A 56,177-nucleotide genomic window follows, 5' to 3' on the forward strand; every position below is an offset into this window, starting at 1 on the left:
AGTTGTCGCATCCAGGGCTGACCTTGTCACATCCCGTCGTCGGGTTCCACGTAACCTCGGTCCATTCAATTCCGGAATTCTCAGCCATCACAGTCCTTACGCGTTTCGCGTTACGTGATTCGCGTAACGCGGTGTGTGTAGCCTACGGGTATGGATTCCGATTGGCGGCTGCACCTGCGGGAAGTCTCCGCATTCGCGTTCGGGCAGCGGCATCGCTTGGAGCTGATGCTGGAGATTGCAGACTCCGAAGATGGAATCGTGTGCCTTACCGATTTGACCCGAGCGCTTGGCGTCACGATGAGCAGTCTCCAGCGCCCCTTTGAGAGCCTGCTGCAGACAACATTGGTCAGCCCGATTCCTGACATGGACTCGCGCTACCGCTACTTCCGGTCGAACCCCAGCAGTGCGTGGGACTGGGCTTACGAACTCGCGGACAGGACGCGCGGTGTCGACCTAGCAGGGTCCTGGAGAATCGACCCCTCCGAAGAACCGTCGAAGAGCAACCCGCGTGATTCTTTGCCCAGAGCTTGAATAGCTACAACACGAAGGGCTTCGACGGAGGGAGACACCATCCGAGACGGCGGCCCCAGCAGTTCGAACAGCGGGTTCTGGGCTTATCCCCACATCTCCCACCGTCAGGGCAGATACGTGCTCCGGGTCGATGCCGGTTTCGGCGATAAGGCGTTGAATGGGCAGGTCTGCCGGGCTGCGGATGGCGAGTTATCTTCAGTCATATCGAAGCTATGCGCGGCGTCAGGACGAGCCGTCTTGAGCGCCTGCCTAACACAATGCGCCCATCACCATCAGGCGCGACCCGGCTCGGAGCTTCTTGAGCCCGACCGACTGCCAGAACCTAGTAGCCTCCGCTGCGCACGTCGAAGACTGGCTGAATCAAGCTCCACCCAGTCGAGCGTGTGCCGGAGAAGAACTGTTGTGCACAGCCGCCCGCGGCCCAGCTTCCGCATGAGTTCCTCGACCACGAGCCGCCCAGAGCCTCGGCCTCGGTACTCCGCCTCAACGATTGCCGAATCGATGATGAGGGCCAGCTCGCTCTCGAACGGGTCATGCTCGAACACCTCAAGTCCCAACCCGAGCACACCGCCCGAGACCTCGTCCAGCGATTGGACAACGGCATGAAGGGAGCCTCAAAGCACTCGGCTACAGTCTGGTCTTCGACTATCGGAGTGACCAACTTGTTCTCAGCGAACAGTACGAAGGTGCACTCCAGGTCGAAGGCGCGTGGTACTCGCCGGCCCTGACCACGTCTTTGATAAACGCAACCATAGACTGGCGCCGCGGCAAGGCTGAGGACGAGACCTACTACAAGCGCAGCAGGCAACGCGCGCGGTACCTGATTCGTCCGAAGGAGAAGGCTGACGCCCGCGGCCACCAGTCGATGATGTGCCCGGCCGCAGGTCCCCACCGCCACAGCGGTTTGTCCACTTAGAGAGCTGGTCAATAGGAAGCCCGACGGGCTCCTGCTGAGAGTTCTCATCCGCCGAAACACGTCGGTGCCATGTACGCGACCGCCCGCAACACCATCGAAGGATTCAACGGCTACATCAAGGACGGCAGCCGCGAACCGATGGACCAGTCGTCCAGGCGACGACTACACGGGCACACGGCTCAGTACTTTCTGGTGGCGGTGCAGATTGCTTCGGCGAATGTGCGGAAGATTCTGTCGTTCCTAGCTTCTGAGGCTGGGGAGACGGACCGTGCGGTTGTTTCTCGGGACGTGCCGCGGAAGCGAAAAAGCCAGGCGGTGAAGCTGAATAGCGTGGCACCCGACTTGGTGCGCGGGGAGCCGCCGAAGTAGCTTGGGGTGTTATGGGGACTTTAGTTTCGACGTGGGGGTTTGAAGGAGCAATTGTGGCGTCCGAAGACGGGCGCCTTTTGTGTTTTAGAGGTGGCGGGCTGGGGGCGGGGGCTGTTTGGGCGGGGCAGCAGGTTAGAAGGGGTGAAAAGCGAAGAGCCGGGCAACGATTTTTCGTTGCTCGGCTCTTTTTGTTCGCTCAGGGTGAGTTACGCAAACTGTTTTTAGTAGTTTCGCAATCAGCCCCGCGTGCGCGAGGGGGGACTTGAACCCCCACGCCCTTTCGAGCACTGGCACCTGAAGCCAGCGCGTCTGCCAATTCCGCCACTCGCGCGAACTTAGAGAGATTAGCACGAAGGGGCGGCGCGGGGGAATTCGAGGAGGATGTGGTGGTCTCGATACGCGCTGCTCCTTCGTCGCGAGCGCTACTCGACCGACGCAAAGGGCGCCCGTCGACCACGCCGTGGTTAAGAGGTACGAGAATCACGCGATAACAGGCACAGAACGCGTACTAGGTGGATTTGCACGCAACACAAGTAACATCTACCTGAGCCTCGCCGCCCGAGCTGTGGCGTGCGCGCAAGAAATGGGAGACACGTGGGACTGCTGGACAACTTCGAGAAAGGTCTCGAGCGTGCCGTCAATGGCGCCTTCGCCAAGACCTTCCGCTCGGGGCTGGCGCCGGTCGAGATCACCTCCGCCCTGCGCCGTGAACTCGATACCAAGGCCGCTGTCATCTCGCGCGACCGCATTCTCGTGCCCAACTCCTTCCGGGTCATCCTGGCCCCCGGCGACTACCAGCGCATGCAGGCCATCGGCCCAACGCTGAGTGACGACCTCATCCAATTCATCCAGACCCACGCGAAGCAACAGGGCTACCAGTTCGCCGGCGGCATATCGATGGAGCTCGTGCAGAACGCCCGCCTCACCGATGGTCTGGTGCAGATCGAGTCGGCCAACGCAGCCGGAGAGGTCACGTGGACCCCGGTTCTCGACGTGGCCGGCAAGCGCTACCCCATCACCTCGTCGCGCACCGTCATCGGCCGCGGGTCGGATGCCGACATCACCATCGACGATCCCGGCACCTCTCGCAAACACGTCGAGATCCTGTGGGACGGCAAACACGCCCAGGTCAAAGACCTCGGCTCCACGAACGGATCGCAGCTCAACGGCTCCCCCGTCAAGAAGGCCACGCTCGAGCCCGAATCGGTCATCCAGATCGGCCGCACGCGCATCGTGTTCCGCGTTCTCGCGCAGTCGGCCAGCGTCGACCAGTACTCCGATCTGCGCACCCAACGCCAGAGCCGCGCGCCAGAGCCGTTCCGCGAACAGCGCCCGCTGCCGCCACGACCCGACCGGCCCCGCCACGACCCGGGCGGCTTCTGGAGGGACAACAGTTGAGTGAACTCACCCTCCTGATCCTGCAGTTCGCGTTCCTCGCCCTTCTCTGGATCTTCGTCTTCGTCGTGGTCTACGCCATGCGCAGCGACCTCTTCGGTCGCCGGGTCAAGAAACTTCCGGATGCGCAGGCCGCCGGCGCGGCCGGCCCCGCGAGTGCGGCTCCCGTCGCCGCCGTGAGCACCAACACCCCGCCTCGCCAGCAGGCACCTGTCCCCCAGTCGAAGGTGCCCACCTTCACTCCGCTCGAGGGCTCCTCAGCGGGAACGCATCCCCGCGCCACAACCGGCAACGCGTCCCGCCTGGTCATCACCGCGGGCACGAAGAGCGGCACTGAAATTCCTCTGGGCACGATGCCCCTCACCATCGGCCGCTCGACCGACTCGAGCGTGGTCATCCGCGACGACTATACGTCCACGCACCACGCCCGGCTCATGGTGTGGAACGAGGAGTGGATGCTGCAGGACCTCGACTCCACGAACGGAACATTCCTCGACGGCAAGCGCGTCACCTCTCCGGTGAACGTTCCTCTCAATACGCCCATCAAGATCGGCGCGACCAGCTTCGAGTTGCGGCGCTGACACATGGCCCTCGTCACATCGAGCGCCGCCATCTCCCATGTCGGCAAGATCCGCTCGAACAACCAAGACTCCGGGTTCGCCGGCCAGTCCCTGTTCGCGGTGGCCGACGGCATGGGTGGGCACGCGGGCGGCGATGTCGCATCCGCTCTGGCCATCACGCGACTGCGCGAGATCGACGGAGAATACGGCTCGGCCGTCGACGCGGAATTCGCCCTGCAAGAGGCCATCGTCGCGGCCAATGCGATCCTCGCCGAGACCGTGTTCGAGCATCCCGAGCTCACGGGCATGGGCACCACGCTGTCAGCCCTCGTTCGCGTAGGCCAGAGCGTGGCCCTCGCCCACATCGGAGATTCGCGCGTCTACCGCTTCCGCGACGCAAATCTGACTCAGATCACCGCCGATCACACCTTCGTGCAGCGGCTCGTCGATTCGGGCCGCATCACGGCCGAGGAGGCGAAGACCCACCCCCGACGCTCGGTTCTGATGCGGGTGCTCGGCGACGTCGATTCAACACCGGATGTCGACCTGCAGGTCATGGACACCCGTCCCGGCGACCGATGGCTGATCTGCTCAGACGGGCTCACAGGCGTGGTCGACAACGACCACATCAGCGAGGCGCTGGCCAGTGAGATGACGCCGGCCGAGGTTGTCTCCGACCTCGTCAAACAGGCCCTCGACGGCGGTGCCCCCGACAATGTCACCATCGTGGTCGTCGACATCAGCTCGTCGTTCGACGAGCACGGCGTCGAACCCGTCACCGTCGGCTCCGCATCCAAACCCGTCGCATTCGAGGGAACCCTGGGTCGTCGCGTCTCCCGGCTACCCGGCCTGCGCCTGCACCAGCGCGGCCCGGCAGACCCCAGCCACTTCGAGCCGGAGTCAGAGGATTACCTCGACGAGCTGATCGAAGAGAACCGGCGCCGTTCGAGACGACGAAAGACGGCCTGGCTGGCCGGTGCCCTCGTCATCATCCTCGCCATAGCGGCCGGCGCCATTGCCGGCTACAAATGGACGCAGACCCGCTACTACGTGGGCGACGTCGACGGCCAGGTCGCGATCTTCCACGGCGTGCAGCAGACCATCGGCCCGATCGCCCTGTCCGAGGTCTACCAGACCACCGACATCCAGCTCGACGACCTGCCGTTCTACACGCAGGAGCAGGTGCGCGACACCATCAGCGCCGACTCGGTGAAAGCCGCGCTCGAGATCGTCAAGCGTCTCGGCGCCGCGGTCGAACCCGAGCCGACATCGACACCGACGCCCACTCCGTCCACGACTCCAGCACCCGACGCGCCGGCGGCCCCCGTTGGCTGACGTGAACGGGTCGTCTCCCGTGATCGAGGCGTCGCCACTCGTTCCGGATGCCGGGCGCGGCATCCGTCGCATCCGCGTGCCCCAGAAACTCCGCAACCTCGAGTTGTTCCTGTTGATCGTCGCGTGCGGAATCAACGCGTTCGCCGTGGTGCTCGTGCAGCTCGGCGCAATCGGAGCCGTGGATTCGACGGTGATCACCCTCGGCGCGAGCCTCTCGGTGCTCGTGCTCGGCATGCACGTCGCCCTGCGCTACGTCGCCCCGAATGCCGACCCGTTCATCCTTCCTGTCGCCGCGATCCTCAACGGCATCGGCATCGCCGTCATCTACCATGTCGACCTCATCAACGGAGATACGGGGTGGGATTCGACGGCCATCAGACAGGTGGTGTGGAGCGCCATCGCACTCATCTGCGCCATCGCCGTCGTGGTCGTCATACGCAACCATCGCGTGCTGCAGCGCTACACCTACGTCTTTATGTTCGTAGCCTTCGTGCTACTGCTGCTGCCGATGCTTCCCGGTGTCGGGCAGGAGATCTTCGGGGCCCGCGTCTGGATCCACATCGGCCCGTTCTCCTTCCAGCCCGGAGAGATCGCCAAGATCCTGCTGGCCATCTTCTTCGCCGGCTTCCTCGTTCAGCGCCGCGACACTCTGTCGCTCGTCGGCCGAAAGGTGCTCGGCGTGCGATTCCCTCGTGCACGGGACCTCGGGCCCATCATCGTCATCTGGGCGCTCTCGATGTCGGTCATCGTCTTCCAGCGCGACCTCGGCACTGCGCTTCTCTACTTCGGCCTCTTCGTCGTTATGCTCTATGTCGCCACCGGCCGCACGAGTTGGATTCTGCTCGGAGGCGGGCTCTTCCTCGCCGGCGCAGTCATTGCGAGCCAGACCCTCACCTACGTCAACGATCGCTTCAACGCGTGGCTCGACCCGTTCAGTCAGAAGAACTACGACGACGTAGGCGGCAGCTTCCAACTCGTGCAGGGCATCTTCGGTCTCGCCAACGGCGGACTCATCGGCACCGGTCTCGGTCGAGGCCGACCCGACATCACCCCCCTCTCGCAGAGCGACTTCATCGTCTCGGCGATCGGCGAGGAGCTCGGCCTTGCGGGCCTGTTCGCCATTCTCTGCCTCTACCTGCTGCTCATCGCACGTGGACTGCGCATCAGCTTTGCGGGCCACGACGACTTCGGTCGGCTGCTCGGCGTGGGACTCTCTTTCGTGATCGCGTTGCAGTGCTTCGTCGTGATCGGTGGCGTCACCCGGGTCATCCCCCTCACCGGCCTCACAACGCCCTTCCTGGCCTCCGGCGGCTCGTCGCTGATGGCCAACTGGATCATCGTCGCGCTCCTGCTGCGGCTGTCGGACACAGTTCGCAACCAGCCAAGGCTGGTGATCTAGTCCGATGAGCAAAGAACTCAAACGCGTTGCGATCGTCGTTCTGCTGATGTTCGGTGCCCTCTTCGTGGCGACCACGAGCATCCAGTTCTTTCAGACCGATGCCCTCGCCGCCGACAGCCGCAACACGAGAGCCCTGTACGCGAGCTACGACGCCGAACGCGGGCCGATCCTGGTCGACGGACAGCCGATAGCCATGTCTGTTCCCTCCGACGACGACTACAAGTTCCAGCGCACCTATCCGAACGGGCCGCTCTACAGCCAGGTCACTGGCTACTACACGCTGGGCCAGGGCTCCACAGGAATCGAACAGTCGCTAGGCGACTACCTCTCAGGAACGGCCGATTCGCAGTTCCTGGCCCGTATCAACAGCATCATCACGGGGCAGAAACCCAAGGGCGCCTCAGTCGAGCTCACGATCGATCCCGTGGTTCAGCAGGCCGCATGGGATGCACTGGGCGATCTCAAAGGCTCGGTCGTCGCGATCGAGCCGTCGACCGGTCGCATTCTGGCCATGGTGTCTAAGCCCTCATTCGATCCGAACACTCTTGCCGTGCACGACAGCAAAGCGGTCACAGACGCGTACACGTCGTTGATCAACGCCGACGACGACCCTCTGGTGAACCGCTCAATCGACGGCAACCTGTATCCGCCGGGATCGACGTTCAAGATCGTGACCTCGTCTGCAGCTCTCCAAAGCGGAATCGCCGCTACCGACACACAGCCGAACCTCGGGCGGTTCCCGCTTCCCGGATCCAACAACACGGTGTCGAACGCCGGCGGCGGAACCTGCGGAGGCGGCGACTCCGTCTCGCTCGAGACCGCTTTCGTGCTCTCGTGCAACATTCCCATGGCAGAGTTCGGCGTGCAGATGGGCGACAGCACACTCGTCGACATGGCCAAGGCCTTCGGATTCACCAAAGACCTCGACATCCCCATGGCCGTTCAGCCCAGCACCATCCGTTCACCGATGGCCGACGACAAGCTCGCACTGGCGTCTTTCGGCCAAGACGAAGACAGGGTCACGCCGCTTCAGGTCGCCATGTTCTCGGCTGCCGTCGCCAACAAAGGAACCATCATGAAACCGAACCTGGTCGACTCCATCACAGCGCCCGATCTGACGGTGCTGCAGCAGTTCGAACCGAAGGTCTTCGCCGAGCCGATCACCTCTGCAACATCGTCGACACTTTCGCAGTTCATGGTCTCTGCAGTCCAGAATGGCGCGGCGACTAATGCAAGAATAGATGGGGTCAGCGTGGCCGGTAAGACAGGCACGGCGGAGAACGGCGAAGACGATCCGTACACTCTCTGGTTCACCGGTTTCGCCCCCGCAGACAACCCTCGGGTAGCCATCGCGGTAGTGGTGGAAGACGGCGGAGGCGAAAACCAATCCGGCTCGGGGAACTCCATCGCCGCGCCGATAGCAAAACAAGTACTTGAGGCGGTGCTGAATAAATGAGACCCACAGCAGGGCTCACCTTCGGGGGACGCTACGAACTCTCCAGTCGCATTGCGATCGGAGGCATGGGCGAGGTCTGGAAAGCGACTGATCTTGTCATCGGTCGGACTGTCGCAATCAAGATCCTCAAAGACGAATACCTCGGAGACCCGGGCTTCCTCGAGCGCTTCCGCGCCGAAGCTCGACACGCCGCTCTCGTCAATCACGAGGGCATCGCCAATGTCTTCGACTACGGAGAAGAAGAGGGCAGCGCTTACCTCGTCATGGAACTCGTTCCCGGCGAAGCGCTCTCGACCATCCTCGAGCGAGAGCACGTGCTCTCGACCGACCGTGTGCTCGACATCGTGGCGCAGACCGCCTCAGCTCTGCAGGCCGCGCACGCCGCGGGTCTCGTGCACCGCGACATCAAGCCGGGCAATCTGCTGATCACGCCCGATGGCCGCGTCAAGATCACCGACTTCGGCATCGCACGCATCGCCGATCAGGTTCCACTCACCGCGACCGGACAGGTCATGGGAACGGTGCAGTACCTGTCGCCCGAGCAGGCTTCAGGCCAGTCGGCGTCGCCGACCACCGACGTGTATTCGCTCGGCATCGTGGCCTACGAATGTCTCGCCGGCAAGCGTCCGTTCACCGGCGAATCGCAGGTCGCCATCGCGATGGCGCAGATCAACGAAACGCCTCCCGACCTGCCGATCACCGTGGCAGAACCTGTGCGCAACCTGGTTCTCTCGTGCATCGCCAAGAAGCCCGACGACCGTCCGTCGTCGACAGCCAACCTCGCGCGCGCTGCGACAGCTCTGCGCCGTGGAGACATCGCGGCCGCAGCAGCCGCGGTACCCGCAATCCTTGGCGGTCGCCCTGCTCCGCAGACACAGGCCACCAGCCTGATGCCCACGGCCAATACGGTGGCCTACGGCGCCACCCAGGCCACGACCGTCATCGGCGCAGCCGGTGCCGACGGACTGCCCCCCATCGACGCCCAAGGCACTGCTGACGCCGTCGACAAGAAGAAGAAGAAGCGCAGCCCTTGGACGTGGCCGCTCATCGTTCTTATCGCCATCCTCGTTCTGGTACTGGGCGGAATCATCACCGCCCTGGTCATCGGCCAGAACGGGTCGAATAACGTGCCGGTGACATCGAGCTCGTCAGCTCCTCCCACAAAGGACACGCCAACTCCGACACCCAGCACCCCCACTTCGACGCCGACCCCCAACACGGTCGCAATCCCGGAGAGCGAGCTCATCGGCAAATCGTTCGACGAGGCGGCAGCCGTGCTGGTGGCGCTCAACTTCGACTTGAGCGCATCGAGCGTCACGGGCAACGCGGCGACCTCTGCGGAGCAGGTGGGAACGGTCTACAAGGTCAACCCGGTCGGCAACGTGCAGCGCGGTACCAAGATCGAACTCACGGTCTACGGTCCCCTTCCAACAGTGAACGCGCCCGCTACGGCGCCGAAGCTCGGCAGCGTCGATGCCCCGACGCCCCTCCCCGCCAACCAGGTTCCGGCGGGCACCGGGTCGTTCACCGTCACCTGGAGTGCCTACAGCTGCCCGTCAGGAACGAGCCTCGGCGCCTACTCGATCGTGGCCACCAACGCGACCGTGCTCAGCGAGCCGGGAATCGGCACTCAGGCGACGCTTCAGGCAACGGCCGCCGGCCCGGTCACCGTCGCCTACACGGTCACCTGCTCAGGAATCGTGTCTCCCGCCTCTCCCGCTCTCAGCCTTACGGCCGTCGCCCCCAGCAACTCGGGCAATGGAAACACTCCCCCGGCAAACAACCGCTGACAGTCCCCACATCCCGTACACCTAGACTGAGAACCCCCCGCCCCACCGACCATGGAGTATCACTGTGACCGATGAACATCGCCTGCTCGCCGGGCGGTATCGAATCGGAGAAGTCATCGGCCGTGGGGGTATGGCCAATGTCTACTCAGGAAGAGATGAGCGCCTCGGGCGCCAGGTAGCGATCAAGCTCCTGCGCTCCTCTCTTGCGAGCGATCCGGTCTTCCGCACGCGTTTCAAGCAAGAGGCACAGGCTGCCTCCCGCATGGCGCACCCCACGATCGTGCGGGTGTTCGACGCTGGCGAAGAGAAGGTGCGCGAGCCGGGCGGCTTCGAGGGGGTCGTTCCCTTCATTGTTATGGAGTACGTCGAGGGGCGCCTCCTGAAAGACATCATCAAAGAGGGCCCGGTGGCCCCCGCCGAGGCGATCCGTATCACCGAGGGAATCCTCACAGCCCTTGAATACTCGCACCGGGCAGGTGTCGTTCACCGCGACATCAAGCCAGGCAACATCATGCTCACCACCTCGGGCCAGGTGAAGGTCATGGACTTCGGTATCGCCCGCGCGATCTCCGATTCCTCAGCCACCGTCGCGCAGACCACCGCGATCCTGGGCACTGCTCAGTACTTCTCCCCCGAGCAGGCGCGCGGCGAGTCGGTCGATGCGCGCACTGACCTGTACTCGACCGGTGTCGTTCTTTTTGAGCTGCTCACAGGTCAGGCGCCCTTCCGTGGCGACACACCCGTCGCGGTTGCGTACCAGCATGTCAGCGAGACACCTCCGGTTCCCTCGTCGATCAACCCCAACATCTCGCCCGCGATCGATCGAGTCGTTCTTCACGCGCTCACCAAAGACCGCTTCTCACGATTTCAGTCTTCAGCCGAGTTCCGCACAGACCTGCAGATAGCCGGCGCAGGCAAGATCCCGTCGAAGCGTCCTCCCGTCGAAGACTTCCAGTCATCGCTCTTCGGCGCGCCCCCGAGCCTCACGGCCACGTCAGATGCTGCCCTCACCCAGCTTGCGGGTGACGACGACTACGCGGTTCGCACCCAGTCAAGGCCACCGGTCGTGTGGATCTGGGCGGGTATCGCAAGCGTGGCTGTCATCATCATCGCCATTGTCTTCTGGATCTTCACGCTCCAGCCCACCACGATCGTTCCCGACAACTCGATCACGGTTCCGAATGTCGCCGGTCAGACATTCGACTCGGCCGACAGCACCTTGCAACAAGTAGGCCTGGTGACCGCCAGACAAGACATCTTCGACGCGGAGATTCCCGAAGGTCGCGTCATTCGCACCGACCCCGAACCGGGAACGGTGCTGAACGAGAACTCCGATCTGATGATCGACGTCTACGTCTCTCTGGGCAAGCAGACCGTCTCAATTCCGGATGTCTCGGGCAAGCCCGACTCAGAGGCGACGGGAGCGCTCACCGCACTCGGGCTGACGGTCGGCTCCACCACAAAAGAGAACTCCGCCACCGTTCCTGCCGATACGGTGATTCGCACGACTCCCGCCGCGGGAACCGCGAGCTTCGTCGGTGATTCCATCGATCTCGTGATCTCGTCCGGTCTCGTCACTGTTCCTGACGTGACCGGGCAGGCGCTCGAGGTGGCGAGCACCACCCTTCAGGGTCTTGCGCTTCAGGTCAGCGTCAACGGCGACCCAGGCTGCAAGACCGTTCCCGGCAACCCGGTATCGAGCCAGTCCATCGCCGCCGGAGATGCTGCGCAGAAATCAGCCATAGCCATCCGATACTGCACCGGGCAGTAGAACCCGGCTGCGCGCAACTAGGCCGTGCGCATCAGCGGGCTGAGACTGCGCGCCGCGAGCGGTGCGCCCTCGAGTCCCGCAGCCCCGAGCCAGTTTCCGAGCATGCGGTATCCGCCCTCGGTGAGAACCGACTCGGGGTGGAACTGCACGCCGAACACCGGTGCCTCACTGTGCCGAAGGCCCATGATGACACCGCCACGGGTGCGACTTGTGACGACCAGCTCGTCGGGAACCGTTCCGTCGACGACCGCGAGCGAGTGGTAGCGCGTGGCGGTGAAGGGGTCGGGCACGCCATCGTAGAACGCGCTGCCATCGTGCTCGATGAGGCTCGTCTTACCGTGCATCAACTCGTCGGCGTAGGTCACCGTGGCCCCCAAGGCCTCAGCTATGGCCTGGTGGCCGAGACAGACCCCGAGAAGAGGGGTTCTCGAAGCGAGAGCCGCATGCACCACCGGGATGGAGACTCCGGCGTCGTGCGGGGTTCCCGGCCCGGGAGACACGAGAACGGCGTCGTAGTCGGCAATTCGCGCGGCGGCATCGGACGCCGTGAAGTCGTCGTTGCGCACGACCTCGGTCTCGGCGCCCAACTGCAGCAGGTAGCCGTTGAGTGTGTAGACGAAGCTGTCGTAGTTGTCGATGACCAGAACACGTGTCATCGGTCGACGGTGACTTCCTGTGTGGGGGTGATCAACACGTCGATCCACGGAAAGACCCAGGCGGCCAGGGCGTAGACCACGGCTGCGACGAGGATAAGAAGGAGAATGATGCGCAGCCAAACGGGCCCGGGCAGAACTCTCCACAGAGCGGCGTACATGTCAGTTCCCCGATCCGACGACGGAGGCGATTTCGGCCGGCGGGCCCGCTGAGCGCGGCTGCCATGACTCGAAGGCGCCGTAGGCGATGATGCGCTCCGACGCGATGTAGAGCGGGTTGCAGCTGGTGAGGGTGATGAGACGGTCGACCGGCGTGGCTCCCTCGACCTGCGGAACGGGATCGATGACCCCGACACCGTAGGGAGTCACGTATTCAGTGTCGCGGTAACGGTAGGTGTACCAGCCGTCTTGCGTCTCGACATAGATCGGGTCGCCGATCTGCAGCTCGTTGATCTTGATGAACGCGCTGCCCCAGCCGTCTCGGTGCGCGGCGACGGCGAAGTTTCCGACCTCGCCTGGCATCTGCGTGTCTTCGTAGTGACCCGCGCCGCCCTTGTTGAGCACCGTCTGCGGATCGACACCCTCGGCGATCGTGCGCTTGAAGTCTGCACCGAACCGGGGAACGTAAAGGATCGCGAAGTTGTTGCCGGCCGAGGGCGCACCCATAACTGCGGGTTCTCCGTAGTTCACGGGCGCAGCTGCTGCTCCCGTCGTCGTGGGGGTGGGAGTGGGCGTCGTGCCGGTAACCGCGGGCAGCTTCCAGTCGTCGGCCAGTGACGAGGCATCTGACGCCTGCTCGTTGGTGAGCACGATGCTGTTCCACCACAGCTGCCACCCGAGGAACAGAAGCACGAAAACACCCGCAGTGATCAGCAGCTCGCCGAACACACCCACAACCTTCGTCGCAAGAGTGCGCCTGACAGGCGGCTGTTCTGCCGCCTTCGCGGCGCGCGACTTCTTCTTCGACGGGCGATCGGATGCGGCTTCGCCGGCTGCCGGCACGGAATCATCGGCTGCCGTGATCGTTTCGAACGCCAGAAGGCCGGTCTGCGCCGGTTCGTCGGGCGTCTCGGCTGACTGCTCCGTCGGCGAGGCGGAGTTCTTCAAAGCCTCGGCCTCGGCTTTGCGCGCTTCACGACGCGACAGAGGCGTAGCATCGGAACCCGGCTGAATATCCCCCGGCTGGTATTCGGTCATTGTTGCATTGTAAGCGGTTGATGCGGGCCTTTGCCTTGAGAGCCGAGCTGTTCTCAAGCATTCCGGGCTAGAATCTCCCCTATGGCCCGCGAGAAGACCCGTTCACCCCGTTCCGAAGTCGCAAAGACTGCTACCCGAAGCGGTGATGAGTCGACCAAGCCGAACCCGGTGTGGTTCAAACCGGTCATGTTCGGCTTCATGCTCGTCGGTCTCGCCTGGATCATCACGTTCTACGTGAGCCAGGCCAAGTTCCCGATCGCTGATCTCGGCGGCGGCAACATCCTTATCGGCTTCGGAATCGCCTTCATCGGCTTCCTGATGACCACGCGGTGGCGCTGACCCACTCCCGCTTTCACCAGCCTGTGGATAACTAGAAATTACACGCGTGTAATTATCCCCAACTGTGGATAACCCTGTTAATAACTACGGTGTAGTTCTGTGGAAGCCGGTCTAGACCAGAGCTCTGACCACGGTGAGCGCGACAAGTCCTACGCCCGTGGCGACGAGAAGCAGGATCTGCGTGTTCTTCTGACGCACGTTTCGAGTCTTGGTGAAGATCAAGCCCATCAGCGCACCCGCCGCCAGCCCGCCGAGGTGAGCCTGCCACGCTATGCCGAAGCCCGGGATGAAACCGATCACGAGGTTGATTCCGACGAGAATCAACAACTGAATGTTGTTGCCGCCGAAGTGGCGCTGAATGACGAAGAATGCGCCCATCAGGCCGAAGATCGCACCTGACGCACCGACCACGCCTTGGAAGGGAGAAGCGATCAGGTCGACCGCGACAGAGCCGCCGAGGCCGGCCAACAGATACAGCGTGAGATATCGCGCGCGGCCCAGAGTGTGCTCGAGCATCTGACCGAAGATGAACAGCGCGTACATGTTGAAGAGCAGGTGCAAGATGCTGCCGTGCATGAAGATCGACGTGATCATGCGCCAGGGCTCAAGCGGAGCGCCGAGGGCGGGCTGCGTATACGCCCCCGCATACTGCAGAGCCTGAGTGACCGACTGGCCGATGCCGGGCACGCTCTGCAAAATGAAGAAGAATGCAGTGACGCCGATCAGCGAGTACGTGACGACCGGTTGAGTCGACGTGCTGCGGAATGCGGTGACGAAGCGAGGCTTCGGGCGGGCGGGCCGATTCTGTCGCGCGCAATCGACGCAGTGCACGCCGACTGCCGCCTGCACCTGACATTCAGGACACACAGTCTTGCCGCAGCGCTGACACAGAACGAAACTCTGTCGGCCCGGATGCCGATAACAGAAGTTATCGGCATCCACTGGAGCCTGTGACACCCGCGTTCGCCTCTATTATCTCGTGAAAGAAGCTCAGACGGCTTCGATGGTGACGCTCTCGACAACGACACTGTCGAGGGGGCGATCGCCCGCGTCGGTTGCAACAGCGCCGATCTTCTCGACGATGCGCTTCGACTCGTCATCGGCGACCTCGCCGAAGATCGAGTGCTTGGCCTGCAGCCAGGTTGTCGGGCCCGTGGTGATGAAGAACTGCGATCCGTTGGTGCCGCGACCTCCGCGCTGTCCAGCGTTCGCCATGGCAAGAACGTAGGGCTGCGTGAAGTTGAGCTCGGGGCTGATCTCATCGTCGAAGGCATAGCCGGGGCCGCCGGTTCCCTGGCCGATGGGGTCGCCGCCCTGGATCATGAATCCGGGGATGATGCGGTGGAAGATGGTGCCGTCGTAGAGCTTGTCTTTGGAGACCTTGCCGGTCTGGGGGTGTGTCCACTCGATCTCGCCGGTGGCGAGACCGACGAAGTTGGCGACGGTCTTGGGCGCGTGATTGCCGAAAAGGTTGACCTTGATGGCGCCGTGGTTGGTGGTGAACGTTGCTACGTGGGTGTGTGCAGGCATGAATTGATTCTCCCATACGCCCTCAGACATCCAGACGAGGCACAGGGTATGTGCGGGTGATCGCCAGGGCAAGCCGTGCGCGGCGAGCGGTGTGCGTGGCAAGATTGGGGGGAACCGCGCTCGTTCCGCTGATGGAGGTTTTCAATGAGTCTTACTCGCAAGCGTCGCAAGGCGCTCAAGAAGTTGAAGGGCAGTGCTGAAGAGCTCTGGCTCGACCAGCAAGAGATCCTTGATCGCGCAAACCAGATCGCCCGCATCGCCGCCGGTCACGCGTCCGATCTGACTCGTGAAGAGGTCGTGCCTCGCGTTCGCGGAGCAGTCGACTCGATCGGTCCAGTCATCGGCCGCAACGTCGCCGGTGCGAAGCTCGCGGCTCAAGAGGTGCGCAGCCGTTTTGCGCACGATGTGCTTCCCTCGGTCGGCACGGCCCTCGGCTCGGCCGCCACCGTGCTGCACGTTGCCAACAACCCGAGCGTCAAGCGAGCCATCGCCAAGACCCAGCCCAAGAAGGCGCCGGTCGGCGGCATCGTCGCGATCGTGTTCGGCGTCGTCGCAGCTGCCGGCGTCGGCTACGCACTGTGGCAGACGCTGCGTGCCGACGACGAGCTCTGGATCGCCGACGACGAGGCCGTCTCCGAGACACCCGCCGGCTAGACAGCACAACAGCTAGAACGACAGGAGCGGCATCCCCAGGCGGGGTGCCGCTCTTGTCGTTTGTGCGGGCGAGCGAGCGGCGGAGTCAGTCCGCTCTGCGGGCTTCCGAGGCGGAGCGCATCCGGATACCGATATCGACGAGGTCGACGCGATCGAGCCCTGCGACGTCGCCGAGCTCGAACCATGCCGCCTCGTCTGTGCTGCCACCGATCTCATTGCTCAGATCGCCACCGACGACCGTGGCCGTGTAGACAATCCTCAGCGCGTGCAGGGGCACCCCTGAGCCGCTGAGACGCTGCCCCGCCGGAATCACCTTAGAGTCGACGCCGATCAGCTCACCGAGCTCCGCGCGGTACCCGGTCTCCTCCGAGATCTCGCGCACGGCGGCATCGGCCGGATCTTCGCCGGGATCGATGCCTCCACCCGGGAGAGTCCAGCCCGAGTGCTCGCCCGCGCGCCAATGGGCCAGCAGAATCTTGCCCTCGCTGATGATGACCGCATAGGCGGCGACCCGAATGTCCATGGCTCAGATGTCGTCCATCTGCTGCCTGAGGGCCGCAAGATCGACGTCGATGAGGGTGCGGATGCGACGGGCCCGGTTGCGCGCGTAGTCGGCGTCTCTGACGGGCGGCGTCGGAAGCGTGTCGAGGCGCATCTCGACGGCCCCGCCCAACTCGCCCCAGGCATCCTGTCTGGCCGTCTCGACGATCTCTGAGACGTAATCGACATCGTCTGCGAGAAGCCTCAGCTGGGCCGCTACGCGGGAGTACACGGCGTTACGCAGGTCGAGGCTTGCGAGGTCTTCGGGGTGGTAGTCGTGCTCGTGCTTCACACTGCCCCGCGCCCGTGCCGCACGCTCACGCAGCACGTCCGTGACGCGATCGGCATAGTCCGACTGCTCAGCGGCAAGGCGCACCAATGACTGCTTCACCTCGAGCGCTGTCGCCTCGGGGTCGAACGGCTCGTCGTGTCGCAGTGCGCCCACGATGATGTGGTTTTTCACATCCATCACAACGGCGAACCGTGCAATCAGCAGACCTTCGTCTACCGCACGCTGCGCTGCCTCTTCAGAAACAGAAATGGCCTCGGACGAAGCCGCCGGGCGCTTTCGCTTCCGATCGGATTTTCGCCTCAAGGCCATTTCGATCCACCAGTTTTATGGACTGCTGTTTGTTCACTGCGAGTGAATATCACCGCGGTGGAGCCTAGGAGAATCGAACTCCTAACCCCCTGCTTGCAAAGCAGGTGCTCTGCCAATTGAGCTAAGGCCCCGGTTGAGAAGACTTCTTGTGAAAGCCTCTCGTGGGGGTACGTGGACTTGAACCACGGACCTCTTCGTTATCAGCGAAGCGCTCTAACCGCCTGAGCTATACCCCCGGATGGGCAGATAGTAGGTTATCCCACCTGCACCTGTTTCCCCAAACCGAGCGAACTCGGAAGGGGAGAATCCGCCTAAATATTGATAAAAACTACTTGTTGGTGAAGCCGAGCAGAATTCCGCCCGTGATCTTGGTTGCGAGGTTGTACAGAACCGCGCTGATCGCGCCGAGAGCCGTGATGACGATCACGTTGAGGATCGCCACGATCACAGCGAAGCCCATGACCTGCGACAGCGACGCGAAGTCGAAGAGATCGAAGTTGTCTTGACCCGCGATGTCTTTCAGAAGGCCGTTGATCTGGTCGAAAACACCGGTCTGGTTGAGCAGCGACCACACCAGGAACGACACGACGATCGTAATGATTCCCAGAATCACCGCGAAGAGGAACGACAGCTTGAGAATCGACCAGAAGTCGACGTAGACAAGCTTGAGCCGCACCTGCTTGGTGGCTGCGGGGCGCGACGACTTCTTCGCGAGTTTCTCGGCGACATTACTCATTCGTCGATTCTTCCTTTCCGTCGGGCTCTGATACGCCCTGTGCGGCGGCGGCGCTTTCTGGAACACTATCCGACACCGCATCGGCATCGAGGTTTCGTTCTGTGTTCTTTGCGAGAGCGATGATTCTGTCTTCGTCTGCGAAACGGGCGAAGACGACACCCATGGTGTCACGGCCCTTGGCGGGTACTTCGGCCACGGCAGAGCGTACCACCTTGCCGCTGGCAAGAACCACAAGCACCTCGTCGTCCTCCTCAACGATCAGGGAGCCCGCGAGATCGCCTCGGGCTTCCTGCAGCTTGGCGACCTTGATGCCGAGACCACCCCGGCCCTGCACGCGATACTGCTCGACGTGCGTGCGCTTGGCGAATCCGCCCTCGGTGACGACGAAGACGTAGCCCTCCTCAGAGACCACAGACGCTGCGAGCAGGTAGTCGTCGCTGCGGAACTTCATGCCGATGACGCCCGCCGTGCTGCGACCCATCGGGCGCAGGGAGTCGTTCGACGCGGTGAAGCGAATCGACATGCCCTTTTTTGACACGAGCAGCACGTCGGAATCCTCCTCGACGAGCAGGGCCGAGACGAGCTCGTCGCCCTCGCGCAGGTTGATGGCGATGATGCCGCCCGTGCGGTTGGTGTCGTATTCGTCGAGCGCCGTCTTCTTGAGCAGGCCGCCGCGGGTGGCGAGCACCAGGTACTTGGCCGCCTCGTAGTCGCGGATATCGAGAACCTGTGCGATCTGTTCGTCGGGCGCCATGGCGAGCAGGTTGGCGACGTGCTGACCCTTCGCGTCGCGACCGGCCTCCTGCAGTTCGTACGCCTTGGCGCGGTAGACACGCCCCCTGTTGGTGAAGAACAGCAGCCAGTGATGCGTCGTGGTCACGAAGAAGTGCTCCACCACGTCGTCTGCGCGAAGCTGGGCGCCCTTGACTCCCTTGCCGCCGCGGTGCTGACTGCGGTAGTTGTCGCTGCGCGTGCGCTTGATGTACCCGCCGCGCGTGACCGTCACCACCATCTCCTCTTCGGGGATGAGGTCTTCCATGTTCATGTCACCGTCGAAGCCGAAGACGATCTCAGTGCGGCGATCGTCGCCGTACTTGTCGACGATCTCTCCGAGCTCCTCGACGACGATCTCTCGCTGGCGGGCCGGCGACGACAGGATGAAGTTGTATTCGTCGATCTTCAGCTGAAGCGCATCGGCCTCATCCATGATCTTCTGGCGCTCGAGGGCGGCCAGGCGTCGAAGCTGCATCTCGAGGATGGCGCGCGACTGCAGCTCATCGATGTCGAGCAGCTGCATCAGGCCATCGCGGGCGTCTTCGACCGTGTTGGAGCGGCGAATGAGGGCGATGACCTCGTCGAGCGCGTCGAGCGCCTTGAGGTAGCCCTGCAGGATGTGCATACGCTCCTGCGCCTCACGCAGGCGGAACATCGTGCGGCGCACGATGACGTCGATCTGGTGGGTGACCCACTCGCTGATGAATCCGTCGATCGACAGCGTGCGCGGAATTCCGTCGACGATCGCAAGCATGTTCGCGCCGAAGTTCTCTTGAAGCGAGGTGTGCTTGTAGAGGTTGTTGAGAACCACCTTCGCGACGGCATCGCGCTTGAGCACGATCACGAGTCGCTGACCGGTGCGGCCCGAGGTCTCGTCACGGATGTCGGCGATGCCGCCGACCTTGCCGTCTTTCACGAGGTCGGCGATCTTGATCGCCAGGTTGTCGGGGTTGACCTGGTAGGGCAGCTCGGTGACGACGAGGCAGGTGCGACCCTGCAGCTCTTCGACGTTGACCACAGCGCGCATCGTGATCGATCCGCGGCCGGTGCGATAGGCATCCTGGATGCCCTTGGTTCCGAGGATCTGAGCGCCCGTCGGAAAATCAGGGCCCTTGATGCGCTCGATCAGGGCGTCTTGCAGTTCTTCGCGCGTCGCATCCGGATTCTCGAGCGCCCACACGGCGCCCGCGGCGACCTCACGCAGGTTGTGCGGCGGGATGTTCGTGGCCATGCCGACCGCGATGCCGACGGATCCGTTGACCAGCAGGTTGGGGAAACGAGACGGAAGAACAACGGGCTCGAGCGTGCGCCCGTCGTAATTGTCTTGGAAGTCGACGGTCTCCTCGTGAATGTCGCGCACCATTTCGAGCGCGAGCGGAGCCATCTTGGTCTCGGTGTATCGCGGGGCGGCCGCGCCATCGTTTCCGGCGGAGCCGAAGTTTCCCTGGCCGAGTGCCAACGGATAGCGGAGGCTCCACGGCTGGATGAGACGCACCAGCGCGTCGTAGATCGACGTGTCACCGTGCGGGTGGAACTGCCCCATGACCTCGCCGACCACGCGGGCCGACTTCGAGAATGCCCGGTCGGGACGGTAGCCGCCGTCGTACATCGCGTAGATGACTCGACGGTGCACGGGCTTGAGCCCGTCGCGCACGTCGGGAAGCGCCCGGCCCACGATCACGCTCATGGCGTAGTCGAGGTAGGAGCGCTGCATCTCGAGCTGCAGGTCGACCTGCTCGATGCGGTCGGTCATGGCGCCCGAGGAATCGGGTGCCTGGGGGATGTCGCCCGTGGTGTCGTCAGTCATGGTGTCCTAGCGGTAGAGCCCGTCGCCGAGCAGAGCGCATCAAATATCGAGGAAGCGAACGTCTTTGGCGTTCTTCTGGATGAAGTTGCGTCGTGATTCGACGTCTTCACCCATGAGGGTCGAGAAGATCTCGTCAGCAGCCGCGGCGTCGTCAAGAGTGATCTGTCGCAGCGTGCGGGTGTCGGGATCCATCGTGGTGTCCCACAGTTCGCGGTAGTCCATCTCGCCGAGACCCTTGTAACGCTGAATGCCGTTCTCTTTCGGAATGCGCTTGCCTGCCGCCTGCCCGTTGACCAGCAGCGCGTCACGTTCTGCGTCGGAGTAGACATACTCGTGTGCCGAGTTGGTCCACTTGAGGCGGTAGAGCGGCGGCATGGCCAGATACACGTACCCGAGCTCGATGAGCGGCCGCATGTAGCGGAACACCAGGGTGAGCAGCAGGGTCGTGATGTGCTGGCCGTCGACATCGGCATCGGCCATCAGCACGATCTTGTGATATCGAGCTTTGTCTGGGTTGAAGTCTTCGCCGATGCCCGCGCCGAACGCGGTGATCATGGCCTGCACCTCGTTGTTGCCGAGTGCGCGGTCGAGCCGCGCCTTCTCGACGTTCAGGATCTTTCCTCGAAGGGGCAAGATCGCCTGCGTCTCGGGATTGCGGCCCTGGATGGCGGAACCGCCGGCCGAGTCACCCTCGACGATGAAGATCTCGCTCTTCTCCGGGTCGCGGCTCGAGCAGTCCTTGAGCTTGCCGGGCATGCCGCCGCCCTCGAGCAGCCCCTTGCGACGGGTCTGCTCGCGTGCCTTGCGAGCGGCGAGGCGAGCCTGGGATGCCTGGATCGCCTTGCGAATGATGTCGCGGGCCTGCGTGGGGTTGCGATCGAACCAGTCGGTGAGCTCGACGCCGACGACACGCTGAACGAACGCCTTCGCCTCGGTGTTGCCCAGCTTGGTCTTGGTCTGGCCCTCGAACTGCGGCTCTGCCAGCTTGATCGAGATGACTGCCGTCAGACCCTCGCGCACGTCGTCGCCCGAGAGGTTGTCATCTTTCTCTTTGATGATGCCCTTCTCGCGGGCGTACTTGTTGACGAGAGTGGTGAGCGCGGCGCGGAAGCCCTCTTCGTGCGTGCCGCCCTCGTGCGTGTTGATGGTGTTGGCGTAGGTGTGCACGCTCTCGGTGTAACCCGTGGTCCACTGCATGGCGACCTCGAGCGCGATCTTGCGTACCGTGTCCTCCTGCTCGAACGAGATGATCTCCTCGTTGACGAGGTCGTTCTTCTTCGCCCGGTTCAGGTACTCCACATAGTCTTGGAGCCCCTTCTCGTAGAGGTAGGTGACCGCGACGGGCTCGCCGTCGTCGCCGGCCGTGGCGCGCTCGTCTGTGAGGCTGATGCTGAGCCCCTTGTTGAGGAACGCCATCTGCTGGAAGCGAGCCCGCAGAGTCTCATAGTCGAACTCGATCGACTCGAACGTCTCGGCGCTCGGCCAGAACGTGATGCGTGTTCCGGTCTCGGTCGTCGTTTCGTCTTTGGACAGAGGAGCCTCGGGAACACCATTGCGGTAGCTCTGGCGGTACACATTGCCCTGGCGACGCACCTCGACTTCGAGTTCGCTCGAGAGGGCATTGACCACAGAACTGCCGACGCCGTGAAGGCCACCGGACACCGCGTAGCCGCCACCGCCGAACTTGCCGCCGGCGTGCAGAATCGTGAGCACGACCTCGACCGTGGACTTCTTCTCGACGGGATGCATGTCAACGGGGATGCCACGGCCATTGTCTGTGACCTGGATGCCGCCATCGCGCCGCATGACCACCTCGATGGAGTCTGCATAGCCTGCCAACGACTCATCGACCGAGTTGTCGACGATCTCGTAGACCAGGTGATGCAGTCCGCGGGGTCCAGTCGATCCGATATACATACCCGGACGCTTGCGCACCGCTTCAAGGCCCTCGAGAACCTGAATCTGGTCGGCGCCGTACTCGCTGTCGGGGTTCACTTTGTCTGACTCAGACATATAGAAATGGGCTCCTCAGTGCCGCCTCGATGTCAGTCATGAAGGCGACCCTTAATTCTAGCAAAGCCCACGTGCGTTAAACGGCTATATGGCGATCTGAGCCGTTTATTTTGGCAGGGTGACCGTATTTGTCACGTCAACCGTAGGTATCGCGAGGACCACGCCCTGGAATTGATCTGGAGCCCTTTTTCCAGGACGGTGCGTGGGGTGCCTGAAAGCGAACCGTCTCAATGCCTGCATCCGGGTAGGACTGGGCGATGCGGGTCATGATCATCGTGCGCATGTGTCGCAGTTGGGTGGCCCATGCTGTGGAGTCGCACTGCACGGTGAGAACGGAGTCTGTGACATCGACGGGAAAACTGTGCTCGGCCGTGTCGGCGCCAGCGATCTCCTTCCATGCCAGAAGCAGATCAGACTTCGCGAGTGGGGTGGACCAGCCGAGCTCGCTGGTCATCGCCGTCATCACGTCGGCTATGCCTTTCGGGTCGCGACCTCGCCCGTACGCCTCGCTCTCGACGACTGGTTCGCGCGTGCGGCGCTTTCGAGGCCCGTAACGTCGGCTCGTCGCATCGCCGAACACCTCTTTGAATCGCAGATAAACCGATGACGACAGCGAATGTGCGTTGCCTGAGCTTGCGCTTTCGTTGCCTGAGCTTGTCGAAGGGAGGTCCTCGCTCACGGCGTATCACTTTCGACAGGTTCAGGGAACGGGGCCGGGTCAGGTTCAGGGAACGGGGCCGGGTCAGGTTCAGGGAACGGGACGCTCGGGTCGACGATCGTTCCCGCGCTGATGCGCACCGTGTGCGGGGTCAGCGACTCCGGCACATCGTCGTAGACGGCCGCCGTGATCAGCACTTGTTCGTAGTCAGCGACCGCAATGGCCAACCTCTTGCGCCTGGCCTCATCGAGTTCTGCGAAAACGTCGTCGAGGATCACCACCGGGTCTCCCGTGGGCGATTCGACACGCAGCAGAGCCGCGGCCGAGAGCTTCAGCGACAGCGCGTACGACCAGGATTCTCCATGACTCGCGTATCCCTTCGCCGGTAGGCCGTTGAGTTCGAAGACCAGATCGTCACGGTGTGGGCCGATGAGCGTCAGCCCACGATCAAGTTCCTGCCGGCGCACACGGGTGAGCCCTTCGCGGAACAGACCGGCGATCACTTCACGGGTCAGAGCATCCTTGGTTGTTCCCTCGGGAACCGCGAATCCATCGTCGCCCTGCTCATCGGCATCCGGATTCGCGGCGAGCACGCTCAATCGATTGGCCAGCGCCGGGCGGTGGTCGTGCCCGGCTATCGAGCGGTAAGCATCCACTACGAGCGGATGCAGGCGGCCTACAAGTGCGACCCGCTCGGCTATCAACTCGCTGCCGAGCTCGACGAGTCTCTCGTCCCAGATATCGAGCGTCGAGAGGTTAGCGCCTCGGAGGCCCTGTGCCCGAGCGGACTTCAGCAGTGTGTTGCGCTGTTTGAGTACTCGCTCATAGTCGGACTGCACGCCCGCGAGCCGTGGCGTTCGCGCGACGAGGAGCTGGTCGAGGAATCGACGTCGACCAGAGGGTTCACCGCGGATCAAGGCGAGGTCTTCGGGGGCGAAGAGAACCGATGAGAAGTATCTGGGCAGTTCGCGAGGTTTGATGACCGAGCGGTTGACCTGAGCGCGATTCGCGCTCGACCTGTTGATCTGCACCTCGACGAGCAGCTCGCGCGCCTCGTGTTCGAGTCGCGCGCGCACGATCGCCGCGTTCTGACCGGCACGGATCATCGCGTGGTCAACCGACACGCGGTGAGATCCGAGGCTACTCAGATAACCGAGCGACTCGACCAGGTTCGTCTTTCCCTGACCGTTGCTGCCCACGAAGAGGTTCGGGCCAGGCTCGAGATCGACCTCTGCCGTGGCGTAGTTACGAAAGTCGACGAGGGAGAGATGCCGAACGAGCACGGTTCCCTCATGTCTTCCTGTTTCGTTCCCTGAGCTTGTCGAAGGGGTCCCTTCGACAAGCTCAGGGAACGAGAGAGGATTAGTCTTCGGCCTTCTTGACCGCGTGGCCACCGAACTGGTTGCGCAGGGCAGCGACGGCCTTCATCGACGGAGAGTCCTCCTGGCGAGACACGAAGCGCGCGAAGATCGACGCCGAGATCGTGGGCACGGGAACGGCGTTGGAGATGGCCTCCTCGATCGTCCAGCGGCCTTCACCCGAGTCCTCGACGTAACCCTCGATGTCTTCGAACTCGGGGTCTTGTTCGAGTGCCTGAACAAGGAGCTCGAGCAGCCAGGAACGCACAACGGTTCCGCGCTGCCATGCCTTGAAGGTTCCCGTGACGTCTTTGATGATGTCTTTGCGGGTGTCGAGCAGTTCGTAGCCCTCGGCGTAGGCCTGCATCAGCGCGTATTCGATGCCGTTGTGCACCATTTTTGCGTAGTGACCTGCGCCGACCTCACCGACATGGACGAAACCCTCTTCGCGCGGTCCTTCGGGGCGAAGGGCATCGAAGATGGGCATGAGCATCTCGACGTTGGCCTTGGTGCCGCCGACCATCAGGCCATAGCCGTTCTCGAGACCCCAGATGCCGCCCGAGACACCGGCATCCACGTAGCCGATGCCCTTGGGCTCGAGCTCTGCGGCGTGCTTGAAGTCTTCTGTGAAGCGCGAGTTTCCGCCGTCGATGACGAGGTCACCGTCAGAGAGAACGGTTCCGAGTTCAGTGATGACCGAATCGGTGATCTTTCCAGACGGAACCATGACCCACACAACGCGGGGGCTCGGGAGGGCGGCGGCCAGAGCGGCGAGGTCTGCCACGTCGGAAACGGCGGGGTTGTTGTCATACCCCGTCACCTCGTGACCCGCGTTGCGCAGGCGCGCACGCATGTTGTTGCCCATCTTGCCGAGACCGACGAGTCCAATGTGCATTACAGAATCTCCTTGACGAAATACGTGGGTGAGGGCGCCCGGGATCCCGGCCACCGGCATCCGGTGAATTACCGCAGCAACAGGTTCGGCTGCAGCAGGTATTTGTAGTCGTCTGTGCCGGGCTGGTCTTTGGACGACTGGCTCGTGATGAGCACGGGGCCCGGCTTGTTGGGATTGTCGGTCTTTGTGAAGGAAATCCGAACGTATTCCGAGTGCACAGCACTCAGACCATCAAGCAGGAACTGTGGTTTCAGCGACACGACGGTGTCGGAGCCGGTGAGGAGTGCGTCGATCGATTCGGATGCCTGTGCCTGCTCGGAGCCGATGGCTTCGAGGGTGACACCGTCGATCGTGAAAGTGAAGCGGAGCGCGGCTTCGCGCTCGAGGACGAGGCTGACACGACGGGTCGACTCGATGAGCTCTGCCGTGTTGATGACCGCGTAATTGTCGACTGTCTCGGGGAAGAGACGCTTCACGGGCGGAAAGTTGCCCTTGATGAGCAGCGACGTGACGGTCTTCTTGTCGGCTCGGAAGGCGATGAGTTCGCGATCGTCGGTGTTGGTGATCGAGACCGAGATGGTGCCGGCATTGCCGAAGGTCTTGCCGACCTCCTGCAGTGTCTTCGCTGGAACCAGGGCGCTGGCCGTTGTGGTGCCGGCGTCTCCCGAATCCCAGTCGATGTTGCGCACCGCGACGCGGTAACGGTCGGTCGCGACGAGCGACAGCGTGTTCTCTGAGACCTCGAGTTGTACTCCGGTGATGACCGGGGTGACGTCATCTCGGGATGCGGCCACAGCCACCTGGGCCACAGCGGCGGCGAACTTGTCGGCCGGCAGGATGCCTGATTCCTCGCCGATTTGGGGAAGGCTCGGATACTCCTCGACCGGCATGCTCAGCAGGGTGAACTTGGCCGAACCGCTCGAGACGGTGATGCGGGAGTCTTCGGATGCGAACCGCACAGGAGCATTGGGCAGTTTGCTCGCGATGTCGGAGAGCAGTCGGCCCGACACAAGTACCGTGCCGGGTTCTTCGACGTCTGCAGCGATCTGCGTTTGGGCCGAGACTTCGTAGTCGAATGACGAGAGTGTGAGGCCGTCTTCATCGGCTTTGATGAGGATTCCGGAGAGGATTGGCAGAGTGGTTCGCTGAGGCAACAGCTTGACGGCGAAGGAGACGGCTTCGCTGAAGACGTCTCTGTTGGCTTGGAACTTCACGAAGGCACTCCATACGAGATCGGCCAGTTGAGATGGGTTGCTGATTGGCCTCAATGCTAGCGGGTGGTGGCAACGTCGAGGCGTTCTTGTCATTCAGGGACGGCCACGTCGGAAAGGTTGTCGGGGGCTTAATTAATTGAATTTAACGTTAATGGTCTTAACCGCTGTGGATATGTGGATAACTTCTGTGGATTGCAGTCGTCCGTAGGGAACTACAACGGTGTGAGATGTAGAAATCGTGTGCGGCGCGCATCTACAACTCGACTGGCTGACGAACGCGATATGAACGAATCCACAGTTCTCTCGGATCGACTCACATATTTGGGGTTGTTATCCACAGCTTCTGCACAAGGTGTGGAAACTCCTGTGGGGATGGACCGTCGCGACGGGGATCAGACGTCTTTGTAGCGCTGATTGTGCTTGATGCGGTTGCTGATTTCGGTGACCTGGTTGTAGATCGAACGCTTCTCGGTCATGAGCTTGCCGATCTTGTTGTTCGCGTACATGACCGTGGTGTGGTCGCGTCCGCCGAAGAGCTGACCGATCTTTGGCAAGGAGAGACTCGTCATTTCACGGCAGAGATACATGGCGATCTGTCGCGCCGTTGCTATCGCCTGCGAGCGAGAGGATCCATAGAGATCGTCGACCGACAGCTTGAAGTAGTCGGCGGTGTGGTTGATGATGTCGACCGGCGCGATGATGTTGTCTTCGTCGAGGGTGATGAGGTCTTTGAGCACCGTCTGCACGAGCTGCATGTCGACCGGGGTGCGGTTGAGGCTCGCGAAGGCCGTGACCCTGATCAGTGTTCCTTCGAGCTCGCGCACGTTCGATGAGACCTTGGTCGCCATGTACTCGAGGATGTCGTCGGGCACGCGCAGTTTCTCGCTCTGAGCCTTCTTTCTGAGAATCGCGATGCGCGTCTCGAGGTCGGGCGTCTGCACGTCGGTGATGAGACCCCATTCGAAACGCGTGCGCATGCGGTCTTCGAAGCCGGTCAGGGCCTTGGGCGGCAGATCCGAGGTGATCACAACCTGCTTGTTGTGGTCGTGCAGTGTGTTGAACGTGTGAAAGAAGGCTTCTTGAGTTTCGGCTTTGCCCTGCAGAAACTGGATGTCGTCGATGAGCAGCAGGTCGATGTCGCGATAGCGCGAGTGAAAGGCAGCCCCTCGGTTGTTGGCGATCGAGTTGATGAAGTCGTTCGTGAATTCCTCGCTCGACACGTACCGAACGCGAACTCCGGGATACAGGCTCATGGCGTAGTGGCCGATGGCATGCAGAAGGTGGGTCTTGCCGAGTCCGGAATCTCCATAGATGAAGAGCGGGTTGTACGCCTTGGCAGGGGCCTCGGCCACTGCGACGGCCGCCGCGTGGGCGAAGCGGTTCGACCCGCCGATCACGAAGTTGTCGAAGCTGTACTTCGGGTTGAGGCGCGTGTCGTTGTTGCGTGGAGGCCCGACGGTTTCCTGGGCGGGCATCGGCGCGGCTTGAACTGCGGGCGTCTCGATGTAGACGGGCTCGGATGCCTCGGCCTGGCCCGCCATCTCGTTTCCGCTGATCTCAGGGTTGACCACCACGGAGAAGTTCGTAACGTCGAGCCCGGAGTCGAGTTGGCCGATTGCGGAGAGCAACGACGGACGGACCCTCAGTTCGAGCATGTCCCGAGTGAAGTCGTTGGGTACCTCGAGATAGAACGAACCGGCCATGATGCCCTTCGGCACGACCAGGCCGAGAAAGCCGCGTAGCTGCGGCGTGATCCGTTCATCACGTGACAGTGCCTGCAGGACGGAGCGCCATTGGCCCTCCGTCGAGGTGTCGTCCTCCGCCATGGAACTCCCGTCGAACAAATGAAAAAAATCGATTCTGCCTGTGGAAAACCGGGCGAATCGAGCCGATGTATTGGGCGTGCCCGAGCGTCAGCGAACTGGATAACTAAGCTAGTTGCTGGCATGCGACGGGGCAAGCTCACTGTATTGACTCTACGCGTGTCATGCACAGGCAGTTTCCACAGTCTGTGGATAATAGATTTCTTTGTGCCTGTGAAGTTTGACCATTGGCATTCGAGGTCGTAGGTTTAATCAGTTGACTTGTGGCCAATCGGCCCGCACTTACTTTCCCGGTTCCCTGTCGTGCACACACGATGAGGTCCGGGCCACGGAGAACACACCATGAGCAAGAGAACTTTCCAGCCGAACAACCGCCGCCGCGCCAAGGTGCACGGCTTCCGTCTGCGCATGCGCACCCGCGCCGGCCGCGCCATCCTCGGCGCACGTCGCCGCAAGGGTCGCACCGAGCTCTCCGCGTAGCAGCCGACTTCGTTTCGCTGTGTTGGCTCACGCCAACCGGATCACGACCGCTGATGATTATCGGGGCGTGGTTCGGAGGGGAACGCGTTTTGTGTCCCCCAATGCCGTGACGTACCTTCGCGCGCCCAAAAACGAACCGTCCGCTTCTTCAGCACCCCGATTCGGATTCATCGTCGCCAAGTCGGTTGGCGTCGCCGTAGTCAGAAATCGTGTCCGTCGACGTCTCAAGGCGGCGAGCTACACGATGCTCGATCGAGTGAAGCCGGGAACCGACGTAGTGGTTCGAGCCCTACCGGGAGCCGCATCTCAGCCTTACGGCGTACTCTGCGAAGAGTTGGCCGCATCGCTCCGGAAGGGATCCGCACTCGTATGACGACGGTTCCTGTCTCATCCGTTTCATGGAAATACGCGTTGATCAGCGTATTTCTGCTTCCACGTAACACAGCGGTACTCCTTCTCCGTGCCTATCGTGCGGTCATCTCACCTTTGTATGGCGACGTCTGTCGGTACTACCCGTCGTGTTCGTCATACACCCTCCAGGCAATTCAACAACGTGGGCTGTCTGTGGGGGCCGTTCTCGGCATCCTGCGCATTGCGCGTTGTCACCCCTGGGCAGCCGGTGGCATCGACGATGTGAAGCCGGCCAAAAACCCCCGATACGCGCTGACGCCGTTCGGATTCGTTGTTCCACGTAGCCACGGAAAGGGCTAGACGCTTTGGATCTCCTCGGCACCATACTTTGGCCGATCAAATGGGTTGTCGAACTCATTCTGGTCGCATTCCACTACGTCTGGACGTGGGTGGGACTCAATCCCGACGACGGTCTGACCTGGGTGCTGTCGATCGTCGGTCTCGTGCTGGTGATTCGCGCGGCCCTCATCCCGATCTTCGTTCGGCAGATCAAGAGCCAGCGCAAGATGCTCGAGGTCGCGCCGCAGCTCAAGAAGATCCAAGACAAGTACAAGGGCAAGAAAGACCAGTTCTCTCGTGAGGCCATGTCGCGCGAGACGATGGAGCTGTACAAGCGCACCGGCACGAATCCGCTGAGTTCCTGCCTGCCTCTGCTGCTGCAAATGCCGATCTTCTTCTCGCTGTTCTCTGTGCTCAATGACGCTCAGCACGAGAAGGCCGGTGGTGGAGTCGGTCTCCTCAACGAATCGCTGGCCAAGTCGTTCGGTGAGTCGAGTCTCTTCGGTGCCCCTCTGAAGGCGACTCTCGCCAACAACGAAGGCAGCGTACTGGTCATCGTTTTCGCCGTCACGATGATCGCACTGATGACCGCATCGCAGTTCATCACCCAGCTGCAGATCATGTCGAAGAACCAGTCGCCCGAGGCCAAGAACAGCCCGATGTTCAAGCAGCAGCGCATCCTGCTGTACATCCTGCCTGTCGTCTTCATCTTCTCTGGTGTGGCTTTCCCGCTTGGCGTGATGTTCTACTGGCTGACCTCGAACTTCTGGACGATGGGACAGCAGTTCCTTGTCATTCGCAATATGCCCACACCGGGTAGCGAAGCGGCGAAGGCCCGTGAGGCCCGTCTCGCCAAACGAGGCAAGTTGGTTATCAAGGACGGTCCGCTGAGCGACGAGACCGTTGTAGACGAAGCACCGAAGACGACGCAGCGTCAGCAGCCCGTCGGCAAGAACCGAGCCAAGAAGCAGGGTGGATCCAAGTGAGTGACGTGACAACAGAGACCGCAGGTCTGTCGACGGAAGAGACTGTCGAGATCGTTGACGAGGCTGCAGTTGTCGATGAGATTGGCGTGGGCACCGACCAGGCTGAATCAAGCGAATCGACGCCGGAGGCGAACCTCGATGACGAGGGCGACATCGCCGCCGACTACATCGAGGAGCTGCTCGATATCTGCGACCTCGATGGCGACATCGACATCGACACCCGCGGTGGCCGCGCCTATATCTCGGTCAACGCGTCGGGCGAGAGCAACATCAGGGTTCTCTCGAAGCCCGACACCGTGAATGCTCTGCAGGAACTCACTCGCCTTGCCGTGCAGACGAAGACGGGTGCCTTCAGCCGCTTGATTCTCGACGTGGGCGGCAGCCGGGAGGCGCGTCAGGCTGAGCTCGGCCGACTCGTTGATGCCGCGGTTGCCCGTCTCGATGCTGGCGAAGGGTCCGCCGCACTGCCGGCAATGTCATCGTACGAGCGCAAGCTGGTTCACGACATCGTTGCCGAGCGAGGACTGGTCTCGGCGTCTGAGGGTGATGGCCGCGACCGCCACACCGTCATCAGTCGCGGCTGACCACTCCCCCGCGAGCCTGGTCACCGCAATGAGTATTCCTGAGAACACCGAGGCCGAGCCCGCGGTCGCCAGCGATCTGTTCGGCGAGCGCATCGAACTCGCTCGCGAGTTCACGAACGCGCTGGCGACCCACGGTGAAGAGTATGGGCTTATCGGACCCTTGGAACTTCCGCGCCTGTGGACTCGACACATTCTCAACTGCGCCATTGTTGCTCCCCTGCTTCGCGAGGGAACCGTGGGCGACATCGGAAGTGGCGCCGGCCTCCCTGGTCTTGTCCTAGCCATTGCCCGGCCCGACGTGCATTTCACTCTCATCGAGCCGATGGAGCGTCGAGTGAAGTGGCTGAACGATCAGGTTCTGTCGCTCGGGCTCGACAATGTGACCGTTCTGCGCGACAGAGCTGAAGACGTGCGGCTGCCAGAGGGCTTCGATCAGCTCACTGCCCGTGCTGTGAGTGCGTTCTCAAAACTCATTCCGATGTGCGCTCCCCTCGTTGTGCCCGGCGGCGAGTTCATTCTGATGAAGGGCATCAACGCCGCCAAAGAGATTGAGGCTGCCGAGAAGCAGATCCGACGATTCAAGCTGCGTGACGTTGAGGTCATCGAGCTGGGCGACGGCGTTCTGCCCGAGACCACCCGCGTTATCAGGGCGACCGTCTCGTAGTCAGCGGCGATGTTTCACGTGAAACATTCGAGTTGCAGGGCTTAGCTGTCCCTCCTCGTTGCTCGACGCCGGCACCGATGGGGATGTGTCATCACATCGTCCGTCTGGACCGTGATTGATGCCAGAACCGTCGATGAAACGAGGGATGCCTCGACGGCGTGGCGACGTTTTGGCTCACGTCGGCGACAGGTGGACGGGTGTGCTGGATCCGCTTTCCACCCACTCCCCCACGTGCGGCTAACTGGGTTTGACGGTCGCCGACGGTTGCAGAGGCGAAGAATCTGACTCTGGCTGAATAAGGGAGAAGACGGCGTGGACAGTCAGCCGGAACGAGATAGACGTGTTTCAGCGTCTGGTGCGGCCTGTTGCCCGGCGGACACGCCGGGTGTCTTGGGAATCGGATGTCTAGAGTCTCCCGGCGGGAGAGCTCCAGGCCGTGATCCGTCGTCTTCGTTCTCGAGTCTCCGCGGCCGGTCATTGCTTGGGTGTTGGCGGGGTCGGTTGTGAATGGTCCGGAGTAGTGGTTGTGTAGACGGCCCGGAAAGCCGAGCGTTGGCGCCGATTGGTCGTCGTCGATAATTCGGTGTCGTGGCACATCACGGTTCGCGGTGGCCCGTGTGAAGGAGCCGGGCGGATTGCATGCCAGGCGCGCGCGTGCTGAGGAATGGGCTGCCCGCCGTGTGGGGTGGCAGAGCGAATATGAACATGAACGGTGCTCGGCTACGTACGCTCAGGGCTGTGGGAAGCATGAAGATACTGGAGGGTGAAGGCGTGAAGGCGTGTGTGAGAGCAGACGACGCCCGCACTTCAATGGTCTCGGATCCACCGAGCTCTCGGGCATTGGAGCGTGGGCCCTAAGCGAGACAGCTAAGGTATGAGCGCCTCGGGATCTTGGTAGCGATGACGTCGATGCGCAGCGAAGATGACGAGACCCGGGGCACGTGGATGGCGGGCCTTCTGCTTTGAAACCGGAGTTCATCTGTACAGCGCGAGGCCGAGTGGTGGTGGCTTGGCAGATGATCACGCTGGGCGGAGATTTTTCTCTGGTGGGTGTGACATATTCGTCTCCCAGTTCGAACTTGAGAGACGAGCTCGTCGAGCGACGTCGATCAGGTGAAGGTAGACGACGCACCTCACGGCGCTCGCTCCGGAAGCCACCTCCAACGAAAGATTCTGCCTCTTATCGAAGTCGCTGCGGCGACATGGTTACTCACCTTCCCGCCTCCTTCGGCGACCGACCACAGCTATGACGCCGCAATGCCTCGAATTGCGTGCTTGGCGCAATGTGTCGCCCCACTGTGGTGATCGCATCTTGCACGGTCGTCGCGTGGGGATGTTTCACGTGAAACATCGATCGATGTCAACGCGATCAGACTCACGAAATGTGTATGCTCGTGCTTAATGTATTTATATCGCCTTCGTCAAGAGGGCAGACCATTTTTTCGTTCGCTGAAACGGATCCTAAGCAATTTTTTGAGGACGCGGGATGTCTGAAATAGCGACCAAAATCGACTGATTTCTGTCTCGACTTAGAGTTTCCAGCGGCGGCGGGTACTTTGGTCTAGGGACGATTTCGTTTCGGCATTCGGTCGCTTGATTGATCGATCGGTGTCTTCCATCCTCTCCCCCGACCTCGGGTTTCTTCGGGTCGTCAACGGAACTCAGCAAGTCAGGATTTGTGGATGTCAACGGAACCAATCGGTGGAGACGCGTCGTTCGATGCGTCGACTCCTCTGGCTCGTGAACTAGCGGACCTCTCAAACCGGCGGCGCAACTTCGCGAAGCGTGTCGTTCCCCTGCCGGAGACGACACGAGTCTTCACTGTCGCCAATCAGAAGGGCGGCGTCGGCAAGACCACGACCACGGTGAACCTTGCAGCTGCACTCGCTCGCAGCGGGGCTCGCGTTCTAGTGATCGACCTCGATCCACAAGGAAATGCGTCGACGGCATTGGGTGTTGAACATCGCGCCGAAACTCCAAGTGTGTACGACGCGCTTATCCGAGACGAGCCGATGGCGGATCTCGTTCAGAAGAGCCCCGAGTTCGACACCTTGTTCTGCGTTCCGGCCACGATCGATCTGGCGGGCGCCGAGATCGAACTCGTGCCCATGGTCGCCCGTGAGCAACGTCTGCGCACCAGTGTCGACACCTACCTCCAGGATTCGTTCGATTCCGGGGCGGCCTATCACTACGTCTTCATCGACTGCCCGCCATCTCTGGGACTGCTCACCATCAACGCTTTCGTCGCGGCGCACGAGGTGCTCATCCCGATTCAGTGCGAGTACTACGCACTCGAAGGTCTGAGCCAGCTGTTGAAGAACATCCAGCTGATCGAGCGTCACTTGAATCCAAGCCTGGCGGTGTCGACAATTCTGCTCACCATGTATGACGGACGCACTCGGCTTGCCTTCCAGGTGGCAGAGGATGTCCGCAGTCACTTTCCCGACCAGACCCTCACCGCCGTCATCCCACGCTCAGTGCGAGTGTCAGAGGCACCCAGCTATGGTCAGACCGTGATCAGCTTCGACCCCAATTCACCCGGCGCGCTCTCGTATTTCGAGGCCGCAGCCGAGATCGCAGACAGAGGAGCCCCCACCGATGGCAACTAAGAAGAGAACCGGCCTGGGTCGCGGTATCGGTGCCCTTATTCCCACCAACGACTCTGTCGATTCCGAAGGACGCCCCGGGGTTCGACCGGTCGACGTGTTCTTTGCCGACCGGGGCGAGACCGCGGCTCAGCCCCAGGCAGATCTGGTCGAGGTGCCCGGGGCGCGGCTCGCCCACCTGAACCCCGCAGACATCGTTCCGAACGCGAAGCAGCCTCGTGCCGTCTTCAAGGAAGACGATCTCGCCGAGCTTGTCGTGTCGATTCGCGAGATCGGCGTGCTCCAGCCGGTCGTCGTTCGGCCACTCCCCCTCGTCGCCGGTGAGCGTCCCAAGTACGAACTGGTCATGGGCGAGCGTCGACTGCGGGCCACGCGCCAGGTCGGTCTCGACACGATCCCGGCGATCGTCAAAGACACGGCCGATGAGAACATGCTGCGCGACGCCCTGCTCGAGAACCTGCACCGGTCTGAGCTCAACCCTCTCGAAGAGGCATCGGCGTACCAGCAGCTTCTGAGCGACTTCGGCATCACACAAGACGAATTGGCGACACGCATCGGTCGCTCGCGCCCGCAGATTACGAACACGATCCGTCTTCTTCGCCTGCCGGCGGCCGTTCAGAAGCGCGTTGCTGCCGGTGTTCTCAGCGCCGGCCATGCCCGTGCCGTGCTCTCCGCCGGCGACGCCGAAGCCATGACCCGCCTCGCTGACAAGATCGTCAACGAAGATCTGTCGGTTCGGGCCGCGGAGGCCGCAGCGAGTGCCGCTCCGAAGCCGGCGAAGGCGAAGACCGTCGCGGGGGCCAAGCGCGGCCACCTCGACGAGATTGCTGACCGGCTCGGAGACCGTCTCGACACCCGTGTGAAAGTGAGCCTGGGGCGGTCGAAGGGCCAGATCGTCATCGACTTTGCCACTATCGGCGACCTGAATCGTATCCTCGCGGAGTTGGGTGACAAGGGCTTCGGTCGCCCCTGAGTCTCCCCCCTCAACGCAACAACCCCGATGTTTCACGTGAAACATCGGGGTTGCGTCGTTAAGGCCGGATGGAATGTTTCACGTGAAACATGCCGGTTGCGCGTTAGACGGAGGCGTCGGCGATCGCCTTCTCGCCAAGCGCTTCGTAGACCTCACCGAGGTTGAGTCCAGCGGCCTGGATCGCCTGGGGAACGAGCGAGGTCTCTGTGAGGCCGGGCAAAACGTTGGCCTCGAGGAACCAGACCACGCCGTCGTCGTCGATGATCAGATCGACGCGCGAGATGTGGCGCAGGGCGAGCGTGTTGTGGATGGAGAGTGCGGTGGATTGTGCCAGCTCAGTGATCTCGGGCGACAGGCGCGCAGGCGTGAAGAACCTGGTCTCCCCCGCGTTGTAGCGCGCGTCGTATCCGTAGACGCCCAGGCGAGGCTCGATCTCGACAGCGGGCAACGCGAAGGGGCCGTCGCCGGTGTCGATGATGCCGACGGAGATCTCGGTGCCGGAGATGCGACGCTCGATGAGCGCGACATCGCCGTACGTGTAGGCCTCGACGACGCCGCGGCGAAGGTCGTCGGTGTCGGCGACCATGGAGACGCCCTGGGCTGAACCTCCCTGGGCCGGCTTCACAACGAGGTCCGTGCCGAACTGGCTCGCGACACGATCGAGAACCTGGGCAGAACCGAGCTCCCGGAACGTATCGCGAGGAAGGGTGATCGACTCCGGCGTCGAGAAGCCGGCGCGCGCAACGATGACCTTGGCCGTGGGCTTGTTCCACGCGAGTCGGCTGGAACCCGACTGTGACCCCACGTACGTGATGTCGAGGGCATCCAGAAGCGCCCGCAGGGCACCATCCTCACCGCTGGCGCCGTGCAGTGCGGGCCAGACCACGTCGGGCCGGTTTGATTCGAGATACGACAGCAGCGTGGCATCGGGCTCGCGCAGAATCACGGTGTGTCCACGGTCGAGCAGGCCGTCGGCGACGCGCCGACCCGAACGAAGGGAGACGTCGCGCTCGTGCGAGATGCCTCCGGCCAGAACGACGACGGTACGAGAGGTCACGGTATTCATCCCTAGTTGGTGTTGGGCGGCGGTGCTGTGTAGTTGTCGTCACGACGGATGGCCGTGAGGGGGCCCGTCGCCGAGAACGATTCGAGCAGATCTCGTTCGGCGTTGATGACGGTAGTGAGACGTCGGATGCCGAGCTTGATCTGCTCCGGCGTCGGGTAGCAGAACGAGAGCCGGATGTTGTTACGCCCCTGGCCGTCTGCGAAGAACGCGGTGCCCGGCGTGTAGGCCACCAGCTCGGTAACAGCCCGGGGCAGCATCTGCTTCGAATCGAGATAGTCGGGCAGGGTGAGCCAGACGTAGAACCCGCCGTTGGGGTTCGTCCAACTCAGGTCGGGGAGGTACTCGGTGAGCGCCGAGAGCATGGTCTCCTTGCGCTCCTTGTAGATGCCGCGGAACCGGTCGATCTGACCCTTCCAGTCGGCGGTGTCGAGATACTGACTGATGATGAGCTGACTGAAGGAGCTCGGGCTGAGGACGGCGGCCTCATTGGCGAGGATCAGCTTCTCGCGGATGGCGTGCGGTGCGAGAGCCCATCCCACACGGAAGCCCGGCGCGAGGGTCTTCGAGAAGGTGCCCAGGTAGATGACGCCGTCGGTCTCGAGCGACCGGATGGCGGCCGGCGGCTTCTCTTCGAAGTAGAGCAGGCCGTAGGGGTTGTCCTCGAGCACGAGAATGCCCTCTGACCGGCAGATTTCGAGAATCTCGATGCGACGCTCCCAGCTGAGCGTGACCCCGGCTGGGTTGTGGAAGGTGGGGATCGTGTAGAGGAACTTGATGCGCTTGCCCGCGCGCTTGAGGCCGGCGATGTGCTCGCGCAGGGCCTCGGGGATGAGCCCGTGCTCGTCCATGGGAACGTGCTCGATCTCAGCCTGGTACGACTTGAAGATGACGACGGCCGTGACGTAGCTGGGGCCCTCGGAGAGAACCACGTCGCCGGGATCGAGGAAGAGCTTGCTGACGAGTTCGAGCGCGTGCTGGGAGCCCGTGGTGACGACGACGTCGTCGACACCCGCCTTGATTCCCTCGAGCGCCATCACGTCGAGGATCTGCTCGCGAAGAGCGGGAACGCCCTGGCCGGAGCCGTACTGAAGTGCAGCCGCACCGTTGCCCGTCATGACACGGTTCATCGCATCGATGACGAGGTCTTGGGGAAGACCTGAGACGAAGGGCATGCCCCCGGCGAGCGACACCACCTCGGGTCGGGAGGCCACGGCGAAGAGCGCACGCACCTCGGAGGCCGCCAGGCCTGCCGCCCGGGCGGCGTAGTTGCCGTACCAGGGGTCGAGGTTCGTTCCTGTGCCGCTTCGGGTGTTGTCGTTCACGCGCATGTCCTGACAGTGGGTCATTCTGATTTCAGATCGCCTGATACCAGACCGAAATTCCATACTAACCAGCCCCGGGCGTGTCGAACGCCGGGCTGGGCGCATCCGGAGCCACAGGCATCCAAGTGGCCTTTAACGACGTTGGGCCCCCTGCGCGATGCAGGGGGCCCAACGACTATGCCGAAGTTACGCGATGAAGTCTGCGAGGTCCTTCTCGAGCGCGGCCTTGGGCTTGGCGCCGATGATGGTCTTGACGACCTCGCCGCCCTTGTAGACCTTGAGCGCCGGGATCGACGTGATCATGTACTTCGCGGCGGTCTGGGGGTTGTCGTCGACGTTGAGCTTGACGATCTCGATCTTGTCACCGTGCTCGTCGGCGATCTGGTCGAGGATGGGGCCGACGGCGCGACACGGGCCGCACCATTCAGCCCAGAAGTCGACCAGAATCGGCTTGTCGGACTGGAGGACGTCGGCATCGAAGCTGGCGTCGGTGACTGCCTTGGCATTGGACATGATTGCTTCTTTCTTTAGGAGATGAAAACTAGTTGACGGGAATGAGGTCTTCGGCAGCGGCGTCAGGAGTGACGTGCGCCGCTTGAGCCAAACCCGCGAGGTAGTGCTCCGCATCCAGAGCGGCGACCGTTCCCGACGCGGCGGCCGTGACAGCCTGGCGGTAGGTGTCGTCCACGACGTCGCCAGCAGCGAAAACACCGGTGAGGTTGGTCTTCGAGCTGCGGCCGTCGACTGCGATGGTTCCGGATGCCGTGAGCTCGAGCTGGCCGTGAACGAGGTGCACCCGGGGATCGTTGCCGATAGCGACGAACAGGCCCTGAACTTCGAGCTCGCTCTCTTCGCCGGAGACGGTGTTGCGCAGGGTCAGCCCCTCGACCGCGTTCTCACCGGAGATTCCGACGACCTCGGAGTTCCAGACGAACTCGATCTTGGGGTTGTCAAAGGCGCGCTGCTGCATGATCTTCGATGCGCGGAGCGTGTCTTTGCGGTGAACCAGGTAGACCTTGTCGGCGAAGCGGGTGAGGAACGTCGCCTCTTCCATGGCCGAGTCGCCGCCGCCGATGACGGCGATGGTCTTGGTCTTGAAGAAGAAGCCGTCGCAGGTGGCACACCATGAGACGCCGCGGCCGCTCAGGCGCTCTTCGTCTTCGATGCCGAGCTTGCGGTAGGCGGAACCCGTGGCAAAGATGACCGACAGGGCCTCCTGGTCGCCGCTGTAGCCGGTGCTGACCTTCTTGATGTCGCCGGCGAGGTCGACGCTTGTGACGTCGTCGAGCAGCACCTCGGTGCCGAACTTCTCGGCCTGCTCCTGCAGCTTGCCCATGAGCTCGGGGCCTTGGATGCCCTCGGGGAAGCCGGGGAAGTTCTCGACGTCGGTGGTCTTCATCAGCTCGCCGCCGGCCTCGACGCTCGAGGCGATCAGAAGCGGGTTGAGCCCCGCCCGGGCAGCGTAGATGGCCGCGGTGTATCCGGCAGGGCCGGATCCGATGATGATGATGTCGCGCACGTGCGTGTCAGCTCCTTGGAAAGGGTGTCGCGAGACGGCCGGAAAAGGCCCTCACGAACGGGTACAACACATCCTATTCCGCGGATATTCCGCCGTCGGAGGACACGGGGGCAACTAGGAGGAGCGCCTGCGCAGTCTCCCCAGGAGCGGGGTGAGGGCATCGTTCAGCTCGGGTGAACGCAGCAGCCGAAGTGTTGCGAGATAGGCGATCGACATCACCACGAGGATGGCGGTCATCGACGTAAGAGCACCGACGAAGCTGCTGGTGGCGAACGCACCCTTGTGACCGAAGTCGAATGCCACGGCGAGGACGACACCGAGGATGGCGGCTGGCACCAGGGCGACGAAGTCTCGCCCGAGGCTGCGCGCCACGGTGCCGCCCCCCACCCCTCCGAGCCTGCGGTGGATGATGATGGCGGCCAGGATTGCTTGCAGGATCCCCGCCCCCGAGAGGCTCAGCGCGACGCCCACGCCGGTGTACTCCTTGGGTACGAAGGCGAGCACTGCGAGGGCCGCGATCGAGAAGATGACGGACTGGAACAGCGTGATGAAGAAGGGAGTGCGGGTGTCGCCGAGCGCGAAGAACGCACGGAAGACCACGAACAGGATACTGAAGGCCGGCAGCCCGATCAGGAATGCGATGAGCACGTCTCCCATGGCGACGGTGGCCGAGAAGTTGAAGCCTTTGCTGAAGAGGGCGCTGAAGGGGTAGGCGGCGACGATGAGAACCATGGTGGCGAGCACCATAAGCACTGAGATGACGCGAATGGATGACGACAGATCGCTGCGGACCTTGGCGAGATCGCCGGTGGAAGCGTGCTCGCTCATGCGCGTGAAGTAGGCGGTCGCGATCGACACGGCCACGATCGAGTGCGGGAGCATGAAGATGAGCCAGGCTGTCGACAGCACCGTCGTCGACGCGGCATCACCGGATGCCGAGGCCACCACCCGGGTCTCTACGATGCCAGCGAGCTGCGTCACCACGAGCATGCCGAAGGTCCACCCTGCGAGCTTTCCTGCGGTGCCGAGTCCCACACCTCGCCAACGGAAGTCGGGTCTGTAGCGCAGCCCCACCCGCTTCCAGAAGAAGAAGAGCACAAGAGCCTGCGCGGCGACGCCCAGAGTCGCCGTTCCGGCGAGCAGGGCGACCTTGTCGGCCGTCCACCAGTCGAGATCGGACACATTCTTCGCGCTCGGACCGAAGACCACATTGAACGCCACCAGGCCGAGGATGGCGACGATGTTGTTGAGCACCGGGGTCCAGGTGAACGGTCCGAAGGAGTTGCGAGCGTTGAGCACCTCGCTCAGCACCGAATAGATGCCATAGAAGAAGATCTGGGGGAGGCACCAATAAGCGAAGGCTGTGGCGAGAGCGAACTGACCGCTCGACGACAGATCCGCCGTCACAGTGATGAGCACCGGCGCGAATACAGTCGCGAGCAGAGCGGTGACGCCGAGTACAACGAACGCCACGGTGACGAGCTTGTTGATATAGCCGATTCCGCCGTCTTTATGCAGTGCTGCCCGCACGATCTGAGGAACGAGCACCGCGTTCAGCATGCCGCCCGCGACGATGACGAAGATGGTGTTCGGCAGCTGATTCGCGATGCTGAACGCATCAGTCGCCAAGCCGATACTGCCGAGGGTTTGAATGAGCACGAACGCCTTGACGAAGCCCAGGATGCGGGACACGGTCGTTCCCGAGGCCAGGATCGCGCTCGCCCGGCCCAGATTCGGCCCGGGCTTGGTGGGTGTGTCAGCCACGCGGCTCCTCAGTAGTGGATTCGGTGACGGGTTCAGCAGCCGCGCGATTGCGCCGGCGCTTCAGAAAGAGGCGAATGGCGGCGAAGACGAGCAGGGCGCCCACCACACTGCCCACGAGCCATGAGCCCGCGACCTCCCAGTCGGCGGAAACGTTCACCGGAATGAAAGTGGGCTGCTGGGAGATGAGTATGCCCGTGGGGCTCACCAACTCTGCGCGCACGGTGGTGTCGCCGTTGGCCACGCCGGCGGTGATGGGAACCTTCGCCTGCTTGCTCGAAGATGCCTCGACGGTGATCGTGACCTCGGGTTGCACGACGAGCCTGAAGTTGGAGGGCGAGAGGCGCACGGTGACGTTGACCGGGTAGGGCAGGTCGTTCTGCACCAGGACCGTCATATCGCCGCTGTTGCTGACCAGGATGATGGGAGACCCCGCGACGATGGAGACGGAACTCAGCGTCTTGGCCGAGCGGTCGGCCTGGGCCTGCACAGCCACGTTCCAACCGCCCGAGTTCGACGCCCACGAGTTGGCCAGCAGCGACAAAATGTTCGCCCGGTTCTCGCCGAGCAGGTTTTTCGGGTCGGCGATGATGCTCGAGAACGCTGCGACCTGGTTCTCGGATGCCAGCAGGGCGGCGACCGGGCCTGTTCGTTCGGCGGGCTCGGGCTGGTCGACGATCGTGGCCTCGGTCGTGGGCGCCTGGGCGGCGAAGCCGTCGAACGAGGTGGTCGACGACCAGGTGAGCGAGTCGAGAGAGGTCAAGGCGTCGGCGAGCGCCGTTCCGTCGGCGGGCGCCGTGCGGTCGAGGGTCGCGAGGATGGTCTGTGGCGCTCCTTCGTCTTCGTTCGCGACGACGGCGAGACTCGATGCGAGGTCGGAGAGCGACTTCTGCCTGTCTGTCGCAGTGAGTGCGCCGGCCGCGTCGCGGAGGGCCCTGGAGACTGTGTCATCCGAGACCAAGACGGTGCTGTCGCCTGAGCGCACAACGCCCGCGGCGGTCTCCCCCGATGCCAGCGCGACGTTCGATGACGACAGGATCGAGGTCGTGAGTCCATTGCCGGCGAAGTAGGACACGTCAGTGGGAGTGACGGTGTTGTCTCGCGGCCACGCGATCGAGGTGCCCGTGTAATTCCACGCAAGCAGAGCGCCCGTGTCGGGGACGGCATTCGGAGTCGGGCTCGGGGTGGGCGTCGGCGAATTCGTGGTGTCGTCGCCCTTGTCGACCGCCGCCGTGCCAGCCACCGGGGCGGGGCTGGGGGCCGGCGAGGCAGCTCCCGTGAAGTTCGCCGGGTCGAGGCCGTAGTCGAACGAGGTGGGGGCGAGCAGCTGCGGTGCGCCCGCCTGACTCATTGCAGCGACATCGGCGTCGGCGTAGCTGAGGGGGTAGATGGGGTTCGATGCACCCTTGAGGCGGTCGAGCCACGCGGTAGCACTCGACGGAGCTGCGGATCCGAGGGCGCGGATCGACACGATGATGCGCGGGTCGATCAGAATTCCGACGGGTCTGCCGATCACCGAGTTGAGTTCACGGGTGAGCAATCCGTCGTCGGCGGTGATGGTGGCGAGCGTGGCCTCGGGAATCAATCCCGTCTGCCCCGGCTGGGTAGTGATGGGAATGGCGACGGCGACCTGGGTACGGTCGGGCGCGTCTGCGCCGTTATAGACGATCGACGAGTGCGCGACTGATTCGGTGCCGTCGGCTCGCTCGACGGTGCCGGTGATGCCACGCACCCCCCAGTCGTTGAGTGTCACGTCGGCGGCGGGGATCACGGCCTGCACGATGTGCTCCTCGCCGGGCTGTAGAGCAGGAACGGCCACGGCGGTGATGATGGCATCGGAATCGACGGTCGACTCAGCAGTGGGAGGGGTGAGCCATTCGGCCAGCCCGGCTCGGGTCGAGATGACCTCGCGATCCAGGGCGACCTGCAAGGTGGACGCGTCGATCGTCGCGGAGCCCGTGTTCGTGACAGCTGCCGTGACCGTGATGTCGGCGCCAGGCTGCGCCACTCCGCCGTTCGCTGGGGCGAGAACCAGCTGCACGGGCTCTCCAGCGGCACTGGCGGGCGCGACCACTGGCGCGATTCCGAGCATCGACGACGCCGCCACTCCGAGGCCCAGAAGGGCGGGGAGGGCGCGCAGGCGTCGGGAGGAAGGCGGTGTCATAGATGCTTTCGTCGAAGACGCATGAGATGCGGCCTCGCGTAGATTCTAGGTTGCGCAGGCTGAAAGCATGGGAGGCCGCTCTGCCCGTGGCCCCATCGCGCGCCTCGGTAAACTGTGTGCATGCAGCGAACGGTTCACGATTCCATGGTTCGGCTGCGCGCTCTCAGCGAGTCGTCGCCCGTCGCGCCGCTTGCAGCGGCCTTCAGCAAGGCGGGCTTCGAATTGGCCCTTGTCGGAGGCCCCGTTCGAGATGCGTTCCTCGGTCGAGACGCGAAAGACCTCGACTTCACGACGAATGCGACACCCGACGAGATCCTCGCGGTCGTGTCTACCCTCACGAAGAGCACGTGGGACATCGGCCGCGACTTCGGAACGATCGGTGCTGTCATCGACGGCGAGCAGGTCGAGATCACCACCTACCGCTCTGACAGCTATGACCAGCAGACCCGCAAGCCGATAGTGGCATTCGGCGACAGCCTCGAGGTCGATCTTTCGCGCCGCGACTTCACTGTCAACGCCCTCGCGCTCCGTCTGCCCGAACTGGTTCTCGTCGACCCGTCGGGCGGCGTCGAAGATCTGCTCGCCGGCATCCTGCGCACGCCATCGACGCCGGCCATCTCGTTCGGCGACGATCCGCTGCGCATGCTGCGCGCCATCCGGTTCTCGGCCCAGCTCGGGTTCGAACTCGATGCAGAGACGCTGGATGCTCTGGCAACCATGGGTGGGTCGCTCTCGATCATCTCGGCCGAGCGCATCCGCGACGAGTTCTCGAAGCTGCTGCTGACGCCGACGCCGCGTCGGGGCGTCGAGCTTCTCGTCGAGACTGGGCTCGCCGAGCTGGTCATGCCGGAGATCCCCGCGCTGCGGTTGGAGCGCGACGAGCACCATCACCATAAAGACGTGTACCAGCACAGCCTCACCGTGCTCGACCAGGCGATCGAGCTCGAGGAGTCGCGTGGCTCGTTCGAGGGGCCTGACCTGGTGCTCCGGCTGGCCGCTCTGATGCACGACATCGGCAAGCCAGCGACGCGGCGCTTGGAGCCGGGCGGCGTGGTGACCTTCTATCACCACGATGTCGTCGGATCGAAGATCGCCAAGAAGCGGCTGCGCGAGCTGCGCTTCGACAACGACACGATCGGCGACGTTGCGCGCCTCATAGAGCTGCACCTGCGCTTCTTCGGCTACACCGAGGGCGCGTGGACCGACTCGGCCGTGCGTCGCTACGTGCGGGATGCCGGTCCACTGCTCGAGCGTCTGCACATCCTCACCCGGGCCGACGTGACCACGCGGAACACACGCAAGTCGCACATGCTGTCATTCGCCTACGACGATCTCGAGACGCGCATCGCCGAGCTGGCCGAGTTGGAGGAGATGCAGGCCGTGCGGCCCGATCTCGACGGCGAGCAGATCATGGCGATCCTCGGCATCCGGCCGGGGCGCGACGTGGGCCAGGCCTACCGCTTTCTGCTCGAGATGCGGCTCGACGACGGCCCTCTCGGCGAAGAGGAAGCCACCCGGCGTCTGCTCGAATGGTGGGTTGCTCGGCAAGCAAGTTAGGGTACCCTTTCCTCGACCCCCTCCCCCGAGTCGAGACGAGCATCCCGAGCATGGCGAAGAGCACCAAGACAGCCCGCCGGATCACCCCTCAGGCATCCGAGCTGCTGACGCTGCACGTGATCCGCCGTGAGGTGATCACCCCGAACATGGCCAGGGTCACGCTCGGAGCGGGCGACATAGCCAAATTCGTGCCGATGGGGTTCGACCAGTGGTTCCGGCTCTTCATTCCGATCGCCGACAAAGAAGAGGCACTGTCGCGGCTGCCGCAGAAGCTCAACACGCTCGCGTACGCCAAATATCTCACCATCTCGAAAACACGTCGGCCGGTGTTGCGCAATTACACAGTGCGCGCCTATAGAGAGGTCGGCGCCGACGGCCCAGAACTCGATGTCGACTTCGTTCTGCACGGAGACGCGGCAGCGGGAACGGCTGGGCCCGCCGCGAGCTGGGCCGCCCGCTGCGAGCCGGGAGACGCAGTGGCGATCCTCGACGGCGGCATCGGATTCGTGCAGCCTGCCGAGACCGACAGCGTGCTGCTGGTGGCCGACGAGACGGGTCTCCCCGCCGTCGCCGGTGTTCTTGCGTCTCTACCGACCGACACCGTCGGGATCGCTCTGATCGAGGTTCCGACGGCCGACGACATCCAAGACCTCGTGGGCCCGCCCAAGGTCGACGTGCGATTCATCGTGCGACCGGATGCGCAGGCGACGCCGGGCCGCGCCGTTCTGGCGGCGGCCGAGGCTCTGCCGGCGCTGGGCGAGCGCTGCTTCGCGTGGACCGTGGGCGAATCGGCGCTTGTCGCCGGTGCGCGTCGGCACTGGATCGCGACCGGGGTGCCCAAGGAGAACATCATGTTCTGCGGATACTGGAAGTCATCCCAGCACTGATCAGGGCACTTCTGCTAAGCTTCCAAGGTTGTCCGTTACCAGTGGGAATCTCCCACGCGGTGGCGGGCCGATGCAGATACACCCTCCTGTCACAGACCGTCTGTGACCGAACTAGTCCGAAGGAGGTGGGTTTGTGACGCATCAGTACGAACTCATGGTGATCCTCGATCCTGAAATCGATGAGCGCACCGTGGCCCCCAGTCTCGACAAATTCCTCAACGTCATCCGCAAGGATGGCGGCACCGTCGACAGTGTCGACATCTGGGGACGCCGTCGCCTGGCCTACGAAATCAACAAGAAGACCGAAGGCATCTACGCGGTGGTCAACTTGACCGCCAGCGCAGACTCGACCAAGGAGCTCGACCGCCAGCTGAAGCTGTCGGAGGCCGTCATGCGCACCAAGGTGCTGCGTGCCGAAGAGGCCATCGCGATGGTCGCCACCGCCGACAAGCTCGCCGCCGAGAAGGCCGCCCGCAAGGCTGCCAACCCGAAGGCCGCTGCTGCGCCCGCCGAGACTTCCGCCGCTGCTCCCGCTGCCGCCAAGGCCGCTCCGAGCGCCGCGTCGAAGGTCGCTGCTGCCGCGAAGGCTCCCAAGGCTGCCGCTCCGGCCGCCGACGACGAGTCCGCCAAGTAGTCGATCATGGCTGGCGAAACCGTAATCACCGTGGTGGGAAACCTCACCAGCGATCCTGAACTGCGTTACACGCAGGGCGGGCTGGCGGTTGCCAACTTCACCATCGCATCCACGCCGCGCACGTTCGATCGTGCCGCGAACGACTGGAAAGATGGCGAAGCTCTGTTCCTCCGCGCGAGCGTCTGGCGTGAATTCGCCGAGCACGTCGCTGGATCGCTGACCAAGGGAAGCCGCGTCGTCGCGACCGGCCGCCTGCGCCAGCGCTCCTACGAGACGAAAGAGGGCGAGAAGCGCACCTCCATCGAGCTCGAGATCGACGAGATCGGCCCCAGCCTGCGCTATGCCACTGCGAGTGTCACCCGGGCAGCCGGGGGCGCACGCCAGGGCGGCGGCCAGGTTGGCGGACCGAGCGGTGGAAACGACGAGCCGTGGGCCGCTTCGGCGCCCGCGCAGCCGGCTGCCGGAGCTGGAGCCGACGTGTGGAACACGCCGGGCAACTTCAGCGACGACACCCCCTTCTAACAACTTCGTTCTTCATAGAACTCATCTGAAAGCAGATAAAAATGGCTGGAAAGTCAAGCGGCGACCGCCGCAAGCCGCTGCGCGGTGCCAAGGGCGCCAAGAACGCAGCTCCCGCGAAGTCCATTCGCGTCGGCGTCATCGACTACAAAGATGTCGCAACTCTCCGCAAGTTCATCTCCGAGCGTGGAAAGATCCGCGCTCGCCGCATCACGGGAGTCTCCGTTCAGGAGCAGCGCCTCATCGCCCGTGCCGTCAAGAACGCCCGCGAAATGGCTCTTCTGCCTTACGCCGGCTCGGGCAGGTAAGGAACCGACATGTCAAAACTCATTCTCACGCACGAGGTCTCTGGCCTCGGTTCAGCGGGTGACGTGGTCGAGGTCAAGAACGGCTTCGCCCGCAACTACCTGATCCCCCAGGGCTTCGCGGTTACGTGGAGCCGTGGTGGCGAGAAGCAGGTCGAGCAGATCAAGGCAGCCCGCGTTTCGCGCGAGCACGCCACGATCGAAGAGGCCCAGCACCTCAAGCAGGTTCTCGAGGCCGCGACCGTCAAGCTGACCGTCAAGGCCGGCGAAGGCGGACGCCTGTTCGGTTCGGTCAAGACCTCCGACATCGCTGACGCGGTGTCGGCACAGGGTCTCGGGTCGCTCGACAAGAAGAAGATCGAGATCAGCCAGGCGATCAAGCTCACCGGAACCCACGAGGCCACGGTCAAGCTGCGCGACGACCTGGTCGCGACGATCACGTTGAACGTGGTCGCTGCCAAGTAGCAACACTCAGCAGCACCGCGCTCGCCTGAGCGCATCACGAATGGCGGTGGATGATTCCACCGCCATTCGTCGTTTCACCGCCTGTATTAGAAGCCTGATCCAGACCCATTTCGGGGGTCAAAATTGCTCAGTTTTATACACAGGCCAATTGTCAAATCGAAACCCTCAAGCTCTGCTGGAGGGATGTATTTATCCACGGTTGTGGAAACGCGGTATTCGCTGGTGAAAGCCTTCTTTCCGCTCTCGACCGATATGACTTTCCACAATAGTTTCCACAGTTTCCCCCCAGACCTTCCGGCGTTTCTCCCAAACTCTCCACATGGTTATCCACAGGCACTGTTGGGGATGTCCTACGGTGCGGGTACAACTGTCACAGAACGATGCTGCGTGCGAGCGCAGATGAAGGAGGATCCGTGTCGATAGCCCATCTCGGACTGTCAGGCCCGAACGACGGCCAGCGTGGCGGCAATGCTGCCGGCGGCGCGGGCGCGGGCGAGTGGCGGGCCGACTCGCGCGGCGACCGCACACCTCCCCACGACCTTCTCGCCGAACAGAGTGCTCTCGGCGGAATGCTGCTCAGCAAAGACGCGGTGGCAGATGTCGTCGAGGTCGTGCGCGGTGCTGACTTCTACATTCCCAAGCACGAGATCATCTTCGACGCGGTGCTGACCCTCTACTCCCACGGCGAGCCCACCGACGTGATCGCGGTCACCGATGAGCTCACCAAGATCGGCGAACTGAGTCGCGCCGGCGGTGCGGAATACCTGCACACGCTCACGGGCTTGGTGCCCACCGCGGCCAACGCGGGCTATTACGCCAACATCGTCTCCGAGAAGGCCGTGCTGCGCCGCCTCGTCGAGGCCGGCACGCGCATCGTGCAGATGGGCTACGCCAGTGAGGGCGAAGTCATGGACCTGGTGAACAACGCCCAGGCCGAGATCTACGCCGTCAACGGCAACGTCGAGACCGAAGACTACGTGCCGCTCACGATCGCACTGACGGCTGCCACCGATGAGATCGAGGCGGCCGCGGGCAAAGACGGCCAGATGACGGGTGTTCCGTCGGGCTTCACCGACCTCGACAACCTCACCAATGGGTTCCACCCCGGGCAGCTCATCATCGTTGCGGCGCGCCCCGCACTCGGTAAGTCGACCCTCGCGCTCGACTTCTGTCGGGCCGCGTCCATCAAGCACGACATGCCGGCCATCTTCTTCTCGCTCGAAATGGGCCGCGCCGAGATCGCCATGCGTCTGTTGTCTGCCGAGGCATCCGTGCCCCTGCAGATCATGCGCAAGGGTCAGGTCAACGGCCAAGACTGGACGAAGATCGCGTCGACCCGGTCGACTATCAACGACGCCCCGTTCTACATCGACGACAGCCCCAACATGACCCTGGTCGAGATCCGCGCCAAGTGCCGCCGTCTCAAGCAGAAGGTCGGCCTCAAGCTCGTTGTCATCGACTACCTGCAGCTCATGACCAGCGGCAAGAAGGTCGAGAGCCGTCAACAAGAGGTCTCAGAGTTCTCGCGAGCCCTCAAGCTCATGGCCAAAGAGCTTCAGGTGCCCGTCATCGCACTGTCGCAGCTCAACCGTGGCCCCGAGCAGCGCGCCGACAAGAAGCCCGCCATCAGCGACCTCCGCGAGTCGGGGTCGCTCGAGCAAGACGCCGACATGGTGATTCTGCTGCACCGCGAGGGTGCCTACGAGAAAGACAACCCGCGCGCGGGCGAGGCCGACTTCATCGTCGCCAAGCACCGCAACGGCCCCACCGCCACGATCACGGCCAGCTTCCTCGGCCACTTCTCGCGCTTCGCGGACATGCCTCAGGCGTAGCCTGTCGGCCGAGCTCACGCGCGGGTCGTCATGCGCAGTTCTGGGGCAGAGTCGCCCTGCTCTGCGTGTAGGGTCACCTGCGGCGTGCTGAGCTCCGCGAGGCTCGCCACGTGCGTTCCGCCGCAGGGGATACTCACGGCCCGTCCGTCGAGCGTCGTCGTCCAGTAGCGGCGGTCGGTCAAGCGATCTCCGTCTCGGTGAATCGATGCCGCCGCGCCCGAGGTGACCCACGCCGACAGGCGCGCATCCACGGCCGTTTCGACCTCGCCGAGGTCGTCGGCGAGCCGGGCGGGCGCGAAGCCCTTCTTTCGCAGCGACTTGCCCACGCGATAGACGTCGACTGAGCCTCGCTCGTGGATGCGCGAGGTCTCGATGGCCAGGGCGTCGAAGTTCGGGTGCTCGAGCGCGTCGAGTGATACATCCTTGCTCCATGACCCGGCGAGTTCGGCGTTGAGCGCGAGAGATGCCAGGTGGCAGGCGGTGTGGCCGACAGAGAGAGCGTGCCGGTAGGCGGCATCGACCGCGATGGATGCCTCGGAGCCCTCGACGAGACCGGCCGCGGTTGCGAGGGCGTCGTCGACGATGTGCGCTGTCACGAACGCCCAGCCATCGGTTCCTTTGCGAACCGGAACGTCACTGCCGAGGTGAAGGGTCTCGCCATCGGTCGCCGCGACGACGCAGTCGAGCACCTCGAGTTCGACGCCATTCACGGTCAGGGTTGCGCGGTCGGCCGGCTGGTCGGGCCACGCGGAATCGACCGGGTGGCAGGCAGAGGTGTCGAGCAAAACCACGCGGCGGCCGGCACTCAGCGCTTCGGTGTAAAGCACGGTGCCGGTCGACGCGAGGTCTCCAGCCGGGTAGGTGACGATCGTGTCGGCGGTGGGAAGTGTCATGCGGGGGTCAGCTCGCGAGAGCGGAGAGCTCGTCGAATTCGGCGTCGCTGAGTTCGACTTCAGCACCGGCGATGTTCTGCTCGAGATGATCTACCGACGAGGTGCCGGGAATCGGCAGGAGCACGGGCGAACGCTTCAGCAGCCAGGCGAGCGCGAGCTGAGAGGGCGTCGCGTCGTGTTCGGCGGCGATCTCGTCGAGCACGCCGCCCGCCTTCGCCAGTTTGCCGGTCGCCAGCGGGAACCACGGGATGAACGCGATGTTCTGCTGCGTGGCGTAGTCGAGCAGCTCCTCCGACTGGCGGTTCGCCAGGTTGTACAGGTTCTGCACCGATGCGATGGTTGCGAACTCGGTGGCGGTTTTCAACTGCTCAACGGAGATTTCGCTGAGACCGATGTGGCGAATCTTGCCCTCCTGCTGCAAGAGGGCAAGCTCGCCGATCTGGTCGGCTAGAGGAACCTTCGCGTCGATGCGGTGCAGTTGAAAGAGGTCGATGCGGTCGACACCGAGGATGCGAAGGCTCATCTCGGCCTGCTGGCGCAGGTACTCGGGGCGACCGACGGGGCGCCAGTCGGCAGGTCCTGAGCGGGTCAGCCCGGCCTTCGTCGCGATGACGAGGTCGTCTGCATACGGGCGAAGAGCTTTCGCGATCAGGGGCTCCGCAACGGCAGGCCCGTATGAATCCGCCGTGTCGATGAAGTTCACGCCCAGTTCGACTGCGCGGCGCAGAACACGCACTGCCTCATCCGGATCTGCGGGCCAACCCCACACCCCGGGACCGGTCAACTGCATGGTGCCGTAGCCGAGACGGGTGACGGGCAGGTCTCCGCCCAGGTCGAAGGTTCCGGATGCCCTGGCGGGAAGCGTTGTCGTTGTCATTCTGTCAACGCTACGCGCGTGCCGGATGGCGAGGGTAGCCCTGCTCGGCACATGTTCGCCTCGCGCGGAAATCGACGTGCAACGCAAAAAAAGGAGGCGCTTCGGAGGACGGAGGCACAGACTGAAGAGAATTCCTGTATGCGCGACCCAATCGACCGATCAAGGAGCTCACCATGACCGCAGTAGAAGTGGCAACAGTCTCGTACACCGTTTCGGCCGACTATTTCGCAGAGGTCGGCGCAGATTTCAACAGCGAAGCCATCGACGACGCCGTGCTCGCCGAGCTGAACCGCATCGTTCCGAAGGGCGTGGTGGTGCACCGCAACGGCAAGGCGTACGCGGAGCCTGAGGTGGCCGCCGCCGCCCGCGAGATCGACTGGGATGCGCTGCTCGAGCGCATCGACGTCGACCAGATCATGGCGACGCACGGGCGCTGAACCGACCCCGGCACCCATGGGGACTTGTCCCCATGGGCGAGGAACGAGTCGGCCGCTAGCATTGCTGCAATCCATCGGGAGAATGCGGGGCATCATGGCGTTGTACGGAGCGGACATCGGCGAACTGCGCCAACTCGCACGCAGCCTCGATTCCGCGTCGGGCCAACTGCGGAATATCACATCGATGCTGGGCTCGGTCATCCAAACGCAGGCATGGCATGGACGAGACGCCGACATGTTCCGGTCCGACTGGGGTGCGACGCATGAGCCCCTGCTGCAACGAACTCTCTCCGAGCTGTCACGGGCATCCCAGGTTCTTATCGCCAATGCGCTCGATCAGGAACGGACGAGCTCGGTGACCGATGGCGCCGCAGGCACCGGGACGGGCGGCCCTGGTTCCGGCGCGCCCGCGGGTGCAGCGGACCCTGCGACACAGCGGGACGCCGACGAGCTGACGGCGCTCCTCGCCGGAATGACACCGGCAGAACGAGCCGCCTATCTGAAGAGCGACGAGTTCGCACGGTGGGCCGCCGAGCATCCGGAGGGCGCGAAGCTCGCTCTTGACGCGGCGGCCGACAGCGGCGTTATACCCGTGAACAATAAGGCCTACGCCGACTTCCTCAGCGACTATTGGAACAACAAGGCCATGGAAGAGATGGGCATCGACCCGTCGACGTGGGACACATCGAAGGGCACCGAGTACAACTGGCAGACCATCAAGAGCGTCTACGACTTCTACGGCAAGCAGTTCCTCGACAACCCGGACCTGCAGTGGGCGGGAATGGCCAACATGATCGGGCCGTCGTTCGCCGGTGGATTCCAAGACATGGCGGCGATGCGCGACATCGCGCAGGCGATCTTGAACAACCCTCTCTCCGATCTTCCTCTGCCCTATCTCGACCAGCTCGAGATCGTGGCGAAGATGTCCGACTCCGAGCTTGCGTTCTACGAGAAGAGCATGCTCGACATGAACAAGGAGATCTTTCTCGATCAGGCCCGCCAGCACATGGCCTACGAGAACGGTGGACTCGCCGAGATTCAGCGTCTGGCCGACTCGGGTGCCATCACCCAGACGACCGCCGATGCCTGGGAGAAGATCGATTCGGGCGACCCGGCGCAGGTGGCAGCCGGCAACACGATGCTGCTGCAGCGCGAACAGAACGACATCATCGCGGACGACTACAACTCCATGCGTGAGCACCCGATCACCGGCGAGGCCGTCACGTTCCTGGTGACGCTGGCCGGTGAACCGTCCATTCCTGGCGCGCTCAGCTACCCCGAGGTGTTCCCGTACAAGTTCACGATCGAGTCTCCCGGTCCCGAGAACATCCCGTTCACCAACGCCGACAATCCCCTGCAGTTCAGTACCGAGATCACCACCAACTTCCCCGACGGTAACATCGCCGATGCCGATCAACGTTGGGCGCTCATCTCCAAGGACACGCTGCCCGCCTATCAGGATCTGCTTCGGAACAACCCCGACCTCGCCCGCGAGATCATCGCGTCGGACTTCAACGACCGCACTGACGCGGCCAGGCCCACCAGCAACATCCCAGAGATTCTGCAGCGCCTGCTGACGCCCCACAAACTCGAGTTCTCTCAGTGACCGACCGTTTGCCGACGCCCCGAGCTCGCCTGAGGCGGGCCATCGCATCCATTGCCGTAGCCGTTGCGATCGTGTCGCTCACCGCCTGCGGCATCCGCATTCCACCCATCGACCCGAACCCCGACTCCGACAAGGGAAGCCCCGTGACCGGTACAGAACTCTCCACGCTCGATGCAGACGGAATCGCCCGCATTCTCGATGCGAAGAAGGCGCGCTTCGACATGAGCGCCGGCACCATCGACAAGTCAGTTCTCGGCCTTCCGGCCGACGAATACGCGCCAGACGTGCAGTCGCGCGACGGGCTCATCAGCCTCGAGATCGTGGGACCGCAGGGATCAGTCGAGGCCTCGACCGATCGCATCCGTTTCTTCACGACGGATGCGCAACCCGATGTCGACCGCATCACCTACTTTCTCGTCGCGAACTCGACAGACGCGTTCTTCGAACTGCTGCGCGACGCCTCGGATTCGTATGGTCTCGATCGCGCGGCCGTCGAGGATTGGATCGACTCGGTGGCCGCTGACGCAGATGGGGTGAGCGACTTCTCATTCGCTCCGGGCGTCAAAGTCGGGCTCAACGTGAACTACGACGTGCGCTATGACGAGTCGGCCGCCGTTCAGGTGGCAATCGTCGACGTATACCCGGTGGACTAAGGCGCCGCCCCTGACCTGAGCTGTACGTGTTCGGGCAATATCCGCCCCTAGGCTGTGGTTCATGAGCCTGCCAGTCATTCGCATGCGGCATCGCGACATCGACGAGAAGCACCGCGCATCCACTCCGCTCGAGCTGCTCTTCGACCTCACCTTCGTTGTGGCTGTTCAGGCCGTGGTCACACAGCTGGCCCACGGCATCGAGGCCGACGAGCTCGCAGAGGCACTGCCCAACTTCGTCATGGTCTTCTTCGCCATCTGGTGGGCCTGGCTTACCTTCACCTGGTTCGCGTCGGCCTATGACACCGACGACGTGCCCTACAGACTGCTCACCATGCTGCAGATGGGCGGAGTGCTCGTTCTGGCGGCGGGAGTTCCGGCCGCGTTCAACAACGGCGACTTCCTGCTCATCACCGTGGGTTACTTCATCATGCGTCTCGCACTCGTCGCGCAGTGGCTGCGCGCCGCCATCCAAGACCCCGAGGGCAGGGCGACGGCCCTGCGATACGCGGCGGGAATCGCGTTCGTGCAGGCGCTCTGGATCGGCCGCCTGCTGCTCGTGGGGAATCTCCCCTTGCCTGCGCAGATCGGCATCTTCGGGTTTCTCGCCGCGTGCGAGCTCGCCGTGCCGCTGTGGGCCGAGCGCCGCGGGTACACCCGCTGGCATCCGCACCACATCGCCGAACGCTACGGCCTTTTCACGATCATTCTGCTGGGCGAGTCGGTTCTCGCGGCCACGGTCGGTGTGCAGGCTATCGTCACGGCGGGGGATGCCTCGGGCGAGTTCGTGCTGCTGGCCGCGTCGGGTCTCGCGCTGCTCTTCGGTATCTGGTGGGTGTACTACCTCGAGCCTGCCGGCGAGGGGCTGGAGAAGCGGCGCCAGCGGAGCTTCGTCTGGGGATTCGGGCACTACTTCGTCTTCGCGGCTCTTGCGGCCCTCGGTGCCGGGCTGGAGGTGGCCGTGCAATCGCTGAGCCACGAGGCCGAGGTCGACGGCACGACGGTGGCGTATTCGGTTGCCATTCCCGTGGCCGTCTTTCTGGTGGCGATGCAGGTGCTCTATCGGCCGCTGCTCGGATCGGACACCGCGATTCGGCCCGCCACCAGTCTCGTCGGGGCAGCGGCCGTGCTGGTCATTCCGCTTCTCGCGCCGGTGGTCTCATTCGGCATCACGGTGCTGTTGATCACGCTTGTGATCGCGGCGATCATCACGGTGACTGTGCTGCAGCAGCGTTCGCGAGCGGCAAAGACGATAGACGAAGGAGCGCGTCATGGCTTCTGAAGAGAGCGATGAGGATCGCCGCAAGCCCCGATCGGTCTACGGCGTCGGTGACGAGCCGGATGCGCGATTCTCGCTGGCCAACGAACGCACCGCGCTCGCGTGGATGCGCACGGGCCTGGCTCTGGTCGCCGGCGGCGTGGCGCTGACGACTCTGGCGGGTGTCGCAGACCTTCCCTTGTTCGTCGATGTCATGGCTGCGCTCGTCTGCCTCGGCGGGGGCCTCGTGGCCGTGTCTTCGCTCGTCGGGTGGCGCCGTGTCGAGCGAGCGATGCGGCTCGCGTTGCCGCTGCCAGCTCCGCGCATTCTCGTTGGGGTCGGAGTGGGCATTATCGTGCTCGCGCTTGTCTTTGCGGGGTACGCGGCGTTCGAGGCGCTGCAGCGGTGAATCTGACGGGTGGGCCGGCAGAGACTCCAGGTGGGTCGGCAGAGCTTTCTGGCGCGCCGGCGAGAGACCCGGGGCTGCAGCCGGAACGCACCGCTCTCGCCTGGAGGCGCACAGCGATCGCCGCCGCAGGGGTCGCGTTGGTCTGCGCCATCACGGCGGTGCGCTCGGGCGCTCTGGCAGTGGCGATCGTCGCAGCCGTGATCGCCGGCGGAATAGCGGTCTTGTCGTTGCTTCCCCCAGTTCAATCAAGGATCTCGGTAGCCGAGCATCGGTCGGCCCCTTGGCTGGCCCTTTCGCTGCTGGCGGCGTGCGTCTGTTCCGTTTCGGTTCTCGGATGCGCACTCGCGGTGGCCGGCGTGCTATCGCGGTGAGCCGTTGGCCGCGCCGTTCTGCGGATGCTGTGCTGGTCCGGTAGGTCGCCCTTCGACAAGCTCAGGGGGCGGCGCGGCGGTATCGAGACCCCGGGTGTCGTGGTGGTTAGAAGGGGCAGTCGGCGAGGTCCTCCTCCATTGTCGTCGCGGCTACGGCTGCTGCTGCCTTCATGAGGGCTTGGGGTGCGGCTTGCATGCGTCCTTCGGGCCGGATCGTGTAGACGTGTCCGGCGGGTGAGGTCGCTGTGAGGGTGTCGTCTCCGTTCTGAACGAACTCCCACCTGGTGTGGTGCTTCACCCGGTGGTGACCCGCGCTCAGGGGCGCCAGGTTCTCTGGGATGGTGTCTC

Annotated in this window: 56 protein-coding genes, 3 tRNA genes and 1 pseudogene (2 of these 60 cut by a window edge); 32 read left to right on the forward strand and 28 right to left on the reverse strand. The window is 63.2% G+C overall.

Annotated features, from left to right (window positions below; genetic code table 11):
• On the reverse strand, positions 1–88 hold the beginning of the coding sequence (locus tag TZ00_RS08750) for a DUF5131 family protein (protein ID WP_044440911.1). The gene continues 662 nt to the left of window position 1, outside the view; the window shows 88 of its 750 coding nt (coding positions 1–88); its start codon is at positions 86–88; its stop codon lies off the left edge, out of view.
• Positions 89–150: 62 nt separating this feature from the next.
• Between TZ00_RS08750 and TZ00_RS08755 the strand changes: the two genes are divergently transcribed.
• Both TZ00_RS08755 and TZ00_RS08765 read left to right on the forward strand, forming a co-directional pair.
• The gene (locus TZ00_RS08755) at positions 151–531 is read left to right on the forward strand and encodes a hypothetical protein (protein WP_052521423.1); all 381 of its coding nucleotides are present in this window, start codon (positions 151–153) and stop codon (positions 529–531) included.
• 985 nt (positions 532–1,516) lie between these two features.
• Positions 1,517–1,816, forward strand: coding sequence for a hypothetical protein (locus TZ00_RS08765; protein WP_044440915.1), 300 nt, complete (start codon positions 1,517–1,519; stop codon positions 1,814–1,816).
• Between the two features lie 247 nt (positions 1,817–2,063).
• Here TZ00_RS08765 and TZ00_RS08770 read toward each other — a convergent pair.
• A tRNA-Leu gene (locus TZ00_RS08770) sits at positions 2,064–2,147 on the reverse strand.
• A gap of 263 nt (positions 2,148–2,410) precedes the next feature.
• Between TZ00_RS08770 and TZ00_RS08775 the strand changes: the two genes are divergently transcribed.
• The 7 genes from TZ00_RS08775 to pknB all read left to right on the forward strand — a co-directional run bounded on the left by TZ00_RS08775 (position 2,411) and on the right by pknB (position 11,522).
• On the forward strand, positions 2,411–3,214 hold the full coding sequence (locus TZ00_RS08775; protein WP_084606004.1) for an FhaA domain-containing protein: 804 nt from the start codon (positions 2,411–2,413) through the stop codon (positions 3,212–3,214).
• Positions 3,211–3,792 carry an FHA domain-containing protein FhaB/FipA gene (locus tag TZ00_RS08780; RefSeq protein WP_044440917.1) on the forward strand — a complete coding sequence of 194 codons (582 nt, stop codon included), beginning with the start codon at positions 3,211–3,213 and terminating at the stop codon, positions 3,790–3,792. The genes TZ00_RS08775 and TZ00_RS08780 overlap by 4 nt, the downstream gene beginning before the upstream one ends.
• A 3-nt stretch (positions 3,793–3,795) precedes the next feature.
• Positions 3,796–5,106, forward strand: coding sequence for a PP2C family protein-serine/threonine phosphatase (locus TZ00_RS08785; RefSeq protein ID WP_044440918.1), 1,311 nt, complete (start codon positions 3,796–3,798; stop codon positions 5,104–5,106).
• A 1-nt stretch (position 5,107) separates the two neighbouring features.
• A complete protein-coding gene (locus tag TZ00_RS08790; protein WP_052521472.1) occupies positions 5,108–6,505 on the forward strand; it encodes an FtsW/RodA/SpoVE family cell cycle protein in 1,398 nt (465 codons plus the stop codon).
• A 4-nt stretch (positions 6,506–6,509) separates the two neighbouring features.
• On the forward strand, positions 6,510–7,961 hold the full coding sequence (locus TZ00_RS08795; protein WP_044440919.1) for a peptidoglycan D,D-transpeptidase FtsI family protein: 1,452 nt from the start codon (positions 6,510–6,512) through the stop codon (positions 7,959–7,961).
• Positions 7,958–9,751, forward strand: coding sequence for a protein kinase domain-containing protein (locus TZ00_RS08800; RefSeq protein ID WP_044440921.1), 1,794 nt, complete (start codon positions 7,958–7,960; stop codon positions 9,749–9,751). The genes TZ00_RS08795 and TZ00_RS08800 overlap by 4 nt, the downstream gene beginning before the upstream one ends.
• A gap of 64 nt (positions 9,752–9,815) precedes the next feature.
• On the forward strand, positions 9,816–11,522 hold the full coding sequence (gene pknB, locus TZ00_RS08805) for a Stk1 family PASTA domain-containing Ser/Thr kinase (protein ID WP_139368761.1): 1,707 nt from the start codon (positions 9,816–9,818) through the stop codon (positions 11,520–11,522).
• A 17-nt stretch (positions 11,523–11,539) separates the two neighbouring features.
• On the opposite strand, the gene TZ00_RS08810 is transcribed toward pknB, so the two are convergent.
• From TZ00_RS08810 to TZ00_RS08820, 3 genes are read right to left on the reverse strand one after another with little or no spacing between them, the layout of a single operon-like run.
• Positions 11,540–12,178 carry an anthranilate synthase component II gene (locus TZ00_RS08810; protein ID WP_044440923.1) on the reverse strand — a complete coding sequence of 213 codons (639 nt, stop codon included), beginning with the start codon at positions 12,176–12,178 and terminating at the stop codon, positions 11,540–11,542.
• Positions 12,175–12,336: a hypothetical protein gene (locus TZ00_RS20090; RefSeq protein ID WP_044440924.1), complete on the reverse strand. Its 162-nt coding sequence runs from the start codon at positions 12,334–12,336 to the stop codon at positions 12,175–12,177. The genes TZ00_RS08810 and TZ00_RS20090 overlap by 4 nt, the downstream gene beginning before the upstream one ends.
• 1 nt (position 12,337) lies before the next feature.
• Positions 12,338–13,372: a class E sortase gene (locus tag TZ00_RS08820; protein WP_084606005.1), complete on the reverse strand. Its 1,035-nt coding sequence runs from the start codon at positions 13,370–13,372 to the stop codon at positions 12,338–12,340.
• 81 nt (positions 13,373–13,453) lie between these two features.
• Here TZ00_RS08820 and TZ00_RS08825 point away from each other — a divergent pair, with 81 nt between their 5' ends.
• Complete coding sequence (locus TZ00_RS08825; RefSeq protein ID WP_044440925.1) at positions 13,454–13,711, forward strand: cell division protein CrgA; 258 nt, start codon at positions 13,454–13,456, stop codon at positions 13,709–13,711.
• Between the two features lie 111 nt (positions 13,712–13,822).
• On the opposite strand, the gene TZ00_RS08830 is transcribed toward TZ00_RS08825, so the two are convergent.
• On the reverse strand, positions 13,823–14,560 hold the full coding sequence (locus TZ00_RS08830) for a rhomboid family intramembrane serine protease (protein WP_238579629.1): 738 nt from the start codon (positions 14,558–14,560) through the stop codon (positions 13,823–13,825).
• Positions 14,561–14,701: 141 nt separating this feature from the next.
• Positions 14,702–15,241: a peptidylprolyl isomerase gene (locus TZ00_RS08835; protein WP_044440928.1), complete on the reverse strand. Its 540-nt coding sequence runs from the start codon at positions 15,239–15,241 to the stop codon at positions 14,702–14,704.
• A 144-nt stretch (positions 15,242–15,385) separates the two neighbouring features.
• Between TZ00_RS08835 and TZ00_RS08840 the strand changes: the two genes are divergently transcribed.
• Positions 15,386–15,895: a hypothetical protein gene (locus TZ00_RS08840; RefSeq protein ID WP_044440930.1), complete on the forward strand. Its 510-nt coding sequence runs from the start codon at positions 15,386–15,388 to the stop codon at positions 15,893–15,895.
• An 85-nt stretch (positions 15,896–15,980) separates the two neighbouring features.
• Here the strand turns inward: TZ00_RS08840 and TZ00_RS08845 are convergent, their stop codons facing one another.
• The 12 genes from TZ00_RS08845 to dnaA form a co-directional block, all read right to left on the reverse strand.
• Complete coding sequence (locus TZ00_RS08845; protein ID WP_044440932.1) at positions 15,981–16,418, reverse strand: NUDIX hydrolase; 438 nt, start codon at positions 16,416–16,418, stop codon at positions 15,981–15,983.
• 3 nt (positions 16,419–16,421) lie between these two features.
• Positions 16,422–16,904, reverse strand: coding sequence for a hypothetical protein (locus tag TZ00_RS08850; RefSeq protein ID WP_044440934.1), 483 nt, complete (start codon positions 16,902–16,904; stop codon positions 16,422–16,424).
• Between the two features lie 190 nt (positions 16,905–17,094).
• A tRNA-Ala gene (locus TZ00_RS08855) sits at positions 17,095–17,167 on the reverse strand.
• A gap of 31 nt (positions 17,168–17,198) precedes the next feature.
• Positions 17,199–17,272, reverse strand: a tRNA-Ile gene (locus TZ00_RS08860).
• A 92-nt stretch (positions 17,273–17,364) separates the two neighbouring features.
• Entirely contained in the window at positions 17,365–17,772 is a 408-nt protein-coding gene (locus TZ00_RS08865; protein ID WP_044440936.1) for a DUF3566 domain-containing protein, read from the reverse strand.
• Positions 17,765–20,353, reverse strand: coding sequence for a DNA gyrase subunit A (gene gyrA / locus TZ00_RS08870; protein WP_044440938.1), 2,589 nt, complete (start codon positions 20,351–20,353; stop codon positions 17,765–17,767). Before gyrA ends, TZ00_RS08865 begins: the two co-directional genes overlap by 8 nt.
• Positions 20,354–20,392: 39 nt before the next feature.
• Positions 20,393–22,366, reverse strand: a complete 1,974-nt coding sequence (gene gyrB, locus TZ00_RS08875; RefSeq protein ID WP_044440940.1) for a DNA topoisomerase (ATP-hydrolyzing) subunit B — start codon at positions 22,364–22,366, stop codon at positions 20,393–20,395.
• A 136-nt stretch (positions 22,367–22,502) separates the two neighbouring features.
• On the reverse strand, positions 22,503–23,045 hold the full coding sequence (locus TZ00_RS08880) for a DciA family protein (protein ID WP_238579630.1): 543 nt from the start codon (positions 23,043–23,045) through the stop codon (positions 22,503–22,505).
• A complete protein-coding gene (gene recF / locus TZ00_RS08885) occupies positions 23,042–24,307 on the reverse strand; it encodes a DNA replication/repair protein RecF (RefSeq protein WP_084606006.1) in 1,266 nt (421 codons plus the stop codon). Before recF ends, TZ00_RS08880 begins: the two co-directional genes overlap by 4 nt.
• 79 nt (positions 24,308–24,386) lie before the next feature.
• Positions 24,387–25,277, reverse strand: coding sequence for a phosphogluconate dehydrogenase (NAD(+)-dependent, decarboxylating) (gnd, locus tag TZ00_RS08890; RefSeq protein ID WP_044440942.1), 891 nt, complete (start codon positions 25,275–25,277; stop codon positions 24,387–24,389).
• Between the two features lie 68 nt (positions 25,278–25,345).
• The gene (gene dnaN, locus TZ00_RS08895) at positions 25,346–26,491 is read right to left on the reverse strand and encodes a DNA polymerase III subunit beta (RefSeq protein WP_044440944.1); all 1,146 of its coding nucleotides are present in this window, start codon (positions 26,489–26,491) and stop codon (positions 25,346–25,348) included.
• A gap of 392 nt (positions 26,492–26,883) precedes the next feature.
• Positions 26,884–28,317: a chromosomal replication initiator protein DnaA gene (dnaA, locus tag TZ00_RS08900; RefSeq protein WP_044440946.1), complete on the reverse strand. Its 1,434-nt coding sequence runs from the start codon at positions 28,315–28,317 to the stop codon at positions 26,884–26,886.
• Positions 28,318–28,656: 339 nt separating this feature from the next.
• Between dnaA and rpmH the strand changes: the two genes are divergently transcribed.
• The 8 genes from rpmH (at position 28,657) to TZ00_RS08930 (ending at position 35,297) form a co-directional block, all read left to right on the forward strand.
• Positions 28,657–28,794: a 50S ribosomal protein L34 gene (gene rpmH, locus TZ00_RS08905; protein WP_010204566.1), complete on the forward strand. Its 138-nt coding sequence runs from the start codon at positions 28,657–28,659 to the stop codon at positions 28,792–28,794.
• 19 nt (positions 28,795–28,813) lie between these two features.
• A complete protein-coding gene (gene rnpA / locus TZ00_RS19275; protein WP_084606007.1) occupies positions 28,814–29,167 on the forward strand; it encodes a ribonuclease P protein component in 354 nt (117 codons plus the stop codon).
• A complete protein-coding gene (gene yidD, locus TZ00_RS19280) occupies positions 29,164–29,505 on the forward strand; it encodes a membrane protein insertion efficiency factor YidD (RefSeq protein ID WP_084606008.1) in 342 nt (113 codons plus the stop codon). The genes rnpA and yidD overlap by 4 nt, the downstream gene beginning before the upstream one ends.
• A gap of 5 nt (positions 29,506–29,510) precedes the next feature.
• On the forward strand, positions 29,511–30,470 hold the full coding sequence (yidC, locus tag TZ00_RS08910) for a membrane protein insertase YidC (protein WP_044440948.1): 960 nt from the start codon (positions 29,511–29,513) through the stop codon (positions 30,468–30,470).
• An 80-nt stretch (positions 30,471–30,550) separates the two neighbouring features.
• A complete protein-coding gene (locus tag TZ00_RS08915; protein ID WP_152631159.1) occupies positions 30,551–31,054 on the forward strand; it encodes a Jag family protein in 504 nt (167 codons plus the stop codon).
• 34 nt (positions 31,055–31,088) lie between these two features.
• Positions 31,089–31,718 carry a 16S rRNA (guanine(527)-N(7))-methyltransferase RsmG gene (gene rsmG, locus TZ00_RS08920; RefSeq protein ID WP_174436068.1) on the forward strand — a complete coding sequence of 210 codons (630 nt, stop codon included), beginning with the start codon at positions 31,089–31,091 and terminating at the stop codon, positions 31,716–31,718.
• Between the two features lie 1,682 nt (positions 31,719–33,400).
• Complete coding sequence (locus TZ00_RS08925; RefSeq protein ID WP_044440950.1) at positions 33,401–34,327, forward strand: ParA family protein; 927 nt, start codon at positions 33,401–33,403, stop codon at positions 34,325–34,327.
• Positions 34,317–35,297, forward strand: coding sequence for a ParB/RepB/Spo0J family partition protein (locus TZ00_RS08930; protein WP_044440952.1), 981 nt, complete (start codon positions 34,317–34,319; stop codon positions 35,295–35,297). The genes TZ00_RS08925 and TZ00_RS08930 overlap by 11 nt, the downstream gene beginning before the upstream one ends.
• 103 nt (positions 35,298–35,400) lie before the next feature.
• On the opposite strand, the gene TZ00_RS08935 is transcribed toward TZ00_RS08930, so the two are convergent.
• The 6 genes from TZ00_RS08935 to TZ00_RS08960 all read right to left on the reverse strand — a co-directional run bounded on the left by TZ00_RS08935 (position 35,401) and on the right by TZ00_RS08960 (position 43,129).
• Positions 35,401–36,363, reverse strand: coding sequence for a D-alanine--D-alanine ligase family protein (locus TZ00_RS08935; RefSeq protein ID WP_044440954.1), 963 nt, complete (start codon positions 36,361–36,363; stop codon positions 35,401–35,403).
• 2 nt (positions 36,364–36,365) lie between these two features.
• On the reverse strand, positions 36,366–37,685 hold the full coding sequence (locus tag TZ00_RS08940; protein WP_238579632.1) for an aminotransferase-like domain-containing protein: 1,320 nt from the start codon (positions 37,683–37,685) through the stop codon (positions 36,366–36,368).
• Between the two features lie 186 nt (positions 37,686–37,871).
• Positions 37,872–38,198 (reverse strand): thioredoxin, encoded by a 327-nt coding sequence (gene trxA / locus TZ00_RS08945; RefSeq protein WP_044440958.1) that lies wholly within the window; start codon positions 38,196–38,198, stop codon positions 37,872–37,874.
• A gap of 28 nt (positions 38,199–38,226) precedes the next feature.
• Positions 38,227–39,204: a thioredoxin-disulfide reductase gene (trxB, locus tag TZ00_RS08950; RefSeq protein WP_044440959.1), complete on the reverse strand. Its 978-nt coding sequence runs from the start codon at positions 39,202–39,204 to the stop codon at positions 38,227–38,229.
• Between the two features lie 114 nt (positions 39,205–39,318).
• Positions 39,319–40,968 (reverse strand): murein biosynthesis integral membrane protein MurJ, encoded by a 1,650-nt coding sequence (gene murJ, locus TZ00_RS08955; protein WP_044440960.1) that lies wholly within the window; start codon positions 40,966–40,968, stop codon positions 39,319–39,321.
• A complete protein-coding gene (locus TZ00_RS08960; protein WP_044440961.1) occupies positions 40,961–43,129 on the reverse strand; it encodes a DUF6049 family protein in 2,169 nt (722 codons plus the stop codon). Before TZ00_RS08960 ends, murJ begins: the two co-directional genes overlap by 8 nt.
• 120 nt (positions 43,130–43,249) lie before the next feature.
• Here TZ00_RS08960 and TZ00_RS08965 point away from each other — a divergent pair, with 120 nt between their 5' ends.
• The 7 genes and pseudogenes from TZ00_RS08965 (at position 43,250) to dnaB (ending at position 49,328) form a co-directional block, all read left to right on the forward strand.
• Positions 43,250–44,686: a CCA tRNA nucleotidyltransferase gene (locus TZ00_RS08965; protein ID WP_044440963.1), complete on the forward strand. Its 1,437-nt coding sequence runs from the start codon at positions 43,250–43,252 to the stop codon at positions 44,684–44,686.
• 50 nt (positions 44,687–44,736) lie between these two features.
• Positions 44,737–45,573: a siderophore-interacting protein gene (locus tag TZ00_RS08970; protein ID WP_044440965.1), complete on the forward strand. Its 837-nt coding sequence runs from the start codon at positions 44,737–44,739 to the stop codon at positions 45,571–45,573.
• Between the two features lie 154 nt (positions 45,574–45,727).
• A pseudogene (gene rpsF, locus TZ00_RS08975) lies at positions 45,728–46,075 on the forward strand (30S ribosomal protein S6); the annotation flags it as partial.
• A gap of 138 nt (positions 46,076–46,213) precedes the next feature.
• Positions 46,214–46,729 (forward strand): single-stranded DNA-binding protein, encoded by a 516-nt coding sequence (locus tag TZ00_RS08980; protein WP_044440970.1) that lies wholly within the window; start codon positions 46,214–46,216, stop codon positions 46,727–46,729.
• Between the two features lie 41 nt (positions 46,730–46,770).
• Positions 46,771–47,034: a 30S ribosomal protein S18 gene (gene rpsR, locus TZ00_RS08985; RefSeq protein WP_022895757.1), complete on the forward strand. Its 264-nt coding sequence runs from the start codon at positions 46,771–46,773 to the stop codon at positions 47,032–47,034.
• A 9-nt stretch (positions 47,035–47,043) separates the two neighbouring features.
• Positions 47,044–47,496, forward strand: a complete 453-nt coding sequence (rplI, locus tag TZ00_RS08990; protein WP_044440975.1) for a 50S ribosomal protein L9 — start codon at positions 47,044–47,046, stop codon at positions 47,494–47,496.
• A 413-nt stretch (positions 47,497–47,909) separates the two neighbouring features.
• A complete protein-coding gene (gene dnaB, locus TZ00_RS08995) occupies positions 47,910–49,328 on the forward strand; it encodes a replicative DNA helicase (protein ID WP_044441427.1) in 1,419 nt (472 codons plus the stop codon).
• Between the two features lie 14 nt (positions 49,329–49,342).
• Here the strand turns inward: dnaB and TZ00_RS09000 are convergent, their stop codons facing one another.
• Entirely contained in the window at positions 49,343–50,221 is an 879-nt protein-coding gene (locus tag TZ00_RS09000; protein ID WP_044440977.1) for an alanyl-tRNA editing protein, read from the reverse strand.
• Between the two features lie 7 nt (positions 50,222–50,228).
• A complete protein-coding gene (locus TZ00_RS09005; protein WP_044440979.1) occupies positions 50,229–51,098 on the reverse strand; it encodes an aldo/keto reductase in 870 nt (289 codons plus the stop codon).
• Positions 51,099–51,271: 173 nt separating this feature from the next.
• Here TZ00_RS09005 and TZ00_RS09010 point away from each other — a divergent pair, with 173 nt between their 5' ends.
• The 6 genes from TZ00_RS09010 to TZ00_RS09035 all read left to right on the forward strand — a co-directional run bounded on the left by TZ00_RS09010 (position 51,272) and on the right by TZ00_RS09035 (position 55,829).
• Entirely contained in the window at positions 51,272–51,535 is a 264-nt protein-coding gene (locus tag TZ00_RS09010) for a hypothetical protein (protein WP_044440981.1), read from the forward strand.
• Positions 51,536–51,629: 94 nt separating this feature from the next.
• Entirely contained in the window at positions 51,630–53,141 is a 1,512-nt protein-coding gene (locus tag TZ00_RS09015; RefSeq protein WP_044441429.1) for a hypothetical protein, read from the forward strand.
• Positions 53,138–53,794 carry a hypothetical protein gene (locus TZ00_RS09020; RefSeq protein WP_044440983.1) on the forward strand — a complete coding sequence of 219 codons (657 nt, stop codon included), beginning with the start codon at positions 53,138–53,140 and terminating at the stop codon, positions 53,792–53,794. The genes TZ00_RS09015 and TZ00_RS09020 overlap by 4 nt, the downstream gene beginning before the upstream one ends.
• Positions 53,795–53,855: 61 nt before the next feature.
• Positions 53,856–55,073, forward strand: a complete 1,218-nt coding sequence (locus tag TZ00_RS09025; RefSeq protein ID WP_044440985.1) for a low temperature requirement protein A — start codon at positions 53,856–53,858, stop codon at positions 55,071–55,073.
• Positions 55,063–55,458, forward strand: coding sequence for a YidH family protein (locus TZ00_RS09030; protein ID WP_044440987.1), 396 nt, complete (start codon positions 55,063–55,065; stop codon positions 55,456–55,458). The genes TZ00_RS09025 and TZ00_RS09030 overlap by 11 nt, the downstream gene beginning before the upstream one ends.
• Complete coding sequence (locus TZ00_RS09035; RefSeq protein WP_052521424.1) at positions 55,455–55,829, forward strand: DUF202 domain-containing protein; 375 nt, start codon at positions 55,455–55,457, stop codon at positions 55,827–55,829. Before TZ00_RS09030 ends, TZ00_RS09035 begins: the two co-directional genes overlap by 4 nt.
• A 106-nt stretch (positions 55,830–55,935) precedes the next feature.
• Here the strand turns inward: TZ00_RS09035 and TZ00_RS18815 are convergent, their stop codons facing one another.
• Positions 55,936–56,177, reverse strand: partial view of an HNH endonuclease signature motif containing protein gene (locus TZ00_RS18815; RefSeq protein ID WP_052521425.1) — the final stretch only. 1,060 nt of this gene lie beyond the right edge of the window; 242 of the gene's 1,302 nt are visible here — the last part of the coding sequence; its start codon lies beyond the right edge, outside the window; its stop codon occupies positions 55,936–55,938.

Source organism: Agreia bicolorata (genome assembly GCF_000938265.1).
Classification (GTDB): domain Bacteria; phylum Actinomycetota; class Actinomycetes; order Actinomycetales; family Microbacteriaceae; genus Agreia; species Agreia bicolorata.

Excerpts from the sequence above, each read along its gene's own strand:
- TZ00_RS08755 (WP_052521423.1), top strand. The coding sequence starts at position 151 with ATGGATTCCGATTGGCGGCTGCACCTGCGGGAAGTCTCCGCATTCGCG.
- TZ00_RS08765 (WP_044440915.1), top strand. The coding sequence starts at position 1,517 with ATGTACGCGACCGCCCGCAACACCATCGAAGGATTCAACGGCTACATC.
- TZ00_RS08785 (WP_044440918.1), top strand. The coding sequence starts at position 3,796 with ATGGCCCTCGTCACATCGAGCGCCGCCATCTCCCATGTCGGCAAGATC.
- TZ00_RS08795 (WP_044440919.1), top strand. The coding sequence starts at position 6,510 with ATGAGCAAAGAACTCAAACGCGTTGCGATCGTCGTTCTGCTGATGTTC.
- TZ00_RS08800 (WP_044440921.1), top strand. The coding sequence starts at position 7,958 with ATGAGACCCACAGCAGGGCTCACCTTCGGGGGACGCTACGAACTCTCC.
- TZ00_RS08810 (WP_044440923.1), bottom strand. The coding sequence starts at position 12,178 with ATGACACGTGTTCTGGTCATCGACAACTACGACAGCTTCGTCTACACA.
- TZ00_RS20090 (WP_044440924.1), bottom strand. The coding sequence starts at position 12,336 with ATGTACGCCGCTCTGTGGAGAGTTCTGCCCGGGCCCGTTTGGCTGCGC.
- TZ00_RS08820 (WP_084606005.1), bottom strand. The coding sequence starts at position 13,372 with ATGACCGAATACCAGCCGGGGGATATTCAGCCGGGTTCCGATGCTACG.
- TZ00_RS08825 (WP_044440925.1), top strand. The coding sequence starts at position 13,454 with ATGGCCCGCGAGAAGACCCGTTCACCCCGTTCCGAAGTCGCAAAGACT.
- TZ00_RS08835 (WP_044440928.1), bottom strand. The coding sequence starts at position 15,241 with ATGCCTGCACACACCCACGTAGCAACGTTCACCACCAACCACGGCGCC.
- TZ00_RS08840 (WP_044440930.1), top strand. The coding sequence starts at position 15,386 with ATGAGTCTTACTCGCAAGCGTCGCAAGGCGCTCAAGAAGTTGAAGGGC.
- TZ00_RS08845 (WP_044440932.1), bottom strand. The coding sequence starts at position 16,418 with ATGGACATTCGGGTCGCCGCCTATGCGGTCATCATCAGCGAGGGCAAG.
- TZ00_RS08850 (WP_044440934.1), bottom strand. The coding sequence starts at position 16,904 with ATGGATGTGAAAAACCACATCATCGTGGGCGCACTGCGACACGACGAG.
- TZ00_RS08865 (WP_044440936.1), bottom strand. The coding sequence starts at position 17,772 with ATGAGTAATGTCGCCGAGAAACTCGCGAAGAAGTCGTCGCGCCCCGCA.
- gyrA (WP_044440938.1), bottom strand. The coding sequence starts at position 20,353 with ATGACTGACGACACCACGGGCGACATCCCCCAGGCACCCGATTCCTCG.
- gyrB (WP_044440940.1), bottom strand. The coding sequence starts at position 22,366 with ATGTCTGAGTCAGACAAAGTGAACCCCGACAGCGAGTACGGCGCCGAC.
- gnd (WP_044440942.1), bottom strand. The coding sequence starts at position 25,277 with ATGCACATTGGACTCGTCGGTCTCGGCAAGATGGGCAACAACATGCGT.
- dnaA (WP_044440946.1), bottom strand. The coding sequence starts at position 28,317 with ATGGCGGAGGACGACACCTCGACGGAGGGCCAATGGCGCTCCGTCCTG.
- rpmH (WP_010204566.1), top strand. The coding sequence starts at position 28,657 with ATGAGCAAGAGAACTTTCCAGCCGAACAACCGCCGCCGCGCCAAGGTG.
- yidD (WP_084606008.1), top strand. The coding sequence starts at position 29,164 with ATGACGACGGTTCCTGTCTCATCCGTTTCATGGAAATACGCGTTGATC.
- TZ00_RS08925 (WP_044440950.1), top strand. The coding sequence starts at position 33,401 with ATGTCAACGGAACCAATCGGTGGAGACGCGTCGTTCGATGCGTCGACT.
- TZ00_RS08930 (WP_044440952.1), top strand. The coding sequence starts at position 34,317 with ATGGCAACTAAGAAGAGAACCGGCCTGGGTCGCGGTATCGGTGCCCTT.
- TZ00_RS08935 (WP_044440954.1), bottom strand. The coding sequence starts at position 36,363 with ATGAATACCGTGACCTCTCGTACCGTCGTCGTTCTGGCCGGAGGCATC.
- trxA (WP_044440958.1), bottom strand. The coding sequence starts at position 38,198 with ATGTCCAATGCCAAGGCAGTCACCGACGCCAGCTTCGATGCCGACGTC.
- TZ00_RS08960 (WP_044440961.1), bottom strand. The coding sequence starts at position 43,129 with ATGACACCGCCTTCCTCCCGACGCCTGCGCGCCCTCCCCGCCCTTCTG.
- TZ00_RS08965 (WP_044440963.1), top strand. The coding sequence starts at position 43,250 with ATGCAGCGAACGGTTCACGATTCCATGGTTCGGCTGCGCGCTCTCAGC.
- TZ00_RS08970 (WP_044440965.1), top strand. The coding sequence starts at position 44,737 with ATGGCGAAGAGCACCAAGACAGCCCGCCGGATCACCCCTCAGGCATCC.
- TZ00_RS08980 (WP_044440970.1), top strand. The coding sequence starts at position 46,214 with ATGGCTGGCGAAACCGTAATCACCGTGGTGGGAAACCTCACCAGCGAT.
- rpsR (WP_022895757.1), top strand. The coding sequence starts at position 46,771 with ATGGCTGGAAAGTCAAGCGGCGACCGCCGCAAGCCGCTGCGCGGTGCC.
- rplI (WP_044440975.1), top strand. The coding sequence starts at position 47,044 with ATGTCAAAACTCATTCTCACGCACGAGGTCTCTGGCCTCGGTTCAGCG.
- TZ00_RS09000 (WP_044440977.1), bottom strand. The coding sequence starts at position 50,221 with ATGACACTTCCCACCGCCGACACGATCGTCACCTACCCGGCTGGAGAC.
- TZ00_RS09005 (WP_044440979.1), bottom strand. The coding sequence starts at position 51,098 with ATGACAACGACAACGCTTCCCGCCAGGGCATCCGGAACCTTCGACCTG.
- TZ00_RS09010 (WP_044440981.1), top strand. The coding sequence starts at position 51,272 with ATGACCGCAGTAGAAGTGGCAACAGTCTCGTACACCGTTTCGGCCGAC.
- TZ00_RS09015 (WP_044441429.1), top strand. The coding sequence starts at position 51,630 with ATGGCGTTGTACGGAGCGGACATCGGCGAACTGCGCCAACTCGCACGC.
- TZ00_RS09025 (WP_044440985.1), top strand. The coding sequence starts at position 53,856 with ATGAGCCTGCCAGTCATTCGCATGCGGCATCGCGACATCGACGAGAAG.
- TZ00_RS09030 (WP_044440987.1), top strand. The coding sequence starts at position 55,063 with ATGGCTTCTGAAGAGAGCGATGAGGATCGCCGCAAGCCCCGATCGGTC.